This is a genomic window from Rhodococcus jostii RHA1 (genome assembly GCF_000014565.1).
Taxonomy (GTDB): Bacteria; Actinomycetota; Actinomycetes; order Mycobacteriales; family Mycobacteriaceae; genus Rhodococcus_F; species Rhodococcus_F jostii_A.
In genome coordinates, this window is sequence record NC_008268.1 from 1,721,023 (window position 1) to 1,778,693 (window position 57,671).

A 57,671-nucleotide genomic window follows, 5' to 3' on the forward strand; every position below is an offset into this window, starting at 1 on the left:
CCCGACAGCAGGTCCGCGAGCCCGGCGACCTCGGGGTGCGCGATCTCGATGTCCGAATTGCGCTGTCTCAGGACGGAATCCGGAAGGACCGAACCGATCCGGACGGTGAGGTCGGCCAGCGCCTCGGGAGTGGAGCGCACGACGGCGATCTGCAGGGGATCGCGGGACAGCCCGATGCCGGCCGCGATCTGATGTGCGCGCTCCCGCCGGAGTCCGGGTCTGAGCAGCTGCGCCAGCGCCGCCGCCCGCCGCTGCCGCTCCGGTTCGCCGGCCACGTGGCGGCGTTCGAGTTCGAGCGACAGCAGCGAGACGAGAACATTGGACGCGTGCCGCAGCGCGCTGTCCGCCGACCGCTCGAGCACGACGAACGCGAGCGGGTTCTCGATGCGCACGGGGTGCAGTTCGAGTTGCCGCCGACCGGCGCCGCCGAACGCCGTCCAGCCCTTCGCGCGGGTGGTGTAGCGACCCACCTGGTCCTGAGCGTCCTGCAGGAACGCCGCATCGACGCCGTCGGAGAGTTGGACCACCCCGCCCGACGCGTCCAGCACCGCGCAGAGGGAGCCGCTGACGGACCGCCACGTGTCGAGCAGTCCGCTCAGGGGCGACGGTCCGGCCGCGACCGCGGTGAGTTGATAGCTCAGTTCGATGGCGTCCTCGAGGGCGCGCTTCTCCTCCTCGGCGATCCGGGAGAAGATCCATTTGGTGATGGCGATGAACGGCACCGAGTCGGGGGCGATGAGCAGCGGGACACCGAATTCACGCGCCGCCGCGACGAGGGGCGCCGGTGGCGCCTGGTAGGGCAGCCCGTGCCCCAGACCGAGGCACAGTGCGGCGACCCCGCCCGCGACGCAGTCCCGGACGTAGTCGCGGCATCCGGATTCGGTGGTGGGAAGCATCAGGCCGACGGTCATCAGCAACTCGCCGCCCTGCAGCCAGTCCCGCGGACGCGTCAGTTCGGACACGTGCGCTGCGGTGATGGGGTTGTCGACTCCCGCCGTCCCGCTCATCGACGTGAGCCGCAGCGTGGGGGCGGACAGGACGTCCTGGACGGTGATCACCGGCGACCTCTTGTACGAATTGCCCAACCGTAATAGACGAACTGTACATCTCGCCTCTGGTGCCGGGGCGGCGAAGTGCGCAGAGTGGTGATCAGAGCCACAGCACCTCCTAGGAGTTTCAGTGTCAGATCACCCCGGCGACACCGCCGCGACCCTCGGTGGCACCATCGAGACCCGCTCGATCGACTACGTCCCCGAGGACGAACGTCACGGGAAGGTCCGCGACCAGGGCCCCTTCTGGTTCGTCGGAAACTTCCAGCCCTTCACGGTGGCCATCGGCTTCGTCGGCCCCGCCCTCGGCCTGTCGCTGGGCTGGACGGTTGTCGCGGGCATTCTCGGCATCTTCTTCGGAACGTTGTTCATGGCGTTCCACGCGTCGCAGGGACCGGTTCTCGGACTCCCGCAGATGGTGCAGTCCCGCGCGCAGTTCGGCTATCGCGGTGTCGTCCTCGCGCTCTTCGGGACGTTGTTCACGTACGTCGGGTTCAACGTCGTGGACGTCGTCATCATCAAGGCGGGCCTGCACAGCATCTTCGGGTGGAACGCGGCCGTCATCGCCGTCGTCATCACCGCGGTCGCCACTCTGCTCGCGATCTACGGTCACGATCTGCTGCACCTGTCGTTCCGTGTGCTGTTCTGGCTGTCGCTGCCGCTGTGGGCCATCCTCACGTGGGGTGTCGTGTTCGGGCACGCAGGCGGCGACGCGGGCGCGGCGACCGGCGGGTTCACCCTGCTGGCGTTCATCGCCCAGTTCAGTGTCGCGGCCTCCTACAACATCACCTACGCGCCGTACGTGTCGGACTACTCGCGGTACCTGCCGCGCAACACGCGGACGTCGGCCATCGTGTCGGCCGTGTTCCTCGGCGCCTCCGCGTCGCCGGTCTGGCTGATCCCGGTGGGTGCGTGGATGGCCACCCGGCTCGGAGCCACGGATGCGCTCGCCGGCATCCACGACGCCGGCAACTCGGTGGTCCCGTTCCTCGGCAGTGCGCTCGCCCTCGTCGCGACGCTCGTGCTGGTGGCCACCATGGGCCTGAACGCGTACAGCGGCATGCTCACCGTGATCACCGGCATCGACTCCTTCCGGAAGGTGACCCCGTCCCGCCGGATCCGGGTGGTGACCGTCCTCGCGCTGGCCGCGGTCTGGCTGGTGCTGAGCCTGCTGTTCACCGATTCGACGACCGTCCTGAACACGACGCTGCTGATCATGCTGTACCTCCTCGTGCCGTGGACCGCCGTCAATCTCACCGACTTCTTCTTCGTACGCCGCGGGCACTACGCCATCACCGACCTGTTCACGCCGGACGGGCTGTACGGAATGTGGTCGTGGCGGGGCATGACGGCCTTCTTCGCCGGCATCGTCGCGTCCGTTCCGTTCATGGTGCTGCCGTTCTACGTCGGACCGATCGCCGCGGCCCTCGGTGACGTCGACGTCGCGTTCGCGGTCGGACTCGCCGTGTCGGGGATCGTGTACTGGGTCCTGTCCCGGTCGCTGGACCTCGACACCGAGGAACGGTTCATCGAAGACAGCGAAGCCGCACTGGCAGTCGAGGAGACCCCCGCTCATGGCTGACACGACGACGGCAGACGTCCAGCACGCGATCGACGCGCTGATCCGGGCATTCGGCGAGCACGACACGACCGCCTACTTCGAGGCGTTCAGCCCGGACGCGACGTTCGTCTTCTACACCCACCCGGTGCCGCTGCCCAGTCGCGAGGCCTACCGCGACCTGTGGACCGAGTGGGAGTCGGACGGGTTCCGCGTCCTCGCGTGCCTTTCCAGCGAGCAGAACGTCACGTTCCCGGCCCCGGATGTCGCGGTGCTGACGCATCGGGTCGGCACCACCGTGCGGGATTCGACGGGAACGGTCGAGCTCGACGAACGGGAGACGATCCTGTTTCGGCGGCGCGAGGACTCGGGCTGGATCGCCGTCCACGAGCACTTGTCGCCCCAGTCGATCACAGCCTGATAGCTGACAGATAGCTGGCCCGAGGTGGACCGCGTCACATCAGGATCCCGTGGAGTTGCGGAGGCAGACTCCTGACGGTGTACTGGTCAGTAAACCTGCCCGGCTCGGCCTATCGCGAAGGTGCACAGATGACGGACGAACGGCCCGGCAAGAATCAGACCCCACCGGACAAGGCGACGCGACCGACACCGAAGGAGGCGACCCCGGACGTCTCCAAGACCGATCTCGCGGCCGTCGTCGACGCGCTCACCGCGACGAACGAGAAGAATTTCGACTTCTGACCTCGCGCCTCAGGCCCGCTCCCGGTGCGGCACGAACTCGAACGTCAGGCACGCGAACGCCACGGGCAGCAGGTAGCGGAAACGCAGGAGGACGTATCGCCGGTTCCCCGTGGAATGGAACTTGCCGAGGTAGCGGTACAGCGACTCGAGCGAGATCAGCACGTCGCCGAGGTGCAGGACACGGCGGAAGAGCCGCGCCCCCGCGCCGGGTGCGTCGGGGGCGAGGAGTTCGGGGAACGCCGCGAACGACAGCGAGACGTATCGCGCACCGGTGTGCTCCGCGTACCGGATGACGTCGACGGTCATGCGTTCGTCGGTGCCGTTCGGCGCGCCGTCGCCGCGCCACGGAACGTCGAGACTCAGTTCGCGGGCGGAATCGGCGGTGCCGTAACGCTGGAAGGCGATGGCCCGCCCGGTGGAGTCGCGCGCGATGACGAGCAGAATGCCGGGGAGTGCGCCGTCCAGCAGGTGGTCGAGGATCATCGAGAACCCGCGGCGCTGATGTCCGGCGCGGGCGACCTCGACGATGTCCGACAACTCCCGGCGCGTCGGTTCGTCGAGCGCGGCTTCCGGGACGATCTCGGTGGTGAGCCCGGCGTTGTGGGTGCGCTGCACGGCCTGCCGGAGGTTGCGGAACTTCCTGCCGTGCAGGGTGAAGTGTCCGACGTCGATCACCACGTCACGGCCGATCGGGACCGCCGACAACGGCTTTCGGGTGTCGCCGCCGAACCCCCACAACCGGGCGACGCGCTCCCCCGCTCCGAGCACGGCGACGCGCCAACCGCGTTCGGCCGCGAACTCGGAGAACTCGTCGAGGAGGGCGCCGAATTCGAGCGCGTTGCCGATGGGATCGCCGGAGACGACCGCGATTCCGGATCGCGCCCGGTAGGCGATTGCCGCGGTGCCCGACGCGTTGAAGTAGTACGACTTCGCCGAATTGAGGGCGAACGGCGACAGCGGATCGTCCGTGGTCTGCTGGATCAGCGAGAAGACGCGGGCACGGTCCTCGGGTTGCGGCACACTGCGCACCGGCAGCATCAGGACGGGTCCGGTGGCCACGAGGAGGAGAAATCCCGGAGTCGAATGTGCGCTCGTGTACGCCACATCTGCGGCGGCCACGAACAGCACCGCCGCCGCCGAATGTGTCGTGGTGACGGGCCGCCGCAGATGCAGTCCCCGGGCCACCAGCAGGACGGCGATTCCGGCCGCGACCATCCACGTGCGAACGGGCCCCGACCGCCCGGCCATCCACATGAGTACGAGGCCGACCACGACGGTTGCGCCGACGAGCGCCATCCGCGCCGCGGGCGATTCGGGCCGGTACACCCGCAGCCCGGGCACGGTCATCGGTGTCGACTTCGAATTCTGCATCCGCACCCCTGCCCCAGGTGACGACTGTTCCGGTGCCTCCAATCTAGCGGCTCCGCCGCCCGTGAGTGGTTGACGAGTCCCTGCACTCGCTACGCACTCACGAGTGCAGCCGTGGCGGCGGTGCCCCCGTGCGGCAGGGACGGCCCGACCGCCGTGAGTGAGCCTGCGGTGCGCCCCTTCCCCCAGCCGAGTTTCTCGCGGTAGCGGCCGATGTGGTCCTCGGGGATGTTCTGCCCGTCGACGAGCGGCGTGGACTGCGGGTCCACGTACAGCGCGTCGACCGGGCAGTACGCCTCGCACATGAAGCACGTCTGGCAGTCCGATTGCCGCGCGATCACGGGGATCCCGGTGTCGGTGCGGTCGAAGACGTTGGTGGGGCACGCGTCGACGCACTTGTCGCAGCCGATGCACGCCTCGGCCAGCAGCACCTCGATCACGAGGCCACCCGCAACAGCCCACTGTGTGCCGCGCCGGTCGCAGTCCACACGTCGTCCAGCCCACCGGTGAGCACATGGTGGTGCTGCGCCGGGTCGAGGTCCGGGTAGTCGGCGCGCTTACTCATTCCGCGGGTTTCCGTCCGCGCGAGCGTCGAGTGGTACATCCACCGGCCCACCGCGGTGATCGCCGCGGCCTGACGGGCCCGGACACGTTCGTCGCCGGAGTCGCCGCCGAGGCCCAGCGACAACGCCGTCCACAACGACTCCAGCTCGTCGAGCGCACCCTGCACCCGCACACCGTCCCGCAGATAGTTCTTCTCGTACGGGATGAGTTCGGCCTGCGCGGCCGCGACGACCGCGGACGCCTCCAGCCCCGACCGCCCCGTGGGCCGCAGTCCGGCCCGGCCGGCGGGACGCAGTTCGCCCGCCCGGACCCGACGTTCGGTTCGCGCGAACCGCGCGGCCCCCGTGCCCGCCCAGCTGCCGGACGACATCGCCCACGCCGAGTTGTGGCTGCCGCCGCCGGTGAAGCCGCCGCAGATGCGTTCGCGGGTCGCGGCGTCACCCGCCGCGAACAGGCCGGGAACGGATGTGGCGCAGGTGTCGTCGACCACGTCGATGCCGCCGGTTCCGCGCACCGTCCCCTCGGCGAGCATGCTGACCTCGAAGCGGTCGGTGAACGGGTTGATGCCGCGCCGGTCGAATTGCAGGAAGAAGTTGGGCTGGCCGAGTCGCATCTGGCGCTGCACGTCGTCGTCGGCGCGGTCCAGCTGGGCGAACACTGGCTCGGACAGCAGCGTTTTCGCGATCACCGAGCGTCCCTTGGTGGAGCCGGCGCCCTCGAGGACGCGTCCGTCGGCGTGGAAGAACGTGGCGTAGCCGTAGTAGGCGGTCTTGGTGATGGTGGAGTTTGCGGGGACGATCGCGTACGCGTTGGAGAATTCCATGCCGGAGAACGTCGCGCCCACCTCGGCGGCCATCAGCGCGCCGTCGCCGGTGTCGACGTTCGTGCCCAGTGCGCGGGACAGGAACGCGCAGCCGCCGCTCGCGATCACGACGGCGCCCGCGGTGATCCGGTAGTCGCGGTCGTCCTGGCGCTGGTAGCCCGCCGCGCCGCGCACCTGGCCGTCGGCGTCGACGAGCAGTTCGAGGGCCGGCGAGTGGTCGAGAATCCGGACGCCCGCTTTCTTCACCCACGCCCGCATCCGCCGCATGTATTCGGGCCCTTGGAGTCCGGTGCGGATCTGCCTGCCGGTGTCGGGGTCGACGGGGAACGGGTACCGGCCTTCCTCGGCGAGGAGGTTCATGTTCGCGTATGTCTGGTCGAGGACGCGGTCCATCCAGTGGTGATCGGCGAGATGGCCGCCGAGCGTTTCGCGGCTGGCCTTGGCCTTCGCCCGGGCGGACGGGTCGGGGTCGACGTACCAGACACCGGTGCCCGAAGGCGCGGTGGCGCCGCTGGTTCCGCAGTACCCCTTGTCTACGAGGACGACGTCCGCCCCGGATTGCCGTGCGCGCAGCGCAGCCCACGTTCCTGCGGGGCCGCCGCCGATGACGAGGACGTCGGTGCTCAGGTCGAGAAGTTCGGTCATGAAGGGCGCTCCTGTCGAGGCGGAACAACTGCCCTTCAACGCTTCCGCACATCGGCCCACGCCGCCATCGTCAGAATCAGCGTGAACCGAATCGCCCGTGAGCGGTTAACGAGTCCAGGGACTCGCTAACCACGCACGGGCGCTACGCGCCTTTGCCGTAGTCGACGCTCAGCCAGTGCTCCGGCCGCATACGGATGACGATCGCGCTGTCGTCGTAGGCCTCCTCCACGAAACTGTCGACCTCCTCGGCGGGCAGGTAGCGGGTGGCGAGTCTGCGGACGACGTCGGCGGTGGGTGATTCGTCGAACTCCGCCGGACCTTCGACGCTGACGTACCGGTACGGCGGCTTCTCGTCCTGGGCGACGAGGCTGAAGCGGCCGGCGGCCCGGATCAGCCGCTCTTTCAGCGACCCGCGTCCGGTCCAGACGTAGACGTGGCCGCCGGGTTCGTAGCCGTACCAGATGGGCACGGCGAGCGGTGCCCGCCCGTCGCGGTCGACGGCGATCACCCCCACGTGTACGTCGGCGAGGAACTTCTCGCGCTGTTCACTGGTCATCGACAACTGCGACATGTCAGTCTCCGCTCTGGTGTTCGGGTTTCGACGGTGGTGCGGGGTCGAGCAGCTGGGCGAGGTGTTGCGACGATCGGGTCGGGTCGAGTTGCCGTACCTGCATGTGGCAGCTGAATCCGTCGGTCAGCACGACTGCGTCTTCGGGACTGTCGCGCAGTGCGGGGGCGAGTGCCTGTTCCGCCACTTGCATGCTGAGGTCGTAGTGGTCGGCCTCGAACCCGAAGTTTCCTGCGACGCCGCAGCATCCGGTGGCCTCGCGGACGCGTTCGACGCCGACCGCCTGCAGGGCCTTCCGCTGGCCGGCCGCGCCGAACACGGCGTATTCGTGGCAGTGGGTCTGCACGGTGACGTCCTCGGGCAGCGCCACGCTCGGGGTCCAGCCTGCCTGGGCGCGCTCGAGGACCGCACCCGCGAAACTCTGGACGCGGGCGGCTACGCGTCGTGCGGCGTCGGTGTGGACGAGTTCGGGCAGGTCCTTGCGGAACGCGGCGGCGCAGCTCGGTTCGAGGACGACGATGGGGCGGTCGGTGCCGTCGTCGAGGAGTTCGGCCGCCTTGGCGAGGGTCTTCTTGGCCTGCTTCAGCTGTCCGGTGGAGATCCAGGTGAGCCCGCAGCACACGTCGCTGCGACACTGGGAACTGAGTCCCGCCTCGGCGAGTACCCGCGACGCGGCGCCGACCACCTCGGGGCGGAATCCGCGGGTGAACGTGTCGGCAAGCATCACGACGTCCGCGGTGCCGTTCTGTGAGGTCTCCCCGACCTCGCGCCGGATCTGCTTGCGGGACGCGAACTCCGGCATCGACCGGTGCGGGGTGAGACCACCCAGTTTTGCCGCGACCTTCGCCAGCCTGCCCGCGGTGAGCCGATTCACCACGGGGGCGGACCGTTCGGCGATCTTCAGCCATACCGGCAGCCACCCGAGGGAGTAGTGCGACAGCGGACGCATCCGGCCGCGGTAGTGGTGGTCGAGGAATTCGGACTTGTACGTGGCCATGTCGACGCCCACCGGGCAGTCGGTGGAGCAGGCCTTGCAGGACAGGCAGAGGTCGAGGGATTCCTTGACGTCCTCGGAGCGCCATCCGTCGGCGACGGTCGGCGAGTTGCGGACCATCTCCTGCAGGGCGCGGGCCCGGCCGCGGGTGGAGTCTTTCTCGTCGCCGGTCGCGCGGAAGCTGGGGCACATCACCCCGCCGGTCGAGGCGCGGCAGCGGCCCACCCCGATGCACCCCTGGACGGCGTGGACGAACGGTGCGACGGGGACGTCGCTGGTGGGGGTGAGGTCGAAAGTCGTCTGCCACGCCCGCGGGTTCACGCCGTCGAGGGCCAGGCTGCCCAGCAGCGGTTCGGGGTCGACGATGCTGCCCGGGTTCAGCACGGCTGCCGGATCCCAGAGCCGCTTGAACGTCGCGAACGCCGCCATCATGGTCGGGGTGTACATGATCGGCAGCAGCGCCGACCGTGCGCGACCGTCGCCGTGCTCCCCCGACATCGATCCGCCGAACCGCACGCACAGTTCCGCGGCGCGGTGGATGAACCGCGACATGACGTCCCGGCCCTCCTCGGTGCGCTGGTCGAAGTTGATGCGGATGTGCATGCAGCCGGCGCCGAAGTGCCCGTACATCACGCCGGTGAGCCCGAATTCGGCGAGCAGGGCCTTGATGTCGACGAGGTAGTCGGCCAGCTGGTCGGGCGCGACGGCGGAATCCTCCCAGCCCGTCCAGGATTCGCCGCCCTCGACGAGTCGGGCCGACAGTCCGGCGCCGTCCTCGCGTACCCGCCACAGCGACGCGCGTTCCGCCGGGTCCCCGACCACCCGCGAGTCGACGAGCCGCCCGGCCGCCCGCAGCTTCGAGACCAGTTCGGTGCCGCGCAGTTTCACCTCGTCGAGGTCCTCACCGTCGAGGTCGACGTACAGCCAGGCCTCGCCGTCGGGCAGCCCGACAACGGAGTCGGCGCCGCGCAGGTGCCGCATGGTGTCGACGATCGCCGAGTCGATGCCTTCGATCGCGGCGGGCGAGTACGCGAGGATCAGCGCGTTGTCGCGGGCGGCGTCCACCAGGTCGCTGTATCCGAGGCACAGCAGCATGGCCGCGGGCGGCACCGGCACCAGCGCGACGGTCGCAGCCACGATCACCGCGCACGTCCCCTCGCTTCCCACCAGGGCGCGGGCCACGTCGAAGCCGTTCTCGGGCAACAGGTTCGCTAGGTGAAATCCGGATACCTGCCGCGGGATGCGGCCCAGCTCGAGGCGGAACTCGCCGAGATGCTCCTGCGTCAGCTCGTCGAGTCCGGCGGCGATCCGTTCAGCCTCGCTCGCCGCAGATGAGTCTTCCGGGTCGGTGGCGCGCAGTCCGTCGCGGGTGGCGGTCAGCCGGTGCCCGTTCGCGGTCACGAGATCGAGTGCGACGACGTGATCGGACGTGCGGCCGTACCGCACGGAGTGGTTGCCGCAGGCGTCGTTGCCGATCGCACCGCCGACGGTCGCGCGGGACTTGCTGGACGGGTCGGGTGCGAAGGTGAACGCGCCGTCCGTCGCCAGTTGCACGTCTTTCTGCAGGTCCGTGAGGACGATTCCGGGTTCGACGACGGCGGTTCGGGCGGACGCGTCGACGGCCCGCACCTGATTCATGTGCCGGGAGAAGTCGAGTACCACTCCCCTGCCGATCGCGTTGCCCGCGAGTGACGTACCGCCACCCCGGCTGGTGATGGGGATGCCGCGGTCGGTGCAGGCCCGGACGATCGCCACCACGTCGCCGGCGCTGCGTGGAAATGCGACGGCCAGCGGCGGCACCCGGTAATTGGAGGCGTCGAAGGAGTATTCGGCACGCCGCCGCGATCCGGTGTCGAGGTCGATGCCCAGCTCGGCGAGCTCGGCGTGCAGGTCGGCGGCGGGACGTGTCAGCTCAGCCACGCGTCGATCTGTCCCGTCTCGTCGGAGTCAGCTACCGGAATTCTCGTCAGCGGGGCCATGGCTACATGGTCGAGCCGCTCCCGAAGATTGTCAACAATCCTCTCGGTGAGCCGGGTACGGTTCGGAGGGGTGAGCGTCGTGCGAACGCCTTCACCCGCCCAGCGACTGTTGGCTGTGCGGGTCGGAGCCACGGCCTGGGTGCTCATCGCCCTGTATTTCCTCGCGGAGGTCGTGACCGCGCGCGCCTGGCCGCGGCCGTACGAGGTGCGGACCAACTCGGTCAGCAATCTGGGCGTCACGGGTTGCGACGGCTCCGCGGCCCAGGTCGCGGCCGCGCGACTGTGTTCGCCTCTGCACACTGTGATCAACAGCGCCTTCGTGATGACCGGGGTGCTCATCGTCGCGGGGGCCGTGGGTCTGCGCGAGTTCCTCCCGCCGGGACGCGTGCGCCGGGTGGCGTTGACGTTGCTCGCACTGGCCTCCGTCAGCGCATCACTGACGGGCGTCGTGCCCGTCAACGTTGACGCTCACCTGCACCAACTGGTCGCGACCCCGACGTTCGTCGCGCGCAACGCCGCGATGATCGTCATCGCGATCGCGCTCCACCGGCGATGGCGCGTCTTCGCGCTCTGGACCGGTCTCTGCTGCCTCGTCGGGGTCGTCGGGATGGCGGCGATCCTCCTCCCCGGCGCGCCGTTCGGCATCACCGAACGCCTGGCCCTCTATCCGTTCACGGTGTGGGTCGTGACCGCCGGTGTCGCGGCGCTCCGCACCCGTGCGTGGTTAACGAGTCCAGAGCCTCCTTAACCCCGCACGGGGCGCCGAAGGCGCACCATGGAGTGATGTCCACAGCTCTCACGCATGCCGCCGCCACTCAGCAGTTCGCGGAGAACGGCCGCATCTCGATCGAACCCAATCACAAGCGCATCCGGGTGTTCTTCGGCGGTCAGGCGGTCGCCGACACCACCCGTTCGGTGTACCTGTTCGAGAAGGGTCACCTGCCCGTCTATTACATTCCCCGCGACGACGTGAACTTCGACCTCCTCGAGCCCGTCGACGCGACCACGACCTGCCCATGGAAGGGCAAGGCCCGGTACTGGGATCTCGTCGTCGGCGACCGTCGCGCGGAGCAATCCGTGTGGGGTTACGACGCCAAACTGGAGGATTCCCTCGACCTCAGCCCGTACGTCGCGTTCTACTGGCACAGGATGGACGCCTGGTACGAGGAGGATCAGCAGGTGTTCGTCCACGCCCGCGACCCGTATGTCCGCGTCGACGTGCTGCCGTCGTCCCGGCACGTCGAGGTGTTCGTCGGCGACACGCTCGTCGCCGACACCGTCCGCCCGCGGCTGCTGTTCGAGACGTCGCTGCCGGTGCGCTACTACGTGCCCCGCATCGACGTGCGGTCCGAGTTCTTCACCGCCTCCGACACCAGGACGTCCTGCCCGTACAAGGGGACGGCGTCGTATCTGTCGTTCACCGGGGCGGACGGCTCCGACCCCGTCGTGGACGCCGCCTGGTTCTACCCGTTCACCACCGCGGAGGCGTCGGGCATCGACGACCACGTGTCGTTCTACCCCGACCGCGTGCGGGTCGTCGTGGACGGCATAGAGGTGGAGAACTGATGTCAGTCCCGAGCGGGCAGCGGGGGTAGTTCCAGATTGTCCCGGAACGTGTCGCCCGCGTAGTCGTTGCCGACGATTCCGCGACGCCGTAGTTCGGGCAGCAGCCCGTTGACGACGAAGTCCCGGCTTCGTTCCTCGGCGAGCCCGCCGAGGGAGATGACGTCGAGGACACCGGCGTCGTAGCGCTCCTGGACGGCGTCGGCGAGTTGTTCGGGTGTTCCCGCGACCGCCCAGTGGCCGGTGTCCTTGGACGCGATGATCAGTTCGCGCAGGGTCCGCCCGGACGCGGCGAGCCGGCTGAAGATTTCGACCCGGCCCCGGCGGCGGTTCACCGACCGGACGTCGGGCAGGACGCCGGCCGGGATCGGCTTGTCGAGCGGCAGCCCGGACAGGTCGACGTCGCCACCGAGCATGTCCTCCAGCCGGATCCGGCCGGCGTCGAGGTCCGTCGCCTCCTCCTGTTCCCGCACCAGCCGGCGCACTTCTTCCTCGGACGCGCCGTAGGTGGCGTGGAAGGAGCTCATGATCAGCGGCAGCCCGTCGGCGCGGCCCAGTTCGGCGGCCCGCGCCCGGATGCTCTTGGTGTAGGTGACGGCGTCCACGAGGGTCGGCAGCGACGTGAACACGACCTCCGCGAACCGGGCCCCGAATTCGACGCCGGCCGCGGATTGGCCGGCCTGGAACTGCACGGGACGACGCTGCGGCAGCGGCGGGATGTTCAACGGGCCCTTCACCGTGAAGTACGTGCCCGCGTGGTCGATCGGGCGCACTCGATCGGCGTCGAGCGTGGTTCCCCCGGCACCGTCGGAAGTGAGCGCTCCGGGTTGCCAACTGTCGAACAAGGCGTTGATCACCTCGAGGGATTCCGTGGCGCGGGCGTAGCGTTCCTCAGGGCTCGGCAGGTCGCGGTCGCTGTAGTTCTCCTCGCTGAGTGACGACGTGACGGCGTTCCAGGCGGCGCGACCGTTGCTGACGTGGTCGAGGGTGCCGAACAGCCGCGCGAGGTTGTACGGGTTACCTACTTTGTCGGCGCAAGGTCGTACCCTGCTCGTGTTGGCCGACGATGGGGGTGGTTGATGATCTGGTGCGGGAGATGACCGGGGTGATGAAGTCGCTGTGTGCGCCCGCCTGTACGGGTAGCGCAGTGCCCGTCGCCGTGCTGCCGCCGCCGTGGCGCCCATGAGGGCCACCGCGGTATTCGCGGATCGGACTGCCGACATCGCTGCGCCGGATCCGTCCCGAAAGGTGATCCGGGCGTTCGTGTACGTCCTCGATCCCACGCCGGAACAGGTCGAGGCACTGCGGTCGCACTGTGGGGCGCAGCGCTTCGCCTACAACTGGGCACTGTCGCAGGTGAAAGCGAACCTCGACCAACGGGCGGCGGAACGCTCCTACGGTGTTCCCGAGGCGGAGCTGACCCCGGCGATGTCATGGTCGGCGTACAGCCTGCGCAAACACTGGAACACCGTCAAAGACGACATCGCTGTCAACCCTGAGACCAGGCAGCCGTGGTGGCCGGAGAACTCGAAGGAGGCCTACAGTTCCGGGATCGCGAACTGTGCTGCAGCCCTGTCGAACTGGTCCGATACTCGGTCCGGGAAACGTAAAGGCTCGATGGGGTTTCCCCGATTCAAGAGCAAACGGGCGGCGCTCTCCTGCCGGTTCACTACGGATGCTTTCGGTTTGGTCACCGACGGCGGTGACCGCCGTCATGTGAAGTTGCCTCGGATCGGGGCGATCCGGACGTGTGAATCCACCCGCAAACTGGCCCGCAAGACGATCGCCGGGTCGGCTCGGATCCGGTCGGCGACCCTGTCGTACCGTCGGGGCCGGTGGCAGGTGTCGTTCTCCGTCGAGACCACGCTCCCCGCCAGGGCACTCCCACCCACCGGTGCCGCCGCGGTCGCCGATCGTGGTGTGGGCGGTTGGTTAGTCGGAGTCGATGTGGGGGTCAAACACCTCGCTGTTCTCTCGACTGGGGAGATGATCGAGAATCCGAAACATGCACGGAAGCAGGCGAAAAAACTTCGTCGTCTGGAGCACCGCGCATCGCGGCGGGTCGGCCCGGATCGTCGCACAGGTCAACAGCCCTCCCGGCGGTGGCAGCGCACCCAGGACCAGATCCGGGCAGTGCACACCCGCATCGCCGCCGGACGCTGCGATCACCTGCACAAACTCACCACTCGGTTGGTGCGGGACTTCGATACCGTCGTTGTCGAAGGTCTCAACATCGCGGGAATGACCCGATCCGGTGGCGCCTACAAACGCGGGCTGAATCGGGCCCTACATGATGCGGGGCTCGCCGAGATCCGGCGACAACTGGCCTACAAGACCGAGTGGACCGGCACCGGACTGCATGTGGCGGATCGTTGGTATCCGTCGAGTAAGACCTGCTCGAACTGTCAGGTAGTGAAAACCAAACTGCCTTTGAAGGTTCGGGTGTTCACCTGCGATGCGTGCGGTTACCGCGCTGATCGTGATCACAACGCTGCCCTCAACCTTGCTGCCCTCGCAGCGGTTGTTGACGGTTGTGCGTCTTCGGCGAGTTGCGGACGAGACGTAAAAGAAGCCCGACAGAAACCAACCATAAGACCCGCCACTCGGCGGGCTGACGGTATCGCTGCGGGAACACCACACAGTGGTGAACGTGGCCGGGGTAACCCGGACACTCATGCCGAGTGCACTAAACAACACTCAGCGTGAACGGTGGTGGAACGTGGTGGTCTCGCGGCGCGTCGAACTTGTTCGCCTCGGCGATCTTCGCGATCTCGATCGACGACGCGACGGTCGACTGCTGCGGATCGATGGCAGCGGCATAGGTGCTCACGGCGCCGCTGACTCCCGTGACCGTCTTCAGCGGCCGGCGACGTGGGGTGCTCATCGTCGATAGCCTAGGAACGACGGCCCGGTCCGCCCAGCGTTACGATCAGGCGGATTCTGACCGCCTGCGGGACGTTCCGGTTACCGTCGGGGTGTGCTGTTCTCGCAGATCGTCGCGACGTCCCGGGACGTGGGGGCCACGCGGTCGCGCAAGGTGAAGGTCGGGGCGCTGCGCGAGGTCCTCATCCAACTGGAGCCGGCCGAGGTGGAACCGGTGGTGGCGTGGTTGTCCGGGGAGCTTCGGCAGGGCCGGATCGGGATCGGCTGGCGGACACTCGGCGACATTCCCGCCACCCCGGCCGACGTCCCGGCCGTGACGGTGTCGGACCTCGACGGGACCGTCACCGCCGTCGCCGGGATCTCCGGTTCCGGATCCGCCGCCCGCCGACGCAAACTGCTCGCGGACCTCTTCGCCCGCACCACCGCCGACGAGCGGGACTTCCTGCTGCGACTGCTCACCGGCGACCTTCGCCAGGGTGCGCTCGAGGGGGTGATGACCGACGCGATCGCGGCGGCCGCCGACCTTCCCGTCGAACCGGTGCGCCGGGCGTTCATGCTGTCGGGACGCCTTCCCGCGACGGCGGTCGCGGCGTTCGACGGCGGCGTCGACGCCCTCACCGCGTTCCGGCTGGAGGTCGGTCGTCCGGTCCGGCCCATGCTGGCCTCCCCCGCCGAATCACTCACCGACGCGTGGACCGAACTCGGCGGCGACGTCAGCGTCGAATACAAACTCGACGGCGCGCGCATCCAGGTGCACCGCAACGGCGACGACGTGCACGTCTTCACCCGCACCCTGCGTGAGATCACCGGCAGCGTGCCGGAACTCGTCGAACTCGTCGCCGGCCTGCCCTGCACGTCGGCGGTGTTCGACGGGGAGACACTGGCGCTCACCGACAGCGGCCGGCCCCGACCGTTCCAGGAGACGATGAGCCGCTTCGGCGCCGAGTCCGCCCGCGACCTGCTGCTGCACCCCTACTTCTTCGACTGCCTGCACCTCGACGGCGTCGACCTTCTGGACGCGCCGCTGGAGGAGCGGCTGGCGGCCCTGGAACGCGTTGCCCCGCAACACCGCATCCCCGGGCTGATCCGCCCCGACAGCGACGGCGCCGCAACCCATTTCGACGACGCCCTTGCCGCCGGGCACGAAGGGGTGATGGTCAAATCGCTCGCCGCGCCGTATGCGGCGGGACGACGCGGCCGCGCCTGGCAGAAGGTGAAACCGGAGCACACGCTCGATCTGGTGGTGCTCGGCGCCGAATGGGGTTACGGGCGACGCACCGGCTACCTGTCCAACCTGCACCTCGGCGCACGCGACCCGGACGGCGGCGAACCCATCATGGTGGGCAAGACGTTCAAGGGCCTCACCGACGCGCTACTGCAGTGGCAGACGGACGAATTCCCGCGCCACGAACGCGACCGCGACGATCACACCGTGTACCTGCACCCCGACCTCGTCGTGGAGATCGAACTCGACGGCGTCCAGGTCAGCACGCGTTACCCCGGCGGCCTCGCGCTGCGATTCGCGCGCGTCCTGCGCTACCGCCCCGACAAGACTGCCGCCGAAGCCGACACCATCGACGCCGTGCGAGCCCTGCTGCCGGGTTGACGCCGCCCCGCTCGTCCTGCGCGGCGAGCGTGTGCGCGGTAACCTCCCCGGCACAGATAAGGACGCCGCGCCGCGAGGGGGTCGACTGGTGATCTTCGTTTCCCGTTTCGTGCCGTCCCCCGTCGAGCGCACCGTCCGGAGGGCGGCCTCGGCTGCCGAGGGGCCGGTCCGCGTCGCCGTATGTGCGGTGACCGTGCCGATCGAGGTCGCGAAGACGTCGTTCCACATCCTCCGGCTCACCGAGGAACTGCTCGAGGAGGTCGTGTTCCTGTTGCGGACGATGCGGCCGGTGGTCGAGGCGGTGAGCACCACCCAGCAGTCCGACAATTTCGACACGGTGTTCCGGACGCTCGAACAGATCCAGCAGTCGGCCGACGCGATCGCCCGCACGCCGATCGGGGTCGTCCGGAGCGTGTTCGCGCCGGCCCGTCCGTCGCCCGAGCAGATCGACTATCACCCCACGATCATCGACGCCGAGCCGCCGAAGCCGTCCGGCGTCGCGGTCCGGATCGCGTCCCTCACCGTGACGGCGCCGAGCATCACGTTCGGCAGTCCGAAACGCTGACCCGGGCTATCGTCCGGGAAAGAAGTCGGCGCTCTGCACGTAATCCATTGCGGCGGTGAACGTCGGGTCACTCATGCGCCTGGTCATCTCCGCCCCCTCGACGTCCTCGATGTGGGTCTGGACCCACCAGAGGGTGCCGAACGGGTCGCGGACGCGTCCCACGAGGTCGCCCCAGAACAGGTGCGTCGCCTTCGTCACCAGCGTGCCGCCGGCCGCGACGGCCTGCGCGAGCACCGCCTCCGCGTCGTCGACGTAGAGGCGGAGGAACCCGGGCGTCGGCGGCCAGTCGGGTCGGGCATCGAACATCATCACGACGGCGTTCCCGATCCTCACCTCGGCGTGCCCGATGGTGCCGTCCTCGCCCACCATCCGTCCGAGTTCCTCGCCGTCGAACGCCGCCTTCACGTAGTCGATGAGCGCGGCGGTGTCGCGGGAGATGATCCACGGTGTGACGGTGGTGTAGCCCTCGGGAATCGGATCGACGGTCATGCGGTCCTCCTGCGTCGGCGAATCGGTTCACTCACCGTAGAACCGATAGCGGTCAGCTTTGGTCCGCATTTGATCGCCCGGATACGCTCGTATCGTGTCCGAACACATCCTCGTCACCGGTGGATCCCGCGGCATCGGCGCAGCGGTGGTGCGCCTCGCCGTGCACCGCGGCTATCAGGTGACGTTCACGTTCCAGAACGACGACGAGGCCGCCGAGCAACTCGTCCACCAGTGCGGTGTCCGCGCCACCGCGGTGCGGGCAGACGTCCGCGACGCGGATGAGGCCGTCGCCGTCGTCGATGCGGCCGACCAACGCGGTCAGCTGGTCGCGTTGGTCAACAACGCGGGGACCACCGGCGCGCTCGGCACGTTCCTCACCACCCCGGACGCAGTGGTGCGGGAGGTGTTTGACGTCAACGTCTTCGGGGCGATGGCCTACGCCCGCGCGGCCGCCGAGCACTGGATCCGAACAGGGCGCCCCGGCGTCATCGTCAATCTCAGTTCGATCGCGGCCCGCACCGGCGCACCGGGCGAATACGTCGGGTACGCGGCCTCCAAGGCGGCCGTCGACAGTTTCACGGTGGGACTCGGGCGGGAACTGGCGAGCGCGAACATCCGCGTCGTCGGCGTCGCTCCCGGTACGACGGACACCGACATCCATGCCGCTGCCGGCGACCCCGGACGACCCGGGCGAGTGGCCGGGAAGGTGCCACTCGGCCGGGTCGCGGAACCCGAGGAGATCGCCGAAGCGGTGCTGTGGGCCCTGTCCCACCAGGCGTCCTACGTCACCGCCACGACCATCGACGTCGCCGGGGGTCTGTGACGCTAGCGCCCTCGCGAGCCGACCCTCGGGACGAGCATCGGCACCCGTGAGCGGTAGGTGCGGTAGTCGTCGCCGAACGTGTCGACCAGGTCGTGCTCCTCGAAGCGCACCGCCACCAGGATGAAGCCGGTGGTCCCGACGGCGAACAACAACCGGCCCCAGGTCATCGTAGGCGCCACCCAGAACGCGATGATGAAACCGGCATAGAGCGGGTGCCGGATCACCCGGTACAGCACAGGGGTCCGAAAGTGACTGGGCAGAGCCGACTTTCCGCTCTGGTTCCGCAGCACCTGGCGCAGCCCGAACAGGTCGAAGTGGTCGATGGCGAATGTCGCCGCCAGCACGAGGGCCCACCCGCCGAGCGACACAACGTAGATCACGACGCGGACCCAGTCGGTCTCCACGTCCCAGATCTGCTCGGGTAGCGGACGCCATTGCCACATCAGCAGCGCCAGCGCGGCCGTGGCGAACAGTACGTATGTCGAGCGCTCCATCGGTTCGGGGACGATCCTGGTCCAGCGTTTCTTGAACCAGGGCCGGGCCATCACCGAATGCTGCATGGCGAAGACCGTCAGCAGCACCACGTCGATGACCACGGCGACCGCGACGGGAGCGTCGGGGCCGTCGTTGATCGTGTGGGGCACCACGAGTCCCTCGACCCATCCGATCGCGTACAGGAACACGATCAGGAACGTGACGTACACGAGCGTGCCGTACACGGTGATCAGTGTTCGCGCGACTCCACCAGTGCGATGTTTCCGGTGTGTTTCGACCATCTCGGCCATGATGTTCTCTCCGATCCATGGGTTTCCCCCGACGCTCCGAAGTCTCCGATCGGGCGAGGTGCGGAACAAGGAACCCTGGGGTGGGAGTCGCCGCACCCCGCGACCGTGTCGGATGAGTTGACTACCCTGTTGCCATGCTTCCCGGGGACTTGCGCGACATCGACGTGGCGTCGATCAAGGCGGTCCTCGGCACCACCACGTACACCCGCGGCGAGCAGTATGCCCGCGACCACGCGGTCATCGAGATGTCGTGGGATCCGGCGGCCAAGGAGCTGTGGGGCGAGGTGGCGGGCACGGCGACGGAACCGTACTCCGCGTCGGCGTTCATCGTCTCCAGCAGCGGCCGCACCGTGTACCGGTACGGGATCTGCACGTGTCCGGTCGGCATGAACTGCAAGCACGTCGCCGCCCTGCTGATCACCGCGATGAAACAGGCGAGGTCCGAGGCCCAGGCGGCAGTCGCGCCCACCTGGGAACGCTGGCTCGGTTCCCTGCTCACCGCCGATCCGTTCGGCGACTCCGGCAGGCGTTCGCCGCTCGCCGTCCAGTTCCGGGCCCAGGCGTCGGCCGCCGCCGCGGCACCCCAGTTGCTGGTGCGGCCCGTCCAGCCGGGGAGTAAGGGCTGGATCGTCGGCGGGCTGGCGTGGAACAAGCTGGGCAGCCAGTTCCAGCACCCCGCCGAGCAGATCCGGGTGCTGCACGAGATTCACCTGCTGTCCGTCAACGGTCTGACCTACCGCCGCCAGAACCACACCGATCTCGATCTCAGCGTCTTCCCCAGCCGCCAGCTGTGGTCGCTGCTCGACGAGGCCGCCCGGGTCGGTGTGGAGCTCATCCACTCCTCCAAGCGTCGGGGCGCACTCGCCCCCTACCGCTCGGCGGAGGTCTGCCTCGACGCCACCCGCGACGACGCCACCGGCGCTCTCGTCGTGCGGCCGGTGGTCCGCGTCGACGGCGAACCTGTCGACGCAGTGACCGTCGGCTTCATCGGCGTCCGGGCCCACGGCCTGTTCTACGTCGACGCGGACGAGCGCATTCACCTCGCGCGCCTCGACTCCGTCGTGCCCGGCCCCTTACAGGATCTGGTGCGCCGCCGCACACCCATCGAGGTTCCCGCCGCCGAAGAGTCCCGTTTCCTGACGGACTTCCTGCCGAAGCTCCGCAACCTGGCCACGGTCATCTCCTCGGACGGCTCGTTCGTCCCACCCGCGATCTCCGAGCCCACCCTGGTGATGCGGGCGTCGTATCTCCCCGACCACGAGGTCGCCGTCGACTGGGAATGGCTGTACACCGTCGGGGACAACGAGCACCGTGCGCCGCTGACTGCCCGGACCCCCGGCGACGAGTACCGGGACGACGCCCGCGAGCGCGCACTGCTCGGGGAGCTCGACATCGCCTGGGACAGATACAGGTTGGGGTCGGGCGGTCCGGAAGCGACGGCGCTGCGCGGACTCGACACGATGCGGTTCACCACCGAGGTCCTGCCCCTGCTCCACGGCAAGTCCGACGTGTCGATCGACGTTTCGGGCGAACCCGCCGACTACCGGGAGGCCGGCGATTCCCTGGCCATCGGGGTGTCCGTCACCGCATCCGAGGGCGGCACCGACTGGTTCGATCTCGGCGTCACCCTCACAGTGGAGGGCCGGGACGTGCCGTTCGACCAGGTCTTCTCGGCGCTGGCCGCGGGGAAGACCGAGTTGCTGCTGCCCGACGGCGCCTACTTCTCCCTCGACAAACCCGAACTCCACACGCTGCGGAAGCTGATCGACGAGGCGCGGGCCCTCCGCGACCGCGCGGACGGGACGTTGCGGCTGAGCCGTTTCCAGGCGAGCCTGTGGGACGAGTTCGCCGCGCTCGGCACCGTCGAACGTCAGGCGACGCAGTGGCGGCAGCAGGTGGACGGCCTGCTCGCGCCCACCAACATCGGGCCCGCGGAAGCCCCGAGCACGCTGGACGCCCAGCTGCGTCCGTATCAGCTGGAGGGGTTCCGCTGGCTGGCCTTCCTGTGGGAGCACGGGCTGGGCGGCATCCTCGCCGACGACATGGGGCTCGGCAAGACACTGCAGGCGCTGGCGTTGATCTGCCATGCGCGGCAGTCGAATCCGGCCGCGCCGCCGTTCCTCATCATCGCCCCCACCAGCGTCGTGTCGAACTGGGAGTCCGAATCGGCCCGCTTCGCTCCGGACGCGACCGTCGTCGCGATCTCCGACACCCGATCCCGGCGGCGCGTCCCGTTCGACGAACTGGTCGAGGGCGCCGACATCGTCGTCACGTCGTACACCCTGTTCCGTTTGGAGTTCGAGGCCTACGCGGAGTCCGCGTGGTCGGGGATGATCCTCGACGAGGCGCAGTTCACCAAGAACCATCAGTCCAAGATCTACCAGTGCGTTCGCCGGCTGGAGACGCCGTTCAAGCTGGCGATCACCGGCACGCCGATGGAGAACAACCTGATGGAGCTGTGGTCGCTGCTGTCGATCACCGCCCCGGGCCTGTTCCCGAATCCGGCCCGGTTCACCGACTACTACCGCAAGCCGATCGAGAAGCAGGGCGACACCGAACTTCTGGCGCAGCTGCGCCGCCGGGTGAAGCCGCTGATGCTGCGCCGCACCAAAGAGCAAGTGGTGAAGGATCTTCCGGCCAAGCAGGAGCAGGTGCTCGACGTCGAACTGCACCCGCGGCACCGCAAGGTCTACGACACCCACCTGCAGCGTGAGCGGCAGAAGATCCTCGGCCTGCTCGCCGACGTCGACAAGAACCGCTTCACGATCCTGCAGTCGCTCACCCTGCTTCGGCAGCTGAGCCTCGACGCCGGACTAGTGGACGCCGAGTATCACGACGTTCCGTCCGCGAAGGTGGACGCCCTGCTCGAGCAGCTCGCCGACGTCGTCGCGGGCGGTCACCGGGCGCTCGTTTTCAGCCAGTTCACCGGGTTCCTCGGCAAGATCCGCGACCGGCTCGCGGACGCCGGGATCGCGCACAGCTACCTCGACGGCAGCACCCGGCGTCGCGGCGACGTGCTCCGCGAGTTCAAGGAGGGCGCCGCCCCGGTGTTCCTGATCAGCCTCAAGGCGGGCGGCTTCGGGCTGAACCTCACGGAGGCCGATTACTGCTTCATCCTCGACCCGTGGTGGAACCCGGCGACGGAGGCTCAGGCCGTGGACCGGGCGCATCGCATCGGGCAGACCCGGAACGTGATGGTGTATCGGCTGATCGCGAAGGACACGATCGAAGACAAGGTGATGGCGCTGAAGGCGAAGAAGTCGGCGCTGTTCGCGAGCGTGATGGACGCCGACTCCCTGCTCAGCTCCAGTCTCGACGCCGACGACCTCCGCGGGTTGTTCGAGTAGTCCCCTGAGAATGCCGGCCCGCCGGCGTCTGGGTAATGTCCGATCCATGCCTCGTTACACGATTGCCCTGCGGAACAACGCCACGCCGGACGCGCCGGCGTCCGTGAGCCGCCATGTGCCGTTCTACTGCGCGCACGAGGCGGCGGGCGCGGCGTGGAAGCGGGCGCTCGTCGAGGCGTGCGGCGACCTGCTCGACCCGGTCACGCAGACCGCCGTGGTGAACGTCGTCAGCAACTTCGGACGCGAACTGTTCACCGGTGACGCGGACGTCGTCGTCACCCTGGACCGGATCGGCACCACCTCCCTGACCTTCCTGATCACGGTCCACCAGGACGGCGTGCAGGCCGCGGAGCTGACCGTCGTACTCGTGCACCTCGATTCGAGCCGGGCGAACTCGGCGCCGTGGTCGCCGGCGCAGATCGCGGCGCTCGAGGCGCTGCGGGGCGCTCCGGCCGTCGCCTGACCTCGATCGATCGAAGTTTCAACGAAGCCTGATCTGGGCATTTGATGCGTATGAGTATCGAAGACGGGCCCGGTGACACGCTGAGCCCCAGCGAGAGCCTGGACTCCGACGACGTGCGCAACAACGACGGCGACGACGTCGTCGATCCGCCCGATGGGTGGAGTGAAGCCGACAAGTTCGGCACCACGGCGCGCGAGGAGCGGGAGGGTGAGTCCCTCGACGAGAAGTTGTCGGAGGAAGAGCCCGACGTGATGCTCGAGGAGCAGAGCGAGGTGTCGTTGGAGGATCTCCCCGACGACCAGCTGACCGAGGACGTCGACCGTGTCATCGACGACGAGGACATCGACATTCCGGTGTTCGGAAACAAGCATGCCGACGTGGTCGAGGGCGTCATCGTGCAGGACTCGCGCACCGACCGGGGGCAGATCGACGGGTCCGCGGAGGACGGCGATTCGTTCTTCACGGTCCTGGACTGACGGCAGTGTCAGCCGCGCTGCGTTCCCCGGCCGTAGCGCAGGTAGAGAAAGTCGTCGTTGATCAGAGCATGCTCGAGTGAAAGTGTGCGCGGCGCTTGCACTGTCGGGCCAGACGATGCGGGCAGTGTTTGCGGACCGGCCAATCGCGGGGCGAGGGTCAGGCACATCTCGTCCACCAGATCGTGTGTGACGAGATCGTGGAGGAGGGTGGGGCCGCCCTCGCACAGGATTCGGCCGAACCCGCGGTCCCGCAGAGCGGCCATGAGGGCAGGCATCTCGACGCTGTCGTCACCCGCCACGACGATGTCCGCCGACTCCCCGAGTGCTGCCCCGCGCGTTTCTGCCACCCGTCGGGTGGTGACGACGATCGGCCTGACACCACCGGCGAACAATGGCGAATCCGGCGGAACGTTGCCCGTTCGTGTCACGACGGCGATCGGCGGTGGTGCGTCGAGTCCCCACCGTTCGAGTCGATACCGAGCCTGTTCCTCCGTCAGCTGCACCGGTCCGTACGTTTCGGCGCGGACGGTGCCGGCCCCGACCAGAACCACGTCGGCATACGCACGCATCGCACGCAGAAGTTGGTGATCCACCGGGTCGGACAGCGGCCGGACGCGTCCGCCGAACGCCGCCGCACCGTCCAGGCTGGCAACCATGTTCACCCGTACCCCGTCCGGCGGGTCGCGGTAGAACTCTTCCGCCGACACCTCGTCGGCACCGCTGCTCAGCTTGCGCATCTGCGGCATCACGCCTCGTGCCCGGGTTCGAGGTCGCGCACGTCGGAGAAGGTGACCAACTGCCCGAGGTCGTCCGGGGCGGATCCGGTCTCCGGGGCGAGGAGGAACGCGACGTGGTCACCGAGTTCGAGTCGTTCGAGGATTCGGCCGCTGAACCATGCGGGTGAATCGTCCAGGATCGGCAGCCCGTGCGGGCCGGGATGCCAGTCGCATCGGGCGAACTTGTCGATCTCGTCCCCGGTTTGCGCGCCGAAGAGCGTCGCGAGCGCGACGTGGTCACGGGTCAGGATATGCACCGCCAGACGCTCCGCGTGCGAGGCCACCGAGAAGGTGTGATTCTTGTTGGACAGTCCGACCAGGAAGCGCGGCGGATTGATGCTGACCTGCGACGCGAACCCGACGAGGCACCCCGACATCTCGTCTTCCGACCGTGTGGTCACCACGAACATCGGATAGTTCAGGAGCGCGACGACGTCCTCGAAAGCCTGACAGGCATCCCGATCAGTTGCGTCGATGTCCCCGGTGCGATCGGCCATGGGTCCTTCCTAACAGATTCCGGCCGGGAAGCGTCCGACGTGGTACTTCGCGTCCGACGCTTACTCGAAGGCGGTAGCCGCACCACAGCGCCTAGACTGGGCAGGATCGCACTCGCGACAGCCACCGAAAGGCCCGACATTACTCAATCCTCCGCTCCGCATGACGTCTACTTCGTACCCCCGGAGCAGGAGACCGCGGACGCCGTCGCCCATGCCTCCGCCGCCGCGGCGTCGAGGTTGCGCGACCGCGCCGACGTGGTCCGGTTCAAGGGCCGCTTCGCGCTGCCGATCACGCACACCACACCGCACGAGGCGATGGTCGAGGACCTGCTGTTCGTCCGCGACGTCCTCGACGGCGCCGGGATCGAGTATCTGCTGGTGCGGGGCAATGACGAACGCCCGGTCATCGCGGTCAACTGGGCGCAGCGGAAGGCGTTACGGGCGGCCCTGGTCGCCGCGTGTGAGGACCGTCCGTGCTACTCCAAGACCGTCGACGCCAAGGGTCCCGCGGTCCTGGTGTCCGACGGCAGCCTGTCCGCGACGTCGAAGGCCCGCATCTTCCGGCTGTTCCGTCCGCGCGTGCACCTGGCCAGCGGCCTGAGTTACGGGGCGTCGACGGGGGTGCAGATCGAGTTGTGGTCGATCAGCGACGACGAGATCGTGCTGCCGATGGAGAACTCCCTGACCCGGCGTGTGGTGCGTTCGGAGGAGGCGGTTCGCGGCACCGTCGAGCGGTTCGGGCGGGTGTGGCCCACCATCGAGAACATGTTCGCCGACCATGCGTCGGACATCAATTTCGACGTCGACCTGGTGTTCTCCTGGGTGGACGGCTCGTCGGCGGAGTTCCAGGCGCAGCGCGCCAAGCGGATGCAGAGCTACGTGGTCGGCGAGGGCGACGACTCGGCCGCCCGGTTCCGGCAGATCGACGAACTCAAGTACGCGCTGCGCTCGGTGCACATGTACGCGCCGTGGATCCGCCGGATCTTCGTGGCCACCGACTCCGACCGTCCGGCGTGGCTCGCCGACGACCCGCGGGTCACGTTCATGCCGAGCGAGGAGTTCTTCGCCGACCCGTCGGTACTGCCCACCCACAATTCGCAGGCCGTCGAGAGCCAGCTGCACCACATCCCCGGTCTCGCCGAGCATTTCCTGTATTCCAACGACGACATGTTCTTCGGCCGCTCGGTGGGTCCGCAGATGTTCTTCTCCCCCGGCGGCATCACGATGTTCATCGAGGCGACCACCCGAATCGGGTTGGGCCACAACGACGACGAGCGCAGCGGCTTCGAGAACGCGGCCCGCGTGAATCGCCGGCTGCTGCAGGACCGCTTCGGTCTGATGACCACCCGGCACCTCGAACATGCCGCCACCCCGCTCCGCAAGAGCGTGATGGAGGAGATGGAGAAGGAGTTCCCCGACGAGTTCGCCGCCACGGCCGCAAGCACCTTCCTTGCCAGCACCAACATTTCGGTGACGAACTCGCTGTATCACTACTACGCGTTGATGAGTGGTCGCGCGGTGGTGCAGACCTCGGCGCGGGTGAAGTACGTCGACACGACGATGAAGTCGGGGCTCCGCGACATGGACTCGTTGCTCGCGAAGCGGTCGATGGACTTCTTCTGTCTCAACGATGGCAGCGCACCCGAGATCGACCTGGAGTTGCGGACCAGGAAGGTGACGCAGTTCCTGGAGAACTACTTCCCCATCCCGGCGCCGTGGGAGACCGGGGTCTGATCAGACGGCGGGAAACGCGTCTTCCGGGCGCTCGCCCTCGTCGTAGACCGTTGCGGGAGAACCGATGAGGAGCGGGTCGGGGGTGCCGACCACCCGCGGGTCCTTGCCGGTGTAATCGAATTTGTGGAGCACCCAGCGGATCGCCTCGATCCGGGCGCGCTTCTTGTCGTTCGATTTCACGACGGTCCACGGCGCCTGCGGGGTGTCGGTGTAGAAGAGCATCGCCTCTTTGGCCTCGGTGTAGGCGTCCCACTTGTCGAGGCTGGCGAGGTCGGTGGGTGACAGTTTCCACTGCTTGACGGGATCGGTGCTGCGGGAGACGAACCGGGCGTGCTGCTCCTCGCGGCCCACCGAGAACCAGAACTTGACGATGTGGATGCCCGACTGCACGAGCATCCGCTCGAACTCCGGCGCAGACCGGGTGAACTCCAGGTACTCGTTGGGGGTGCAGTAACCCATGACGCGTTCGACGCCGGCCCGGTTGTACCAGGAGCGGTCCATCATCACGATCTCCCCGCCCGCGGGCAGGTGCTGCACGTACCGCTGGAAGTACCACTGGGTGCGTTCGCGTTCGGTGGGCTTCTCCAACGCCACCACCCGCGCGCCACGAGGGTTGAGGTGTTCGGTGAACCGCTTGATCGCGCCACCCTTGCCGGCCGCGTCCCTGCCTTCGAAGATGATGACGAGCTTCTCGCCGTTCTCCTTCACCCAGGCCTGGAACTTGAGCAGCTCGATCTGCAGTTTGCGTTTGCGATTTTCGTACTGCCGCCGCGTCATCTTCTCGTCGTACGGGTACCCGTGCCGCCACGGCTCGTCGGTGTCGTCGATGGCGTGTTTGCGGCCGGACTTGCGCAGCAGCTCCCCGATCTCGTCGATCTCCGGGGTCACGTCGATCTGGCCGGCACGGGCGAGTTCGAAGGCGTCGGGATCGTGCAATTCGTCCACACAGCAAGACTACCGCCGCGAGGCCTCGCCGTCCGGGCTCATGAGATCGTAAACCCATGAGCATCGACCACATCGTTTCCGCGCTCGACTCGACGGTCGCGGCCGAGCTCCGGACCGCCCTCGACGCGTCGCCGATCGTCACCCTCGACGGAATGGTGCTGACCGACCCCGCGCGCGACGCGGTGCTCGAACTGCTCACGCTCCTCGCCGACGGGCAGAGTGTGGCGCTCGGTGCGGTCGCGGACCTGCTCACCACGTCGCAGGCCGCGGAGATCCTCGGCGTCTCCGACACCTATGTGCGCCGGCTCGCCGACTCCGGCGCGCTGCCCATCGAGATGCGCGGCACCCATCGCCGGTTCCGGCTCTCCGACGTCATGGCGTACCGGGAGAAGTTCCCGCGCAGGGGCTGACTACACCCGTACCCGCATGACGGCCTGCTCCCCGGTGTCCGGGATCCGCACGCCCTCGGCCGCGAGCCGCTGTTCGGTTTCCTCGGCGGTGACGTATTCGCCGACGGTGTCGTAGCTGCCCATCGGGACCACCGAATGCACGATCGTCTCCGGGTACACGTGCACCAGGTTGTACCCCTGGGCGCCGTCGCGTCCGCGCAGCGCCCCAGCCGGGACGTTGAGGTCCTGGGTGTAGCAGGTGGCAGACGCGACGGAGACGGGGATGCCCGCGAACGTCGCCGTCGTCGAGTAGTGCAGATGTCCCGCGAGGATCGACCGGACGTCGCTGCCGCGGAGCACGTCGGCGAGGCGCAGCTGGTCACGCAGTTCCACCAGCACCGCCAGGTCGAGCACGCACGGCACCGGCGGATGATGCAGCGCCAGAATGGTCCCGTGCGGTGCCGGAACCGCGAGCTGCTGTGCCAGCCAGAGCAGTTGGCTCTCGGAGATCTCCCCATGGTGATGTCCCGGCACGGTCGTGTCGAGGGTGACGATGCGCAGTCCGTCGACGTCGTAGACGTGGTCGATCGGCTCGTACGACGGTTCCTGCCCGAGCAGTTCCGTCCGGAAGTGGCCGCGGTCGTCGTGGTTGCCCATCGCCCAGATCACCTGCGCACCGAGCGACGCCGCCACCGGTTCGACGATCGCCCGCAGCTTCTCGTAGGCGCCCGGCTGACCGCGGTCGGTGAGGTCGCCGGTGAATACCAGGGCGTCCGGGCGGGCGTGCGACGACTCGATCTCCGTGAAGATCTGCCGCAGGGTGGCCTCGCTGTCGACGGCCCCGTACAGCAGGTCGTCGTCGACGAGATGGGTGTCGCTGAGGTGCAGCACGAAATGTGACGGTCGCGGATACTCGGCCGTCCGTATGTCGGCTGCCTCTGTGCCGCTCATCGGTCTCTCGCTTCCGCTCGCCCCGACGGGGGCAGGTGCCCGGGTGGACGCCACTGTTGGTCCACCCTAGCCAAGCGCACTCCGGTCACCTCCCGGGGCACGCGCGGTGGCCGGACGGTGAACGGTGGGGCACGACGTCAGTTTCGTGCGTGGTGCGGTGTGCGCGTCTCCGGGCCCGCGGGCGGGATCATCGCGGCGAGGTTGGCCTGGGCCTCGAACCGGGCGCGCTCGTCGCCGTCGTCCGCCGCTGCCGCGTCCTTGGCCGCGGTGAGGAACGGGCGGACCAGGTCGAGGGGCATCGGGAAGACGACGGTGGAGTTGTTCTCGCCGCCCATGGCGCTGAGGGTCTGCAGGTAGCGCAGCTGCAGGGTGGTGGGGTTGCGGCTGATGACGTCGGCGGCCTCGACGAGTTTCGCGGAGGCCTGGAACTCGGCTTCGGCGTTGATGATCTTGGCGCGACGCTCGCGTTCCGCCTCGGCCTGCCGGGCGATGGCCCGTTGCATGTTGGCGGGGATCTCGACGTCCTTGATCTCGACGGTGGTGACCTTCACACCCCACGGCTCGGTCTGCTGGTCGATCACCTTCTGCAGGTCCTCGTTGAGGCGTTCCCGCTCGCCCAGCAGGGCGTCGAGGTCGGCCTTGCCGAGAATCGAGCGCAGAGTGGTCTGAGCGATCTGCAGGGTGGCGGCCAGGAAGTCCTCGACCTCCACGATCGCCCGGTCGGCGTCGACCACCCGGAAGTAGGCGACGGCGGTGACCTTGGCAGGCACGTTGTCGTGGGTGATCACTTCCTGGACGGGGATCTTCAGGGTCACGGTCCGGAGGCTGACCCGTTCCATCCGGTCGATCGCCGGGATCAGCAGCACCAGTCCCGGGCCCTTCAGGTCGACCAGCCGGCCCAGCCGAAACACGACGGCCCGCTCGTACTCGCGCAGTACCCGGATCGAGCTGCTCGCGACGACGGCGAGGAGGGTGATGACGACGCACAGGATGACGATGATGGTGGTCACAGTTCCAACTCCCAGGGCTCGCGGCGGCGGACGGTGAGGGTGAGTCCGCGGATCTGCTCGACGATCACGGAGTCGCCCGCGGTCGGTGTCTCGTCGTCCCCGAACAGTGTTTGCGCCTTCCACAGGCTTCCGGCGGCCTCGACTTGACCTTGCCGTCCTTTCCAGTTGCGGACGGTGGCGTCGGATCCGATGAGGGATTGCATTCCGGTGCGCACGGGCGCATGCCCGGCGGCGAGTGCCTTCCGGCCGCCCACCACGGCGAGACCCACTCCGACCACCGCGACTCCGGCGGCCGCGGGGATGGCGATCATCTGTGCGGTGTCGCTGGACGTGAACAGCAGCCACACCCCGGCTCCGACGAACAGTGCCCCGAGCCCGCCGAGCACACCCGCGGTCGGTGCGTGTGCCTCGACGACGATCAACAGCACACCCAGCACCAGCGCCAGCACGCCCAACGCGGTCATCTCGCATCACCCACGATCACGCTTCACGAGGACCCGGTCGCACTCGCATAGCCACTCGGCGATCGAGCCCTCAGTTCAACGGTAAGCGCAGGTCGACGGCAATGCCACCGGCAATTTGCGGCGGGGTACCGTTCAACGAATGACCAACCTTGATCACGGAGATCCCGGTGACGCCCCGACCGTGCCGCCGCCGCTGGAGGAGGTCGCCAACCCGGCCCGTCCGTCCGCTGCCGAGGAGGCCCGGACGGTCGCGGCCACGACCAATGTGGGCACCCTCGCGACCTTGACCAGGGACGGCGACCCGTGGGCGTCGTTCGTCACCTACGGTCTGCTCGACGGCTCCCCCGTCCTGTGTGTGTCGCAGATGGCCGAGCACGGCCGCAACCTCGCGCACGATCCCCGCGCCAGCATCGCGATCGTCGCGCCGAACCCGCCGTCCGATCCGCTGGCCAGCACCCGCATCACCCTCGCCGGGTACGTCTACCGCCCGGAAGGCGACGAACTCGCCGCCGCCCGGGAGGCGCACCTGGCCGCCGTCCCGGCGGCGCACGTCTACATCGACTTCAGCGACTTCTCCCTCTGGGTGCTGCGGGTGCAGCGTGTGCGATGGGTCGGCGGCTACGGGCGAATGGACTCCGCGAGCGAAGAGTCCTACGCCGCCGCGACGGCAGACCCCATCACCCCGCATGCCGGCCCGGCGATCGAGCACCTCAACGCCGACCACGCCGACGCCCTCCGCGCGATGGCCCAGGCGCTCGGCGGCTTCCCCGACGCGAAGACGGCAACCTGCGAAGGAGCCGACCGCTACGGACTGGACCTGCGGGTCACCACCCCCCGCGGCGTGGCCGTGACTCGCGTCGGATACGCGGAGCCACTCAACTCGATCGACGAGTTGCGCGCGGCGACAGTCGCTTTGACAGATCAGGCCCGGGCGCTCACCGGTCGGTGAGCACGTGACACCTGGAGTGTCCCCCTCCCCGACCGACCAGCCCGGATGAGAGCGGCGAGCTTCGTGCTCGCCGCTCTCGCGGACCGAAAATGTGCGTGGTCGGTCCCTAGAATCCCCAATAGGCGCAACCATCTCCACTGACCAGACCGTCGCGGCACGCGCGATACGCCTCGAGGCAGCCTCCGGTCGCGCAACCACTTGCCTCGGCATCCGCTCGGCTTCGCTCTTCCACGTCCGAGGCAATTGCTGCCGGGTCAGGGTACGAACCGCTGGTGTACGGATTGCGGCAAGTGGCGCCGTCACATTCGAACGCGTTCGCCTGGCGTTCACTTTCGAGGTAACGCTCGCCGCCGAGTTGATCAAAACACCACTGCGAGAAGGACGTCGTTCCGTCGCTCCACAGAGCCGGCCCAGGCGTGCCCTCGTAGCACTCGACGACGAAGGGCTCATCCTCGACCTGCTCAGGGGTCACGACTACCTCGTCGGCGTCCGTTACGACCGGTGACGTCGGTAGCGCATCTGTCGTACCTGGAGGAAGCGCTGCGGCAGTGGTGGTTGTCACGGTGGCCGCTGTTGTCGCCGTTACTGAGGAAGGCGGCGCGGACGTGCCGCCACCACAAGCGGTCAGTGCGACAGCGAGCGCGATTGCGAGGCAGTGTCTCATCATGATTGCTACCTCATTGGGAGTCCGTTCTTGTCCTTCGGTTCGCCCGCGAGAAGCACGATTCCGTCGATGAGGGCCAGATCCACGCGACGAAGAGCCACATGCCGAGGCTGATCACCGTCAGCACGATGTTCACGATCAGCATCGCGAATCCGAGCCCGGTGTGGCCGGCGTAGAAGCGTCCCGCGCCGAAGTACACCTATAACGAGGACCCACTGACATCGGATGTCCTGATCGACCTACTTGTCCACGCGATCGAGGGAAGGTATGTCGAGGCACGGCGCACCTACTAAGAGCGTGTCTCATGTGGGGAGCTTCTTGAAGCAGGTGAGTGCGGCGGCGAGGTGAAGGAAGCCGGCGAAGTGTTCGCCGTGGCGCTCGTAGCGGATGGTCATGCGCCGGTAGCCGGTGAGCCAGGCGATGGTGCGTTCGATCTTCCATCGGTACCGGCCTAGGCGATCGTTTCGCTCGATGCCGCGGCGGGCGATCCGCGGGACGATGCCTCGTTCGCGCAGCCACCGTCGGTGAATGTCGTAGTCGTAGCCCTTGTCGGCGCGAAGCTTTCCCGGCTTGCGTCGGCGCGGTCCGCGCCGAGACTTCACGCCCGGAATCGCTGCCACCAATGGTTGCAGTATCGTGCTGTCATGGGTGTTCGCCCCGGTCACGCCCACGACCAGTGGGATTCCATTCGTTTCGGACAGGACGTGGATCTTCGATCCCTTCTTACCGCGGTCGACCGGGCTGGGACCCGTCAGTGAGCCCCCCTTTTCGCCCGCACGCTTGCCGCGTCCAGGATCGCTGCCGTCCAGTCGAGTTCGCCCGCGCTACCGAGTCGATCGAGCACCTCGCGATGGAGTCTCTCGAACACCCCATCCCGCACCCAGGCACTGAACCGTCGATGCGCGGTCGGCACGGTTACCCCGAACGAGGGCGGCAGGTGCCGCCACGCACATCCGCTGGTGAGCACGTACACGATCGCGGTGAACACCGCCCGGTCATCGGCCGGCGCACTGCCACCTCCCTGCGGCCGGGCGACAAAAGGAGGAATCAACGGTTCGACTATCTCCCACAACGCATCCGGAACCAACCTCAGTGACAACTCATCTACCACGCGTCACATTATGTCCCACAGGTCACTTCATCCACATGAGACACGCTCTAATACTGCAACGACAGTTTGTGATGTCGATGTTTGTAGTGGCTGGCGCGGGCTCTGGCCTGGCTGGCGCGGCGCCAGTTCGACCAGTGCCAGACGTGGACGAGGGCGTGTTGGACTGGGCAGGCGACGCGGTTGAACAATCGCCGGATCTCGTTGATTGTCAGAGGTATTAGATCTCGGGTACCGGTTTCAGATCCCCTTTTTGAGCGCCGCGGCGCAGGATGGTCAGGAAGGCAGCCGCGGCCATCGACAAGGTGATGTGCCGGTACCAGGCCGGGTACCCGCGCACCTGGTAGTGATCGAGTCCGGTCTCGTTCTTGGTGGTCTGGAAGCACTCCTCGATCGCCCAGCGACTGCCAGCTACCCGGACCAGCTCGGCGGGTTCGGTGTCGGCGGGGCCATAGCAGATGTAGTAGGCAATCTCGTCGGGGTCGGTGATCGACCGGCGGGCCAGCAGCCAGTGGCCGCTACCCCGTTCGCGCAGTGGCCGAATGTCGACGACCGCCCAGTCGTAGAGCCTGGGTCCGTGGGCGCCGTCGCCGCAGTTGATCCGCTGCCACGCGGTCGCCGGCAGGTCGGCGATCACGGCGTGGGCGCGGCGCTGGCGCAACTCCATCGAGATCACCATCTGCGACTTCGGAACGGCGAGAACATGGGCCACACCACGGGATTCGAGCCAGAGCCGGAGCTTGCCGACCTGCCCGTAGGCCTCGTCGCCGGTAAACCACCCGAACGGCACCCCGGCGTCGAGGGCTCGTTCGATCATCGTTTGCGCCAGTTCGGGTTTCGTCGCGAAAGCTACCTCGTCGCCGATCCCGGCGGTCCGGCACCGATCGCGGTCCTCGGTCCAGGCCTTCGGAAGATACAACTCGCGATCGATCAGCGCCCGGCCCCGGTCGGAGGCGTAGGCGAGAAACACCCCGATCTGGCTGTTCTCGATACGTCCGGCCGTGCCGGAATACTGCCGGGCCACCCCGGCCGAGCGGGTGCCCTTCTTCAAAAATCCTGTCTCGTCGACGATCAACACGCCCTTGTCGGCGTCACCGATCGTCTCGACCACGACCTCACGCACGTCGTCACGAAGCCCCTCGCAGTCCCAGGAGTAGAAGTTCAGCAGCCGCTGCATGCCCTCCGGGCCCGTATCACCGGCCGCCTCCGCCAGTGTCCATCCGTTCTTACGTTCGACCTCACCGAGCAGTCCGCGCACATACGCGGCCATCCGCCGCCGCGACTCCACCCGCGAAAACCGGTGGGCGAACCGCGCACAGAACGCGGTGAACCCCGCTGACCACTCCAGCACCTCTGACTGCACCCTAGATCAATTACCACAAAAGTCCCGTCAGTCACAAACTGTCGTTGCAGTACTAAGACGCCAGCACTCATCCACCCCTAATTCGCAAGTGCGCCGAGAAAACTGAGGACTTTGAGGACCCTCACGCAAAGCATGGAGCCCGAGTACTAAAACGATTGACCCAAGGCTCCTGGAGAACCGCAAGAGCCCCGGACACGATCGCGCGTCCGGGGCATTTACTGGAAGTTGTTACGTGAGAATACTTTGCGCCCGACCGCGGCCCTGAGGTGGCGGGTGCAGATCACGTACCGCGAGGCATAGTTACCAGCGGAGCCCGCACCTCAGCACACACACCGCCAGTTGAGGAGCGCTCGCTCATCCAGAGGGCGTAGGTGTCGACCCGAGCACTCTTCGGGTGTGAGGCGTGATACGCGATGTCCGGTTGACGAGACCCAGGACAGCATGCATCTTCTGCTGCTTCAGGTCGTAGACGCCGTGATCCACCAGGTCCCCTCCGCCCGTGTGCTGGCGCTCACGCAACCCTCCTAAGTTCCCAGTTAGGCAGAATTCGACGTGAAGCGCGCGTCGAAGAAGCTGCGTACCTTCGTGGAGGGCAATGAGCACGCGATCCGCCTCAAAGCCGAGATCATGGTCGATCATTTCCACAGCCAGGTCATCGCCAAGCACAAGCTCGGGGGCCAGGCACGCTCGATGGTGGTAACCAGCAGCATCTCGCGCTGCATCGAATACTTCCACGCGATCAGCACCTACCTCGCCGACTGCAAGAGCCCTTATAAGGCGATCGTCGCGTTCTCCGGCGAGCATGAGTACAAGGGCATCAAGGTCACAGAAGTAAGCCTCAACGGTTTTCCTTCCAAGGACATCGCCGACCACATCCAGGAAGATCCGAACCGAATCCTCGTCGTCGCGGACAAGTTCCAAACCGGCTATGACGAGCCGCTGCTCCACACAATGTACGTCGATAAGACTTTGTCGGGTGTGAAGGCAGTCCAGACGCTGTCACGACTCAATCGCGCCCATCCGGCAAAGCGCGATGCATTCGTGCTCGATTTCGCTAACGACGCGGAGGGCATCGAGCGGGCATTCGCACCGTATTACCGAACGACCGTCCTTAGTCAGGAGACGGATCCCAACAAGCTCCACGACCTGGTCTCCGAGCTGAACGGCTTCGCCGTTTACACGCAAGAGAGCGTGGACAAATTCGTCAAACTCTACCTCGCGGGTGCCGAACGCGACCAGCTCGACCCAATCCTCGACACCTGCGTGGCCGAGTACCTCGAGATGCCGGAGGAAGAGGACCAGGTCACCTTCAAGGGCAGCGCGAAGGCCTTCGCGCGGACCTACAACTTCCTCTCTACGGTCATGCCCTTTGGTGTAGCTGCATGGGAGAAACTATCGATCTTCCTCGACCACCTCGTGCCGAAGCTCCCTGCGCCGCGTGAGGACGACCTATCGGCCGGCATCCTTGAAACCATCGACATGGAGTCCTACCGCCTTGAGAAGCGGGAAGTCATGAGGATTGCCCTGGCTGACGAGGAGGGTGCTGTCGAACCCGTGCCAGCCTCGAGCGGGGGTCACATAACCGAGCCGGAGCTAGACCGTCTGTCGGCGATCCTCCAGTCCTTCAACGACCTCTTCGGCAACATACCTTGGACCGACGAAGACCGAGTCCAGCACCTCATCACCGAAGAGATCCCACGCAAGGTCGCTGAAGATGAGGCCTATCAGAACGCGAAGATGAACAACGACCCGGCAAATGCTCGCGTTGAGCACGACCGAGCGCTGGCTCGCGTCATGCTCGCACTCGTCTCGGATGATACTGAACTCTTCAAGCAGTTCAGCGACAACGATGGCTTTAAGCGGTGGTTGTCCGACGCGACTTTCCGATCGACGTACGGGAAAATCGCCTGAGCCCTCCGCTAGCCCAGGCCTTAAGACCCCAGGCGTGCCGAGAGGGATCGCTGAGTAGTTTTGACCCTGTGTCCACTCATGGCGTCCACCACCCGAGCAGATGGCAGGTGGTCACCAGCGAGCCCCGTTGCGTTCGGTGGTGCGGGCCTCGGTGCGTTCATAGCGGCCGGCGCCGATCTGTTCGATGGCTTCGGTTTCGATCAGTTCTTGCATGACCATCCGGACCGATTCACGGATCAGATCCACACCTTCTCCGGCACGGAATGCGTCGAGTAGCTCGGACAGGGCAGACTGGGATAGGGCCATCGGTGGACCTCTTTCTTCGATGCGTGCTTGGCCGTACACACCGAAGATCCCGCCGATGGCCCTCTCTACGTCGGAGCCGCGCCGCTCAGTCCCAAACCCCACCACTCCACGGGACGCCTACTGATTGATAGCGCGGAGGCGAGCTGGCGTGGCTTGCGAATACCGCGAGTGAGATCCATCAGGCGGAACATTTCACCGTCGATAGAGAAGTCGAGCAGTTCCTGTCTACTGATCGAATCGAGACCGTCATTTGTGCGGACTGCCAAGAATCTCATCGCCTCGCTACGCAGACGTGTATCAAAAATCCGGTGCCACATCGGCGCCCTGAGAGATGTCCGCCATCAACCGTTCCTCCACCTACTCAGCCTTCCCGCCACTGGTCACAGTGAGTCGTAGAAGGGTCGCAGGATGTCTGCGACTGACTCCTCTTTCATTGCTTTCAGCAACTTGGACTCGATCTGCCGGATTCGTTCTCGTGTAACACCATAGATCTTTCCGATCTCATCGAGGGTGTACGGATCCGATCCTGTAAGCCCGTACCGGAGTCGGATGACCTGGGCGTCCCGCTCGGACAGCGGCGAAAGCACCGATTCCAGCGTTTCGTAGAAACGTCTCCGCTCAGCGACTTCTTCTGCAACGACGGCCAGGTCGTCCTCGAAATCGAGCCCGTCGTGTTCAGCATTGTCGGTGAGCACATCAAGACTCAGCACCCGTTGGTCGTACTTTTCCAGATCACCGATGTGTTCGATTGTGGTGTCCAGCGCAGTCGCGAGCTCGCTCGGCGTCGGCTCCCGCCCGGTCTCCTTCGTCAGGCGCGCACGCTCCTTGCCCAGCTGGTCGATCTGCTCGACCATGTGCACCGGAATTCGAATGACTCTGGACTGGTCGGCCAAGGCACGAGTGATCGCCTGCCGAATCCACCACGTCGCGTAGGTCGAGAACTTGAATCCGGTCTTGTAGTCGAACTTCTCGACGGCCCTGATCAATCCCAGGTTGCCTTCTTGAACGAGATCGAGAAGATCGAGTCCCCTGCCCTGGTACCGACGAGCGATCGATACGACCAACCGCAAGTTCGCCTCGAGGAACCGCCTCTTTGCATGCTGTCCGTCACGACACACCCGATGCAGGTCGCGGTGTCGCTGGTCGGACAACTTTTCGCCGGCGTCCTCGGCCTCCTTCAGGAGATAAGCCGCATAGAGCCCGGCCTCGATCCGCTCCGCGAGCTCGGATTCGTCTCCCGACACGAGTAGGGAGCGCTTCTTGATCGACTTCGAATACGCGCGAATCGAATCGACAGTCTCATACTCGTCGACGTCGGTGGCCGCCTCTGCACCCGGATCGCCGTCGTCCAATTCGGGAGGAAGGGCAGTCTTGCTGTTGCTCGCGTTGTCGACGACACCCGGTTTTGGACGCGGAGCTGCCTGCTTCGACGATCGCGTGGGTTGCGGTGCACCCTCTTGCTCCGCAGCGCCCTTCTGCTGCAGCCCTGTTTGCGAATGTGCCGCGGGCTTGGGTGCCTGCGGCATTGGAGGACGATACACAGGCTCGACAGGGACTCCATCGAGCCCTTCGACCACGCGCTCGACAGGGGAAGCCCGAACGACGACGGTGACGTCGAGCGCCCTGAGCGAACGAGCCAGCTGCTCGAACGCGTCATTCGAGCCGGCGTAGTAACGCACGGCGTCGGGATGACCAATCTTGCCTCGCCTGTCCGACCACACGTCGAGGTCGAAACCCCGCTCGATGATGTAGACAATTCCAAACTCGGAAGTTGTTCCGCCCGTGAGCCGTACTTCACCGATCTCCGAAATCGGCAATCGCCGCGGCGCAGTGGCAAATGCCAACGCCACTGACGGCGCGAGATCTTCCCGTGTTATCCAGACGTACCCGCCATGCAGTAGTACCTGCCCGTCGAAGCCGTCGTACCGATCGACTGTGATCATGAATTACCGCAGCACATCGCCCTTGGTGGCGCGGGCCTGCACCCGCTCCACTATCCGATCGATCAAGCGCGGCGGAGTCTTCCAACGCATCGCGGCTTTGTCATAGTTCATCGAGTGCTCGGTGACGATGTCCTTCAACTGCTCCGCGTTCAGCGTCTTCAATCGTGCCCGCAGGCCCGCTTCACCCGATACCTCGAACACCGAGAACGGATCGAGGACACCCTTGGAACGCGTGGTCGTGTTACGCGCGGCGGCAGGCTTGGGTGAGGCAGGAGGCGCTTGAATTCCACCGGCGGTGAGTGCCTCACCCAACGCCTTCGCGAAGCGCGGCGTACGAGCGGCTTCGTCCGCGACCGCCTGGACCATTCGAGCCAGGGCCACCGCAACCTCAGGATGGGCCTTGCCGAGCGTCACCAACGACGTCTCCGCATCGGAGGTGACCCGCCGCAGTCGCAGCTCGTCGACCGTCAGGTCTCTCCCGCGTGTCTCTCCTACGCCCATCCCAACCTCACCTTTGCCGTAGCCATGAAATCCTGTGCCAGATCCCGTAGTGCGGTGAACTGACCTTCCGCTCCGTACTTCTGTCGGAGAGTGCCGAAGTCCGCATACTCTGCAGCCGCCGCAATCTGATTCGCCTCCGGGATCAGGGATGGAAACACCATCGTGATGTCCCTTCTCCGGTTCAGGTCGTCAACCGTGTTTCGGTGGACCGGCGACGCCTTCCGGTACTTGGTGATCACCACACCCAGTTCGACGATTGGCCGTCCCCAGCGCTCGCCAAATTGCGCGATCCGTTCCTGAACCGGACCGATCCCGTAGGTCGACATCACATCGGGGATGGTGGGAATGATGTACGCATCCGCGCAACGTAATCCGTTGAGTGTGATGGTCTCGAGGTTCGGTGGGCAGTCGATCAGTACGTAGTCGTATTGATCGATGACGGGCTTCAGTGCGCGCAGGAGGATGCCCGTCGAGTCATTCGACACGAACCCTGCTCCCGCGATCCTTTCCTGCAGACCAATCATTTTCAGCGAGGACGGAAGGAGATCCACCGTCCGCACCTTGCGCAACGGCGACACGGCACGCTGGATGATGCTCGATACGTCGAACTCGAAGGCGCTGCCGCCAGCTGACATCGCCCCCTCGAACAATGCCGCCAAGGTGAGGCTCTGCGAGTCGAGCTCGCCCCAGCGACTCTCCCCAATCATCATCATCGTCAGGTTGGTCTGAGGGTCGAGGTCGATGAGCAGTACCCGTTGCCCGAACTCGCCGGACAGCATCTCACCGAGGGCAGCCGTGGTCGTAGTCTTCCCCACCCCACCCTTGAGGTTGATGGTCGCGACCACGTGCGTCATGACGGCCCTTTCCTGCTGCAACTTTCAACAATGTACAAACTAGCGTGTGGATCCGACACGGACTGGCACCGCGGCTACAGCAGGTTCGCCAGCACGTCGGCAACGTCGGGCTTCTCGAGCCGACTCATCGCGGTGGACTCCATCCGGCCGACGTCGACCGCCGTCAGCGCGAGCGTCGCGGCTACCTCCGTCTGACTCATCGGCCGGTGACCACCTAGCCCGAACCGCAAGATCACGACACCAACTTGGTCCGGTTCGAGCACCGACAATCCTGTCAACACGATATCGAGGTCGTCGGCGCGCGGGTTCTCCGCGACTCGGCTCAGGACAGCCCGCAGCTCAGAGCCGGCAGAACCGAGAGTGACCGCCGCGGGCTCCACAGAGTCTGCCTCCCCCACCAGTCGCTCAGCAGTTTCCCGATAAACGGCGTCGGACGAATCCACAGACAATCCGTCGAACGACTCGACCCCACCGAGCCAATCACGGAGAACGTCCGCCGCCTGATCCGCGTCGACGGTGATCAGCTCGGACGCGATACCCGTCAGCTGTTCGAGAAACGTGCCGTGAGCACCCAATTCCGGGTCCTCCGCACTCCCCTTGGCGAACAGTACGAGGAAGGACGCGTGTCGGCCGTCCTGCTTCGGACGAATGATGCGACCCATCCGCTGGATCATCTGCCGCCGACTCTTGCTGCTGGCGAGGATGACGCCCACATCAGCTTCCGGAACGTCGACACCTTCGTCCAACACCTTCGGGGCGACCAAGGCCTTCATTGCCCCGCTCTTGAACGCACCCAGTAGCGTGGTGCGGTCGGTTCGGGACAGGTCACTCGTATACGGCGCCGCAAGCACGCCTTCCTCGAGAAGCACCTCCGCAGCCGCACGCGACGATTCCTTGGTCTCGGAGAACAGGATGCTGCGTCCGGTCTGTGCCAGCACGCCCCCGAGCTCCCGAACCGTCTCGAGTTTTCCTGTTGCAGCGGCGAGCAGTGCACGTCGCTGCGAGAACGCACGTAGGTAATTCCTGGCCGCCCACGTGGCGCGATCAGCGCCGCCTTCGCTGAGTTGCTGTACCTCGCGCATGAATTCGCCGAAGGGTTCCCCCGCGCAGCCGTACTTGTGGATCAGGTTGCCGCGCTCACGCTTCGCCGTTTCGTCGAGCTCGGAGTAGGCGCCCTGTTCCGCCTCCGAGAAGGGTACGGCAACCAACATCACCCGGACCGGGGCGAGAATGCCATCGCGGTGTCCTCGGTCATAGTCGCATCCCGAGATGACAGCCTCGAAGTACGGCAGAAGATGTTGTTCGACGCCGTCATCGGTGCGCTCGAATGTGGCGGTGAGTCCCAACCGTTCGGTGAACTCATCGGTGAGTAGACGTGAGAAAGTCAGGGCGCCGTACCGGTGGACCTCGTCCGCGACCAACAATGCCTGACGAGTCGGCGTGGGCGCATTGTGCTGGATCGCGGATTGCACAGTGCTCACGAGGATGTCGCTGTTCGCAAAACTATCCGACGACCCGGCACCACGACGACCGACACGACGACCCGGCAACGCCTCCCGAATTGCCCGATGCCACTGGTCGAGGAGGTCTATGCCGGGAACCACCACCAGCACCGACAATCCGCGAGACAGCGCCTCTGCGGCGGCGACGATACCGAGCGTGGTCTTACCCGTGCCGGTCACCGCTTCGACCACCGCACGGCGACCCGCTGCATTCCACGCATCGAGCGCTTCCTGTTGCCACGCGCGCAGCTCGAGGCGTTCGGCGGCAACCGTGAATGCCGTCACGGCCTGGCCCATTCCGGACCGTCGGCACCGGCACGCTTACGCAGCAAGCCTTCCCGCTCCAGCTCGGCGAGGAGGGCCGAGAGCTCGCCGTCCGGGAGCCGAGTGATGCGAGAGCCGCGTTCCATCGTCACCGGGCTCGTCCATGCGGCGGCGGTCAGCACACTCTTTGCAGAAGCACGTTTCGCAGAAGGCAGGCCCGCCCCCACCGCGTCGGACGCCATGCGGTCCTCGGAAAGGACGTACTTCCCTTGGGCGATGGCGAGTGTTTCCTCGGACACCAATGCGTCCAGTGTCTCCCGCATCAACACGTCGTCAGCCGGCAGTCGTCGGTGTAAATCGGTCCGAGTCACCGGTCCCTTCTTCACCTCGGCGACGATGAGGGTGCGCAGCAGCCGCGGGGAGAACTCCTGGGGACCGGGCTCGGGACGCGAACGGGAAGGTGCGACGGGTGTGTCAGATTCCGTCTCCAGAGGTTCGGCGAGTGCGTAGCGGATGTCCGGCTTACGCCCCACCTTGTCCATGAGATTCTTGTGCGCCAGCTTTCGGAGCGCCGACCAGATCTGCGCACGGTCGAGTCGCCACAGCTCAGTGAGCTCGGCGGTCGACACCGGACCGGACTTCGCTGCCGCGAGTAGTCGAGTGAAGAGGTAGTCGTCAGGTCGCGGAATTGCGCTTTCGGGCATCACTTCCCATGCCGAAGCAGAAACCGCTGGAGAGGGGTCAGAAACTACCTCGGGTACTGACGTCTCGACCTCGGCGACTATCGGTGCCGGAGGCTTTATTTCTGCCGGTTCCGGCGTCGTGACCGCCGGCTCGGCCAGGTGCACTACCCGCTCAACCAGATCGACGTCCACCGTCGGCTCAGCTGGCAACGGGACGGGCAGTGACTCTGAGGGGAGCACGTTCGCTAGCTCCGCCTCAGCCACGTCCTCGGCGAGTGACTCGTCGTCGGGCAGTACCGGTGGCGTCCACGTCGAGGTCGAGACCGACTCCGCTGTGGAGACGGACCCGGGCGAGATCCCGCGCTTGTCGAGCTGAGCCCACAGCCCGCTCAGCGAACCGACGGGATCCAAGTAGTACTCCGACTCGCGGATCCTCCAGAACTCCCAACCGCAACGCTGGAGTTCTCGTTCGCGCTCCATGTCGCCGCGCACCTGTTCCGGTGATGTGTGGAAGGCGTCGCCGTCGCACTCGACCGCTAGCCGACCGGCTGCACCGGTGACCACCAGATCGATGCGGCGATTGTTCACCTCCACCTGTGGGTTCACGTGATATCCGCGTGCCACGAGGTCGAGGTAGATGCGCTGTTCGAAGAGGCTGTCGAAGTCTCGGTGGCGCTCGTCTCGCGTTACCCCCGCCGGCATCGGATTTGCCGGTGCCGGCGAGGTCGACTGCATGTAGGTGAGCAACGAATGCCGTAGGTCGGTCGAGCGCAACGAATCTGCCGTCCTCGAATGGAACAGCCACAGCTGGTCCTGCGCACGTGAGGCAGCCACGTTGTAGCGGCGTTGGTAGTCGTTTTTCGTCATCGCCGATATTTGCTGTTCGGGTGCGACCACCATCGACAGGAAGATGACCTGCCGCTCGTCGCCCTGGAAGTCGGGTGGTGTTCCGATGCGAAGCCGGCGCTCGTCCCACACGTCGATGTCCAGGCGCTTGAGAAGCTCGTTTTGGATGACGTCCACCTGTGACTGCCCCTGGAGCACCACGACACCGAAGGTCTTGCCGTCGTAGGCATTGTCGGACAGGCATTCCTCGATGGCATCGACGATGGCGAGCGCTTCGGGCCTGTTCGACAGTGTGGCGTTTCTCCCGGTAACGACCCCGCCCTCCACATAGGTGGTGCGCAGCGGCGGCAACCGGTCGGCGCCAAACTGGCGTACGGGCACCAGCGGCGCGTCGCGGTAGAACTGGTTGCTGGACCAGTTGATGATCTCGGGCATGCAGCGGAAATGCTCGCGCAGCCGGATAACCTGACCAAACCTGGTCCGTAGCAGGGAGAACAGGCTGTCGCGGGGGGTGAAGCTGTTGCGGAGGTAGCCCGGCACGTCGTGCAGATACATGTCGAGGCGGTCGAATATTCCGTCCAGCGCACCCGACGATACCTCGCTGGGAGCGCACTGCTTGTCGTCGCCGACGACGATCACTCGCGGTGCGAGCCACAGCAGGAACAAACTGCTGATGTCGGCCTGGCTGGCTTCATCGACGATCACGACGTCGAAGGTGTTAGGTTCCGGCGGAATCGACGCGAGTACCTGCTGGAGCGGCATCACCCATGCGGGCACCGCACGCTGCGCGATCTGCATCGCTTCACGAGCCGAAGCGCGATAGGTCTCGGCATACTTGCCGGTGCCCTTGCCGATCGCCGACACATGCCCGCGGTACGCCTGCAGGGCCTGCACTTCGGTTGCCGTCATCCGTTGAAGACAACCCAACCAGGCTCGTTCCGCCGCCAGCCGCGCCGTCAGCTGGGCGATATCAGCTTCGGCCGTCGCGAGGTCCAATTCCTGCTGCTTGTCTCGGCCCACCTCATGCTGGCGCTGCACCCAGGTGTGAGCGCGGCGCCAGGCCCACGCCTGGTCGAGGTTGTCGAGGCGCGTCGACCATCTCTCGTCATCCGCGGTCTCGGCGATCAGCGTCGCCAGTGCAGGAGCGCTGCCCTCGACCTGCCCGCGCAGGGTGTTCAAGTATCGCTCTTCTTCTTGTTGCTGCCCAGCCGTCGCAAGATCGGAGAGCGCTCGGGTGATTTCGTCGAAGTCTGCCGAGCCGAGCCCCTCGATCAAATCAACGCACTCAGGGGCTGGTGCTCCACCACACACCGCCGACACCTCGGCACTGAGTTGACTCATTCGGCTGCGGGCATCGTCCGCGTCATGAGTCGCCGCGACGGCACCGGCCGCGGCCGCGAGTGCTTGTGCATCCGAGACGCTTCGGATCCGAGGCGCGGCAGGGCTGATGCCGAGCAATACCTCCACCAGACCGTTTGCCTCGGCGACGAGCGCATCGACGTGCCTGATCTGCGCGACCGTCCGGTGCAGTTCATTGATCTGGACGGTGCGTGAACCGTTTACGTGGACGACGATGCCGAGATCCCCGAGGAGTGTTGCGGCACTCTGCACGCAGTCGAGTGCACGAAGGTGTTCAGTGACTATGCGCGCCGATTCTGCGGTCGCGGCGTCTTCGCCGTCCACTGTCGCCAGTGCGCCCAGCTCCTCGACGGCCTTCTGTTCATCACTCTTACGAAAACGTGTTCGCCACTCCACACCCTTTTCCATTGCGACGGCCAACGCGCCGTAGGCATTCAGAGCGCGACGACCGACTACAGGTGTGTCGACGAGTCGCGGGCCGACGAAGGCGTCGGCGCCCTTGGCCATGTCGAGCAGGGCAGGGACCTCCGCGGTCCTCGACCATAGATGTGAGGTGTGACCCGACAGCACACCCTCGGCCGCGTTCTGGAGCGCCGGCTCAAAGGCTCGAACTTCGGCAACCTTGGCCTGGAGGCGCTCGCACCGGCGTTGCACATCCATCAGCGTCGGTGCCGGTGCTCCGCCGAGCAACTGAAGAACCTGTGCGGCGCCCGGATTGATATCTGCAGGCCGGATGGACGCCCGCGTGCACAGCTGCTGCAACTCGGGTAGTGGGGGAAGAAGGTGGTCGACGGCGGGCAACGACTGGTCGAGCCGCCCCGCGCGGGTTGGGCTCGATCGGAGGGTCAGCGCGATCAGGGTTCGGAACTGGTCACTGGTGAGCGGGGGTGTGTCAGCGTTGACCGGACCTGGGAGCCAGTCGAACTGCTCCGCCTGGTTGGTGACCTCTCGAACGATTGCTGCGGCAGTCCCTGAGTACCCCGGTGACACTTCCGGGTGCTGGAACGTTTCGGACTCACGCAGGGCTCGGATGTCTTCGGTAATCTTCGCGCGGCGACTCAGTGCCTGACGACGTTTGTCGGTGAGATCGGCGATCCGAGACTCGGCATCGTTCTTACTGAATGATGCTTTCCGGGTAGCTATCTCGGCAACGCTCTTGTTGAGCTCATCGGAGCCACCCCGTCCGATATCCGTGATGGAGACACATAGCTCCTGCATCTCCTCCGGCAATTTGTCTCGTAGTACCCGGAGCGCCTGCGACTTCTCACTGGTGACGAGGACACGCTGCCCGTTCGCGAGCAACGCTGAGACGAGGTTGGCGATGGTGTGGGTCTTGCCTGTTCCGGGTGGACCTTCCACTACGACGCCGCTATCGTCCGCGAGTCGTTCGATGATCTCGCTCTGTTCACGGTTGGCGGGCAAGGGAAACAACGGATCTTCAGCGAGAGCTGCTGACGGCGCGGAGCCTGTCCTCTCGAGCCACGCGACTCGCTCATTCGGCTCGATGGCCGTCACCAACTGCGCAAGTCCCAGCGGAACGGTGCTGTCGTTGCGCTCCGCAGCAGCGATCATCGTCTCGTAGTACTCAACCAGTGCGAACGCGCCTCGCTTACGCAGTACCAGTGCTGGTGACGGAGTTAGGACGCGACCCGACGGCGAGTCCGTCCCGTTCTCTTCGACCTCCACGTTCGTGGTGAGCGCACGCGCGGCCCATTCCTTGAGGAAAACGAGGATGTTCTCATCGACGGGAGACGTCGCTTCGTGCAACCGCTCCTGGAGAGCGCGTGAACCCGATACGTCGAACACCTCGAGACCAGTCAGCAGCTGTGTGTCCTCGAGCCTCGGCGCAGTGTCGGCATTGAGCCGTACCAGTAGGTCCCCGGTGGTTTCGTCGCGTTCTACGGAAACTGGCTGCGTAATAATATGCGTGCAGATGTCTTCGCCGGCGACCTTTGCCGACAGCTCCAACAGCCCGGAAGCCAGAACCAGCTCGACGGACTCGGGGCGCGACACCACCTCCTGCAAGGCGTGCTGCAGCGCCCGGTAGAGCTCCCAATACGGCCGTCGCTCCTGGTCGAGCTGAGCCCACATTCGCCACTCGGACAGCCACCGTGTGAATTCGCCCTCGACGGCCGGTGCGTTGGGTACAAGTTCCAACGAGGCACTCGAGTCTGTGGGATCGCCCTGGATCCACTCTCGAAGGTCCCGGGGTACTTCGGGCGGCTCCTCCAACGCAACCCGCCGCGACCGAATCACTACTTCACCTGCGGTGACTTCGAAATCCACTGACACCGAGAGACGGCTCTCGTTCAGCCAGATGATGTCGTCGTGGAGGCGGAGGTTTCGGACCGGCTTGGTCCGCGCCTTGACCAGTTCCTGCAGGAACTGCATGAGCCGCTGAACCCGGTCTTTGAGCTGGGGGTCGTCTTCCCGAACCTCCACAGAATCGCCCCCTTCGTGCCTGTGCGCCTACTGCGCGCCCGTACCGTGTAACAGGGTAATGACCAGGTAAGACACTCGCGCGACGGAGTCCTCAATTCCATCCGCGGTATCCGCTACGTGAATGACACGAGTCCTACCGTGGAAGTCCTAGAAGGTCCCAGCGATTCCTTCCGTGCGCCACCCGATCGAGTTCGATCGCGTGATGTCCTTTCCGCTCGCGACGAGGATCGCGTGCAACCCATGCATCGGTCGCTCGCCTGATGCCGTCTGCTACGTCTTCCGCGGCGAGAATGTAGATCGACTTGGACGCATTCGACAGATCGACGAATGCCCAGAACTCCGTGCCGGTGTCGTCGTTCGCCAGGCTTTCGTCGCTCTTCTGCGCCTGCCAGGTGCCCGCGGTGCGTGTCTTGACTCTGACGATCAGGGGCGAAGCACCCGGGCGAATGATCCGCACAGCTGTACGTCTTGACGTCGTCACGCGTTCGCCATGCGCGCCCTTCGCCCGGACGGCCTTCAGGAACCAGTCGATGCCCAAGTCCGCGGTGCCGGTCTGCTTCGATGAGCCTGATTGCCTAACACCTGGAAAGGCAGTATGGACGTGTCCGACCGGTGCGCACTCGGCCGGCGTCTCACCCTGACGCTTCGAGCCGAGTGGACGCCCCGACCTGTCGTGGAGAATCCACAGCTCCCAACCATCAGGGTCGCCTGCCTCGCCGGGATCGTGCCGATTGATCACCGCGGCCGCGGCCGACGACGGATCCGGAAAGCGGCGCCCCTTCAGCTCGCCCTTGGTGATGTTGGTTTCTCCTGACGTCGGGTCGCACACTGCGAGCGTGCGAAATCCCGCGCAGTCGAGGTACACCCGCCATCGACGTCCGACCGCGGCGGATCCGACAGGCTCCTGCACCGCTGGGGACGCGGGAGCAGTCGGCACCGGTGTCGCATTCGAGACCGGCTTTGGCGCCGGTTTCACGTTTCGGGGCGGTGCGGCGCCCGGGGCCCGCAGCGGCACGGGCGTGACAAGCGGCTTCGGGCTCGCCAGTGGTGATGCCTTCACAGCAGGCGGTGGCGTCTCGGGCACTTCTGGAGCAACGATCTCCCAGAGCTGCGCCAGGCGCATCGTAGACAGGGCAGCTAACGGCGTGCCCGCAACTGCAGCGGCCAGCTGTTTGGTGCCTGCGTCTCCTCCGAGAGTCGAGGCCAGCCGTGCGAGTTCGCGGAGTCCCATTTCGCGATCTTCCTCGGGCACCGAGATGTGGCCGCCTGCTACGAACCAGCCGTCGCACACCCAGCCCCACGTCATTCGCGCATCGTCGTCGAGTGTGTCCAGCTCGTCAGCGAGTCGGCTGAACGCCTCGCCGTGCAGCTGGGACTCGTCCAGCAGGCCGGCCTTCATGATGATCTCGTCGACCGACGCCAGCCCTTCAAGCGCATCGAGCGCATTCAGGAACTTGTCAGCCGAGTCCTGCGGTGACTCCTCCGCATGAACGACGACCTCGCAGTATTGCGACAGGCTCTTGGTGAGTTCGAGAATGGCGGGGGTGACCGAAGAGTCGAACAGAACGACGTCGGGGTGCGTGACGAATCCGTCTTCGGGAGTCTCAGCACCCTGGACGAGTATGTGAACGAATCCCGGCCCGTCCTCCGACCCTGGAACGAAGCTGCACCTCTCCACGGCAGACAGCAGCGCTCGTCGTGAATGAGTGGAAAACGGAAAGTCTGTGCCGGCAGACAGTCCCTCCCTAGTAATCCACACGTAGGGATGGTCGACAAGGATCTGGCCGTTGATGCCGTCGTACCGTTCCACCGCGTCTCTCCTGCTCAAGCTATGAGTCGTCACGCTCACACGGATAGTCGGACCGATCGCGCGGTGCGTTACCGGTCGCGTCATCAGTGCTGTGGCTATTGTGAGGGCGAACAGCGAAAACCGGGACGCCGATCTGGTCGTCGTCCGCAGTCTCGAAAGGACCACCATGGGCGTCACTCTGGCCAAAGGCGGCAATGTTTCCCTGTCGAAGGCGGCACCGAACCTGACAACGGTGTCGGTCGGACTCGGCTGGGATGCACGCAGCACAACCGGCGCACCCTTCGACCTAGACGCGAGCGCCCTTGCCACCGGTCAAGACCGCAAGGTGCTCTCCGACCTGCACTTCGTGTTCTACAACAACCTCCGCTCCCCCGACGGTTCGATCGAGCACACTGGCGACAACCTCACCGGCGAGGGAGATGGCGATGACGAATCGATCAACGTCGACCTGTCCGCCGTTCCGCCGAACGTCACAAACATTTTCTTCCCGGTCTCCATCCACGACGCCGACACCCGCGGCCAGTCCTTCGGGCAGGTCACCAACGCCTTCATCCGCGTCGTCGACAGCACCACCGGAATAGAACTTGCGCGCTACGACCTCACCGAAGATGCGTCCAGCGAAACCGCCATGCTCTTCGGCGAGGTCTACCGCCACAACGGGGAATGGAAGTTCCGCGCAATCGGGCAGGGCTACGCCTCCGGACTCGCCGGCATCGCACGCGACTACGGCGTTAATATCTGAGGCTCCGAGGAGCGCCAAGGTTCATCGCGCCCGAACGGCCCCAGCGAGAAGGTGAAACAACTCGGCACCTGACTCGCTGGGGCGTTATGGCCCGAGCACATTCGGGCCGATGCGAATCTCGTATCTTGCCAACCGGGCAATATCGCTCAGCTGGTAGACAGAGTCAGCCGGGCCTCTTCGCCATTGCTAAGCGCCTCGTCGTCGTCCTGCCCGAACTCGGCTTCGAATTCTGCGTCGAGGTCAGCGCGTGAAATATCGTCACTGACTACATCATCAACAGGTATCGACTTACCCGTCGCTTCCTCGATGAGGGATACGAGCTGCCGCTGCCGATCAGACATGAAGGCTTCGAAATCGTCTGACCGAAGCAGGTTCGGATTGATCAGGTGGCTCGAGAGATACCCATCCAGGGTCTCGGCGGCGATGACCGGCGCGTTCCCCTTGCCTCGTTCGAGACCTGCCAGGTAAAGCGACGGAGCCTCGCCGCCAATGATTCTGTTGGTCCTGAAAGACAGCGGGGTCTTGTTGATGATCGAGTCATAGACGGAACGCTGGATCCCGTTCGTTTCACACCACTTCTTTGGGAAAATGTGGTGGATGTCCACGTTCTCGCCGAAGAACACCGTGTGGTCGAACTCCTGACCTGATCGGAAGTCCTTCGCGCCCTTCAACATCAGCAGAGCATTCACTCCCTTGTACGCCGCAGACAAGCGCATCCTCATCGTCTTCAGTCGCTCCGCGCGGAACGATGCATCGAGCACTGTCGTCGGCTCCGGACCTCCGCGCATCCACTCAGGAACCTCAATAAAGTCCTTGGCAATTCGGTTCTCCGTCGTGGAGCCGTACAGCTCGCCAAACACGCCGTTCCAATACCAATTGACAAGCTTCGCGTGGTTTGTGACATGGTCGACGTCATCGCCGATGTCCGCCAAAATCGCCGCGAGGGGGATTATCTGGGTCTGGTACGGAAGGTCGAAGATGCGATATATGTGGAGCCGATGAAGGAACTTCGCGGCCGCGACGAATCCCTGTTCGACCTGGTCTTGGTACTTCACGTACGCAGAGAGCGGCAAATTGAGAAGCGCTTGACGATTACCGATCACCTGCGGCAGCTCCTTGCCAGTCTTCCCCGCAGCAGCGGCATCTCGGCGCTTTTCACGAGTGTGAAAAAGCGAGATGACATGCAAGAAGTCAGTGTTTGACACTTCCGCAAGAATTCCCGATTTCGCGTCCGCGAGGCGGTGCGTCCGCGCCAAGCGTGCCTGCCGGCCTACCCTCGTCCCTTCACCGAACCAGTCCTTGCGAAGTTCGTAGCCCTCGGCGGCGTACATGGCAGTAATCAACTCGAAGGCGTCAAGAGCCTTACCTCCGGTATTCACCTTCTCGAACACAACGCAGACGGCTTCCTTCGAAGTGTCCTTGTCGAGGGCGATCACCGGGACGTGGTAACTGGTGAAGTTCTCGACTATCTGCTCCTGGAATGTGTTCAGAAGTGTCCATTTCTCCTGAAAGCTGCTCGGGTCGGATGCCATGAAGTGACTGACGCACTCCTTCTGCCACTCAGGGAAGTCGAACACCATCGACACCGGGAACATCAAATTCTCGAACTCGCCCATCCTGGTCGAAAGGTCGAGCTCCGTCTTCCGTCCGAAATCGCTCCTGATAACCCGGTCTTCGGGAACACCGAAGATCGCGTCCTCTCTATCGACCAACGGATCGAGAGCCTTCTCGATGTCGATGTAAAACCAGCGCTTCACCGGGCGCTTCTTGGGTGTCACGGTCTCGACCACCTGCTTGCGCAGCGTCACTTGGTACAACGACGTCATCCGCTGCTGACCATCGAGAAGGAGTGCCGACGGAGGCTGCTCCGCCGCTACACGTGGTGCCCCTTCCACGGGCCTCGGCTTGAACTCGACGCCCCCGCCCGTCTCCAAGGTCATGAGTGCACCGACCGGGAACGCCCTGGACACCGAGGCTATGAGACTGCGAATCCGCTCCTCGTCCCAGACCCAGCTCCGCTGAAAGTCGGGCAGCTGAAGCTTGCCCTTCTCACAGTCCGTCAGCAGCTCCCCCAGGAGGATGGGATTGGTCTTGAACATAGCTTTCGCCACGGTGACACCTCAATCTTCTGGCAACGAAATGGTATGGACCCTAGTGGGTTAATGCTGAGCTCACTGCCGTCGACGGTACATACCGAAACGCGGCCTCCGTGAGCTGCGGTGAGTGCACCTTGCGCTGCATGCATGGCCCCTTACGCATGATGTGCAGTGCAGTGGTCGCGGCGGCCCTCGTAACGGCCACGTCGTCTAGGAGTCGTTCGAGATCGTCCAAACTGTATGCGTACAGAAAACTCTGGCCTGGGCCGGACTCCTCGTACTCCGCAGGGACGATTCGAATGGTGGGGTGTCGACGCGAGAACGCAAGCTCCGAATACTCCGTCGGGAACAGCTCGGCATCATTAACTTGGACCTTCCCCCCGGGGCTAGCACTGCCGCCGTCATAGAACAGCGTCAAGGTCTCGGTCATTGCGATGGTGATGCACGACAGTCGGCCCCGTTTCCAACCAGGCTTCGTCAAGCAGCTCAACGCCCACGACTGATACTCGGTCCGCGCCGGGTACGGCACGCACCGCGCAAGGTACTGACCAATAATTCGAGTAATTTGATCTGCGTCGGGCAGAGTGACGAATTGCCGGAAGTTGACAGTGGAGCTGGCGAGGCGCTCCTCGGAATACGCGCGTCGCCCAGCTAAATCTGAAGCATTCGTGCTATCCGGCGCGCTCAGCCATTTCTCCTGCTCGACAGGTGAAACGATCCTATCGAGATGCTTACTTGCTCCGATCATAGTCGCCATCTCGTTGATGTTGCGAGCAAGTAGACCAACGTTCTGCGCTGCGTGGATAAAGATCCGCTCTTGAATCCGAAGGTGACGCTTCACATCCGGAACTCGGCGTGGAATATCATCCGAACGTATCCGAACCCCCTGTAAATCGGAATACCGCGCGCGGTGCTGGTCAAGACGTACAGGCAGATTGACCGACTCTCCCACGTAGCACTGCCCGTCCGAGAACTCGAGCACGTAGTATCCCTCAGTTCCGTGGTGACGATCCTTCAGATAGCGCGCAACCGCCGCCCGTGTGGGCGACAGCCGTTCAGAAAAGCCGCTCACGCCCGCCCAATCGGCAATCATCTCCAGCCGGGCGCCGACGACGTCGCTCGAAGGCGAGTCTTCCGCCTTCAGCGGAGTGACCGGGAGACTCGATGTGGGAATACTCGCACCTTCTGAATGCCACCTTGTGGCCATAACAGTGGAGTCCAGCACTGAGTCTGGGGCACCCAAAGCCATCACCCACACGAACTCGTCGAGATCTCCGCAAGCAATACGCCCAGAAGCACCGGCAAACCCTGCCGCTTCGGAATTGAGCACCCACCCGTCGTTGTGGAGAAGCCAGGAACTGTTGATTGCTCCAGGCACAAGAGGGTTCTCCCCTTCCGCTGGCGCGACGAGAAGCCGCTCGTCGATCTGTCGGGGCAAACGACCAGCGATTCGTACCTCGGGGAGACCATCAGTGACTGCGTGGGTGACTGACATTTCCCACCCCATCGCAAGGCCCCAGACGTAGAGACCGCATGGCTCCTGCAGCTGATCACAAAGCCTGTCGAGTAGCGCATCATCCCCGGCGCCAGCACTTAGATCGACGAACATCGGGTCCGTCGTGTGTGAAGGAACCAAATATGCTGGTACACATCTCAAGACGTCCGAAAGAAGTGTGTCGACATCCTTAGGCTCGACAGCCCCCTCCTCCGACACCGAGCCAGTCGACTGACTGTCGATTCGCCACTGGCTTCCCTCGAATACCGCAGCCATCTGCACGGCATCCAACCCTGGTGACGGTGCCACTGCCCGGATTCGGAGGGCAAGTTGGCCGCGAACCCACTGTAAGCTCGCTTGCGACGACCACCCTGCGCAGGGGGCAACAGCAGCCAGATCGCCGAGCTCGTCCGAACCTTCGTTCAACAGAAGCGCGATTTCCACGAAATTCTCCTCGCCGTTATCGGACGCCATCACTACACCCACACCCCCCGCTGCGCGAGGATCCAGCGCACGGGGTCGAGGCACCGGAAGGGTGAGATCCCGCTGTCGTGGAGTCGATCTCCGACGGGTGATTCGCCGAGCGCCGAGACGGCGAAGAATCGGCTCGGCAGGGCGTTGCCGGTGGCCGGCTGATCCACCGACATCACCATGGACCGTGCTTCGAGCTTGTCGAGAAGGCTGCGCACCTCGTCGTGCAGCAGCTGACCGTCGACCTCGTGATACGGCGCGCGCTGGAGGCTGGGGTCACGCAGGAAGGCCGCGCCCCGCTGGGACATGATCTCGCTCCAGTCGCCGCCCTCCACCCGCTCGAGTGCTTGCAGCGCATCGAACTTCGACAGCACCACGGCCAGGTTCGGGGTCCCGGCCCCGATGATCGACAACACCGTCCGCAGCACTGACCGCGGGTCGCCACCCACCCGCTCCTGCGCCGGCACCAGGTCGTGCAGCTGCTGCCGCACCGATTCGACCTTCAGCGGATCGAACATGAACACCACACCGTCGGCCTGCGCGAAGAACTGCATGTGCGTCACATCCACGTTGCCCGGGTTCTCGAGGTCCTCCCCCGCCACATCCCGGATCACGAGGTACTGTCGGGTGTCGTCCCGCAGGCCGGGGCCGAGGCTGAAGATCAGCGGCTCACGCTGATACGGGTTGCCGGTGTGCGAGGCCGGTGTCGACTCGAGAATGCCCCGCTCCTCGAACAGCGGCCGCTCGTAGTGCTCACGGAAGTTCACCTCGGTCTCACCGGTGGCAGGCTCCACCACCCGGTTCAGCCGCTCCCCCAGCAACTGCAGGGTCTTCACCAGAGCCGCGATATAGACGGTCTTTCCGGTGGCCCGGGCGCCGGCCATCGCGATGCAGGCAGCCCGGCCATCACGCCAGCCGACGGGCAGCCGGAAGTGGCACTGCGGGCACACCTCCACAGCGGGACCGCCGGCCTTCCCCGTCGCGTAGTCGTCCTCGGGGGCCCAGTCGTCGGCTGCGTCGGCAGGACGCTGGAGTTCGATGATCTTCCCGGACCGGACGGGGCTGCCGTGATAGCGGGTCGCGACGTCGTCGACCTCGACGTCGGTCGGAGCGACAGCCGTCCACGCAAATCGGTCGCCGTTCAGGGCCGTGAAACACCGGGGGCATTTCGTCATCGTCGTACGCCTTCCGAAAACAAGCTCGTTGACACATCGGCCAGAAGCGAGGTCACCACTGCAGAGAGACTCGACAGCTCGGGCTGCGAGCCGGACACGGCAGTCGACGGCACAACGGTGACGCCGGGCCCGCCGTCGACCGTGTCGCCTACGAGCACGAGATGACGGATCACCGCGTCGGTGCACTCACCCGACCAGTCGGCGGGCACCGCATCGGTCACCGTGAACGCCAGGGTGCGGGTGTCGCGCTCACCCCGGTCGACGGCCGCCGAACGGAAGCCCATCCCCAGCGCGGCCGAGTCGAGCTCCGCCTGAACCTGATTCGCGACGTCCCGCAGCTCGGTGACGGGCAGGGTGGTCACCGAATGGCCGATCAGATGGACCGCCAGCTCTTCGCGGGCACCCACCACCGCCGCAACCCCGGCGAGGACGTCGATCACCGTGCGGATGCTGCCGTCGTCGATTCGCGCCAGCATCGACATGGTGGTGTCGACGTCGACCTCCACGTCGAAGCGGCGCGGTTCGGGCAAACGGTCGAGCGCGAGGGCACTGCGCGCGGCCGATCGGGCCCGGGACCCCACGTCGGTGAGGGACACGTCCACGACGGTCCGGCGGGCGGTGATCGCGACCCTCGGCCCCGCCGGGGCGATCGTCGCCAACTCCACCTGGTGCAGCCCCGACACGTCGACGGGGGTCAGCTCGGCGCGCTCGGAATCGAGGTCGCGACTGCTGTCGACGCCGATCGTCACCTGCAGCACCGTCCCGTCCGGGAAGGCCGCGCTCTCGCCGTCCGGCCGGGCCACGACCACGATCTCGGAGTCGACCCGCGGCAGGATCAGCAACCCGACCCGCGGATACAGCGCCGGTTCCGCCGGCCTGCCGTCGGGCAACGTGGCGCGCACCGCGACGGCCGTCGTGACCGCGGCCACGGTGACCGCGAGCGGCCGATTGGGCAGTTCGACGCGGCCCGCACCGTTCAGCACATATCCCGACATCAGTTCGATCCCTTTCCCCTGCATGCGTTGCGCATGCCTACTGTCGTGCCGCTCATCGCCGACCCGACCGTTCGTGAGCGAGCAGCACGAACCCTGATTCGACGTCCTCGAGCCAGCTCGACGCGAACCGCGCATACGCGTCACCGGCCCGGAACCGGTCGCCGACGTCGTGGCGTTCCCGCATCTCGGCGCGCAGCGCGGCAGACACCTCGTAGGCGCCGACAGGACCGCGGTAGTCACCGTCGCCCATGACGATCGACGCGACCTGCTCGAGCAGCGACCGCCGGGCCTGCGCCGGCCCGACCTGGAGTCGGCACAGCAGGTCGTCGCGGCTCAACACCGATTCGATGTGCGGCGCCACCGGCGAGCTGAGGACAGCCGACCGGACCACCCAGTGCTCGTTCAGGGCACCACTTCTCACCAGGTCGACCAGGGCGGTGATCGCGAAATCCGAGTCCGCGTCCACCGCGCGCGCCAGAGCGTCGATGTGTTCGGCGGGCATCGTGGGCATGTAGGTGCCGTTGTGCGGCGGAAAGAACTGGAACCCGGCGACAGCGACCACGGCGAGTCGGACGAGCAGATCCGGCGGAAGCTGCGCGGGGCAGGCGTCTCCGTAGTCCATGAGCACCTGCCAGCCGTGCCGTTCGAGTGCCCGTCGGAGCCTCGGGTCGTCGATATTGTCCCACTGGTCCTGCGCCCGGATGAGCGCCCACGACACCGCGAGTGCGTCGACCGGGTGCGTGTCGCCGGAGACCGACGTGCCGCCGCGATTCGCGTCGATGTGCTTGACGAGCATCTCCACCTCGGGTCCCCACGGCTCGAGCACGAGAACAGGAATCAGGAAGCGGGGCGAGACGTGATCGGGGAATGCGCCGACGAGTTCGCACCACTGCCCGAGGGTCCAGGGGTAGGCGTCGACGAGCGCATCGATGTCGCTCGACGCCCAGCCGCCCGCGCTCGCTTCGTAGAGGGCCCGCCAGAGGGCCAGCGGCGCATAGCCTTCCCATGCCCGCTTGTGATCCTCGGTGCCGCTCTTCACCACCGAGAACACCGCGTCGGCGACGATGGCACACAGCGGTTCGGCGCTGCGTGACGGTGCGGCGGTCAGTTCGTCGGAGGTCGGTACGCGCACCTCGTCGACGAGCCACCGCAACACCTCTGGTGCGAGCCGGGCGCCGAGGGGGCGGCCGGCGAAATCCGGGTGACCGGCGACGGCCGCCTGCAGCAGCCGATACGTGACGGTTCCGACGGCACCGAGCCCGCTGACCAGTGCTGGCCCCGCCGCGTGATCGCACAGGACCGGGACGACGACGCGGTCGAGCAACTGGGCGGCGAGGTCGTGCCCGGAGTCGCCGACGAGGTGTGCGTGCAGGAGCAGATCGAGCCTCTTCACCGCATCGCGCGCGGCGGCAGCGGAGTCGGTTCCCTGACTCTGCAAGAGCGTCGAGAGGGCCTTCGCCGCTTCCCGCTCAAGATCCTCCGAATGCGGCCACGTCTCGAACAGGGCGAACTCGGTCGGACCGGAAGCACGGATCCAATCACGGTCGGCGAGGGCCCGATACGTGAGAACCCGTCCGGCCACATCCCACACCACCGGTGCCGGTTGGCCGTTCTGCTGCCAGTCCGCGACCACTCGCCACGCCTCGCTCATGTTTCCGGGAAGGTGTTCGTCCACCACATGTGCGACGACCGCCAGTTCGTCGGGGAACGATGCCAGCGCGTCCGGCGACTGCGCGAGCACAACAGCCGTGGCCTCAGGCAGGGCGTCGTGCAATTCGGGATTCGCGATCACGGCCATGGCGAGCGGCCAGGCGCCGGCGAGGTCGCGGTCCCCCACCGCGGCGGCCAGGGCGTCCTGATGGTCGAGTGCGCGTCGGGCGCTGTCGGGATCGACGAGCACGGTCTGCGCGAGCACCGACCACGCCGTGACCGGCACGAGTTGCCCCGTCGCGGTCTGGTGCGGTTCGCCGCCCCACTCGCCGACGTCGGGGGTGTCGGTCTCGCCGAGAACGACGCACCCGGCGATACCGTCCACGGCGTCGCCGGGCGGCACACATGCCAGATGCACTCCCCGCGACAAGGTGTCGACGACGGTCGAACTTCGGTCCGCGGTCGACCACCCGAACTTCTGCGCGGCACCGGGCGACATGAAGTGCGAGACCGCACCGATCCACCG

At 66.0% G+C, this 57,671-nt stretch carries 46 protein-coding genes and 2 pseudogenes (2 of these 48 only partly in view); 17 read left to right on the forward strand and 31 right to left on the reverse strand.

The window, feature by feature from the left end:
- On the reverse strand, positions 1-1,058 hold the 5' portion of the coding sequence (locus tag RHA1_RS07940) for a PucR family transcriptional regulator (protein WP_011594579.1). The gene continues 454 nt to the left of window position 1, outside the view; the window shows 1,058 of its 1,512 coding nt (coding positions 1-1,058); its start codon is at positions 1,056-1,058; its stop codon lies off the left edge, out of view.
- Positions 1,059-1,179: 121 nt separating this feature from the next.
- Between RHA1_RS07940 and RHA1_RS07945 the strand changes: the two genes are divergently transcribed.
- The 3 genes from RHA1_RS07945 (at position 1,180) to RHA1_RS50390 (ending at position 3,309) form a co-directional block, all read left to right on the forward strand.
- A complete protein-coding gene (locus RHA1_RS07945; protein ID WP_011594580.1) occupies positions 1,180-2,631 on the forward strand; it encodes a purine-cytosine permease family protein in 1,452 nt (483 codons plus the stop codon).
- On the forward strand, positions 2,624-3,028 hold the full coding sequence (locus RHA1_RS07950) for a YybH family protein (RefSeq protein ID WP_009474320.1): 405 nt from the start codon (positions 2,624-2,626) through the stop codon (positions 3,026-3,028). Before RHA1_RS07945 ends, RHA1_RS07950 begins: the two co-directional genes overlap by 8 nt.
- A 128-nt stretch (positions 3,029-3,156) precedes the next feature.
- Complete coding sequence (locus RHA1_RS50390) at positions 3,157-3,309, forward strand: hypothetical protein (protein WP_009474321.1); 153 nt, start codon at positions 3,157-3,159, stop codon at positions 3,307-3,309.
- A 9-nt stretch (positions 3,310-3,318) separates the two neighbouring features.
- Here RHA1_RS50390 and RHA1_RS07955 read toward each other — a convergent pair whose 3' ends face one another.
- From RHA1_RS07955 to RHA1_RS07975, 5 genes and pseudogenes are all read right to left on the reverse strand, one after another.
- Entirely contained in the window at positions 3,319-4,680 is a 1,362-nt protein-coding gene (locus tag RHA1_RS07955; protein ID WP_050787468.1) for an MprF family protein, read from the reverse strand.
- Between the two features lie 97 nt (positions 4,681-4,777).
- Positions 4,778-5,117: pseudogene (locus tag RHA1_RS07960) on the reverse strand (4Fe-4S binding protein).
- Positions 5,114-6,709, reverse strand: coding sequence for an FAD-dependent oxidoreductase (locus RHA1_RS07965; RefSeq protein WP_011594583.1), 1,596 nt, complete (start codon positions 6,707-6,709; stop codon positions 5,114-5,116). The pseudogene RHA1_RS07960 and the gene RHA1_RS07965 overlap by 4 nt, the downstream one beginning before the upstream one ends.
- 142 nt (positions 6,710-6,851) lie before the next feature.
- Positions 6,852-7,280, reverse strand: a complete 429-nt coding sequence (locus tag RHA1_RS07970) for a pyridoxamine 5'-phosphate oxidase family protein (protein ID WP_009474325.1) — start codon at positions 7,278-7,280, stop codon at positions 6,852-6,854.
- Between the two features lies 1 nt (position 7,281).
- Positions 7,282-10,191, reverse strand: coding sequence for an FAD-binding and (Fe-S)-binding domain-containing protein (locus RHA1_RS07975; protein ID WP_011594584.1), 2,910 nt, complete (start codon positions 10,189-10,191; stop codon positions 7,282-7,284).
- 57 nt (positions 10,192-10,248) lie between these two features.
- Here RHA1_RS07975 and RHA1_RS07980 point away from each other — a divergent pair, with 57 nt between their 5' ends.
- Positions 10,249-10,998, forward strand: coding sequence for a DUF998 domain-containing protein (locus RHA1_RS07980; RefSeq protein WP_011594585.1), 750 nt, complete (start codon positions 10,249-10,251; stop codon positions 10,996-10,998).
- A 35-nt stretch (positions 10,999-11,033) separates the two neighbouring features.
- Entirely contained in the window at positions 11,034-11,816 is a 783-nt protein-coding gene (locus RHA1_RS07985) for a DUF427 domain-containing protein (RefSeq protein WP_011594586.1), read from the forward strand.
- Between the two features lie 2 nt (positions 11,817-11,818).
- Here the strand turns inward: RHA1_RS07985 and RHA1_RS07990 are convergent, their stop codons facing one another.
- Positions 11,819-13,036: an LLM class flavin-dependent oxidoreductase gene (locus tag RHA1_RS07990; RefSeq protein WP_237726853.1), complete on the reverse strand. Its 1,218-nt coding sequence runs from the start codon at positions 13,034-13,036 to the stop codon at positions 11,819-11,821.
- A gap of 40 nt (positions 13,037-13,076) precedes the next feature.
- Between RHA1_RS07990 and tnpB the strand changes: the two genes are divergently transcribed.
- Entirely contained in the window at positions 13,077-14,519 is a 1,443-nt protein-coding gene (gene tnpB, locus RHA1_RS07995) for an IS607 family element RNA-guided endonuclease TnpB (protein ID WP_202800447.1), read from the forward strand.
- Here tnpB and RHA1_RS08000 read toward each other — a convergent pair.
- Positions 14,500-14,697: a hypothetical protein gene (locus RHA1_RS08000; protein ID WP_011594589.1), complete on the reverse strand. Its 198-nt coding sequence runs from the start codon at positions 14,695-14,697 to the stop codon at positions 14,500-14,502. The genes tnpB and RHA1_RS08000 overlap by 20 nt on opposite strands.
- A 93-nt stretch (positions 14,698-14,790) precedes the next feature.
- On the opposite strand from RHA1_RS08000, the gene RHA1_RS08005 reads away from it, so the two are divergent.
- Together RHA1_RS08005 and RHA1_RS08010 are read left to right on the forward strand one after the other, a co-directional pair.
- Positions 14,791-16,302, forward strand: coding sequence for an ATP-dependent DNA ligase (locus RHA1_RS08005; RefSeq protein ID WP_011594590.1), 1,512 nt, complete (start codon positions 14,791-14,793; stop codon positions 16,300-16,302).
- A gap of 88 nt (positions 16,303-16,390) precedes the next feature.
- Positions 16,391-16,867 (forward strand): hypothetical protein, encoded by a 477-nt coding sequence (locus RHA1_RS08010; protein WP_011594591.1) that lies wholly within the window; start codon positions 16,391-16,393, stop codon positions 16,865-16,867.
- Positions 16,868-16,873: 6 nt separating this feature from the next.
- Here RHA1_RS08010 and RHA1_RS08015 read toward each other — a convergent pair whose 3' ends face one another.
- Positions 16,874-17,356 carry a VOC family protein gene (locus RHA1_RS08015; protein ID WP_011594592.1) on the reverse strand — a complete coding sequence of 161 codons (483 nt, stop codon included), beginning with the start codon at positions 17,354-17,356 and terminating at the stop codon, positions 16,874-16,876.
- A 94-nt stretch (positions 17,357-17,450) separates the two neighbouring features.
- Between RHA1_RS08015 and RHA1_RS08020 the strand changes: the two genes are divergently transcribed.
- On the forward strand, positions 17,451-18,179 hold the full coding sequence (locus RHA1_RS08020; protein WP_011594593.1) for an SDR family oxidoreductase: 729 nt from the start codon (positions 17,451-17,453) through the stop codon (positions 18,177-18,179).
- A 2-nt stretch (positions 18,180-18,181) separates the two neighbouring features.
- Here RHA1_RS08020 and mddA read toward each other — a convergent pair whose 3' ends face one another.
- On the reverse strand, positions 18,182-18,964 hold the full coding sequence (mddA, locus tag RHA1_RS08025) for a methanethiol S-methyltransferase (protein ID WP_011594594.1): 783 nt from the start codon (positions 18,962-18,964) through the stop codon (positions 18,182-18,184).
- Positions 18,965-19,098: 134 nt separating this feature from the next.
- Between mddA and RHA1_RS08030 the strand changes: the two genes are divergently transcribed.
- The 3 genes from RHA1_RS08030 to RHA1_RS08040 are packed head-to-tail and all read left to right on the forward strand — an operon-like array spanning position 19,099 to position 23,250.
- Positions 19,099-22,311, forward strand: coding sequence for a DEAD/DEAH box helicase (locus RHA1_RS08030; RefSeq protein ID WP_011594595.1), 3,213 nt, complete (start codon positions 19,099-19,101; stop codon positions 22,309-22,311).
- 46 nt (positions 22,312-22,357) lie between these two features.
- Positions 22,358-22,774, forward strand: a complete 417-nt coding sequence (locus RHA1_RS08035) for an acyl-CoA thioesterase (RefSeq protein ID WP_011594596.1) — start codon at positions 22,358-22,360, stop codon at positions 22,772-22,774.
- A 44-nt stretch (positions 22,775-22,818) separates the two neighbouring features.
- Positions 22,819-23,250: a hypothetical protein gene (locus RHA1_RS08040; RefSeq protein ID WP_011594597.1), complete on the forward strand. Its 432-nt coding sequence runs from the start codon at positions 22,819-22,821 to the stop codon at positions 23,248-23,250.
- 8 nt (positions 23,251-23,258) lie between these two features.
- On the opposite strand, the gene RHA1_RS08045 is transcribed toward RHA1_RS08040, so the two are convergent.
- Positions 23,259-23,996 carry a pyrimidine reductase family protein gene (locus RHA1_RS08045; protein WP_011594598.1) on the reverse strand — a complete coding sequence of 246 codons (738 nt, stop codon included), beginning with the start codon at positions 23,994-23,996 and terminating at the stop codon, positions 23,259-23,261.
- On the reverse strand, positions 23,996-24,523 hold the full coding sequence (locus tag RHA1_RS08050) for a flavin reductase family protein (RefSeq protein WP_011594599.1): 528 nt from the start codon (positions 24,521-24,523) through the stop codon (positions 23,996-23,998). The genes RHA1_RS08045 and RHA1_RS08050 overlap by 1 nt, the downstream gene beginning before the upstream one ends.
- Positions 24,524-24,562: 39 nt before the next feature.
- Between RHA1_RS08050 and RHA1_RS08055 the strand changes: the two genes are divergently transcribed.
- A complete protein-coding gene (locus tag RHA1_RS08055; protein WP_011594600.1) occupies positions 24,563-26,257 on the forward strand; it encodes a stealth family protein in 1,695 nt (564 codons plus the stop codon).
- Here the strand turns inward: RHA1_RS08055 and ppk2 are convergent, their stop codons facing one another.
- Positions 26,258-27,202, reverse strand: coding sequence for a polyphosphate kinase 2 (gene ppk2, locus RHA1_RS08060; RefSeq protein ID WP_011594601.1), 945 nt, complete (start codon positions 27,200-27,202; stop codon positions 26,258-26,260).
- Between the two features lie 56 nt (positions 27,203-27,258).
- On the opposite strand from ppk2, the gene RHA1_RS08065 reads away from it, so the two are divergent.
- On the forward strand, positions 27,259-27,612 hold the full coding sequence (locus RHA1_RS08065) for a helix-turn-helix domain-containing protein (RefSeq protein ID WP_011594602.1): 354 nt from the start codon (positions 27,259-27,261) through the stop codon (positions 27,610-27,612).
- Here RHA1_RS08065 and RHA1_RS08070 read toward each other — a convergent pair whose 3' ends face one another.
- The 3 genes from RHA1_RS08070 to RHA1_RS44505 form a co-directional block, all read right to left on the reverse strand.
- Positions 27,613-28,542 carry a phosphodiesterase gene (locus RHA1_RS08070; RefSeq protein WP_041811241.1) on the reverse strand — a complete coding sequence of 310 codons (930 nt, stop codon included), beginning with the start codon at positions 28,540-28,542 and terminating at the stop codon, positions 27,613-27,615.
- 137 nt (positions 28,543-28,679) lie between these two features.
- Positions 28,680-29,552, reverse strand: coding sequence for a slipin family protein (locus RHA1_RS44500; protein ID WP_016883005.1), 873 nt, complete (start codon positions 29,550-29,552; stop codon positions 28,680-28,682).
- Entirely contained in the window at positions 29,549-30,016 is a 468-nt protein-coding gene (locus tag RHA1_RS44505) for an NfeD family protein (RefSeq protein ID WP_050787262.1), read from the reverse strand. Before RHA1_RS44505 ends, RHA1_RS44500 begins: the two co-directional genes overlap by 4 nt.
- 139 nt (positions 30,017-30,155) lie before the next feature.
- On the opposite strand from RHA1_RS44505, the gene RHA1_RS08080 reads away from it, so the two are divergent.
- The gene (locus RHA1_RS08080) at positions 30,156-30,965 is read left to right on the forward strand and encodes a HugZ family pyridoxamine 5'-phosphate oxidase (protein WP_011594605.1); all 810 of its coding nucleotides are present in this window, start codon (positions 30,156-30,158) and stop codon (positions 30,963-30,965) included.
- A 106-nt stretch (positions 30,966-31,071) separates the two neighbouring features.
- On the opposite strand, the gene RHA1_RS45845 is transcribed toward RHA1_RS08080, so the two are convergent.
- From RHA1_RS45845 to RHA1_RS08100, 3 genes are all read right to left on the reverse strand, one after another.
- A complete protein-coding gene (locus tag RHA1_RS45845) occupies positions 31,072-31,437 on the reverse strand; it encodes a hypothetical protein (RefSeq protein WP_237726854.1) in 366 nt (121 codons plus the stop codon).
- Between the two features lie 494 nt (positions 31,438-31,931).
- Positions 31,932-32,740, reverse strand: a protein-coding gene (locus tag RHA1_RS45850; protein WP_193384926.1) for an IS5 family transposase whose coding sequence is annotated in 2 segments (ribosomal slippage) — positions 31,932-32,398 and positions 32,398-32,740 — 810 coding nt in all. Because the reading frame shifts where the segments join, the coding sequence is not laid out codon by codon here.
- Positions 32,741-32,957: 217 nt separating this feature from the next.
- Positions 32,958-34,100: an IS701-like element ISRhosp2 family transposase gene (locus tag RHA1_RS08100; protein ID WP_081437414.1), complete on the reverse strand. Its 1,143-nt coding sequence runs from the start codon at positions 34,098-34,100 to the stop codon at positions 32,958-32,960.
- Between the two features lie 552 nt (positions 34,101-34,652).
- Between RHA1_RS08100 and RHA1_RS08105 the strand changes: the two genes are divergently transcribed.
- Positions 34,653-36,011 carry a type I restriction enzyme subunit R domain-containing protein gene (locus RHA1_RS08105; protein ID WP_011594612.1) on the forward strand — a complete coding sequence of 453 codons (1,359 nt, stop codon included), beginning with the start codon at positions 34,653-34,655 and terminating at the stop codon, positions 36,009-36,011.
- Positions 36,012-36,128: 117 nt separating this feature from the next.
- Here RHA1_RS08105 and RHA1_RS08110 read toward each other — a convergent pair.
- From RHA1_RS08110 to RHA1_RS08145, 7 genes and pseudogenes are all read right to left on the reverse strand, one after another.
- Positions 36,129-36,317, reverse strand: a pseudogene (locus RHA1_RS08110) (transposase); the annotation flags it as partial.
- A 380-nt stretch (positions 36,318-36,697) separates the two neighbouring features.
- On the reverse strand, positions 36,698-38,260 hold the full coding sequence (locus RHA1_RS44510) for a sigma-70 family RNA polymerase sigma factor (RefSeq protein WP_011594615.1): 1,563 nt from the start codon (positions 38,258-38,260) through the stop codon (positions 36,698-36,700).
- Positions 38,261-38,263: 3 nt separating this feature from the next.
- Positions 38,264-38,761: a hypothetical protein gene (locus RHA1_RS08125; protein WP_011594616.1), complete on the reverse strand. Its 498-nt coding sequence runs from the start codon at positions 38,759-38,761 to the stop codon at positions 38,264-38,266.
- Positions 38,752-39,615, reverse strand: coding sequence for a ParA family protein (locus RHA1_RS08130; RefSeq protein WP_011594617.1), 864 nt, complete (start codon positions 39,613-39,615; stop codon positions 38,752-38,754). The genes RHA1_RS08125 and RHA1_RS08130 overlap by 10 nt, the downstream gene beginning before the upstream one ends.
- Positions 39,616-39,689: 74 nt before the next feature.
- Positions 39,690-41,402, reverse strand: a complete 1,713-nt coding sequence (locus RHA1_RS08135) for a DEAD/DEAH box helicase family protein (protein WP_237726855.1) — start codon at positions 41,400-41,402, stop codon at positions 39,690-39,692.
- Positions 41,399-46,711: a PDDEXK-like endonuclease domain-containing protein gene (locus RHA1_RS08140; RefSeq protein WP_011594619.1), complete on the reverse strand. Its 5,313-nt coding sequence runs from the start codon at positions 46,709-46,711 to the stop codon at positions 41,399-41,401. The genes RHA1_RS08135 and RHA1_RS08140 overlap by 4 nt, the downstream gene beginning before the upstream one ends.
- A gap of 133 nt (positions 46,712-46,844) precedes the next feature.
- Positions 46,845-48,521 (reverse strand): hypothetical protein, encoded by a 1,677-nt coding sequence (locus RHA1_RS08145; protein WP_148228376.1) that lies wholly within the window; start codon positions 48,519-48,521, stop codon positions 46,845-46,847.
- Positions 48,522-48,687: 166 nt separating this feature from the next.
- On the opposite strand from RHA1_RS08145, the gene RHA1_RS08150 reads away from it, so the two are divergent.
- A complete protein-coding gene (locus RHA1_RS08150; protein WP_011594621.1) occupies positions 48,688-49,263 on the forward strand; it encodes a TerD family protein in 576 nt (191 codons plus the stop codon).
- Between the two features lie 146 nt (positions 49,264-49,409).
- On the opposite strand, the gene RHA1_RS08155 is transcribed toward RHA1_RS08150, so the two are convergent.
- The 5 genes in view from RHA1_RS08155 to RHA1_RS08175 are tightly spaced (at most 40 nt apart) and all read right to left on the reverse strand, a layout consistent with a single transcriptional unit that may run on beyond the window.
- Positions 49,410-51,374 carry a GmrSD restriction endonuclease domain-containing protein gene (locus RHA1_RS08155; RefSeq protein ID WP_011594622.1) on the reverse strand — a complete coding sequence of 655 codons (1,965 nt, stop codon included), beginning with the start codon at positions 51,372-51,374 and terminating at the stop codon, positions 49,410-49,412.
- Positions 51,375-51,414: 40 nt separating this feature from the next.
- On the reverse strand, positions 51,415-53,328 hold the full coding sequence (locus tag RHA1_RS08160; RefSeq protein ID WP_041811247.1) for a GIY-YIG nuclease family protein: 1,914 nt from the start codon (positions 53,326-53,328) through the stop codon (positions 51,415-51,417).
- 2 nt (positions 53,329-53,330) lie between these two features.
- The gene (locus RHA1_RS08165; protein WP_011594624.1) at positions 53,331-54,500 is read right to left on the reverse strand and encodes a TRAFAC clade GTPase domain-containing protein; all 1,170 of its coding nucleotides are present in this window, start codon (positions 54,498-54,500) and stop codon (positions 53,331-53,333) included.
- Positions 54,497-55,519 (reverse strand): hypothetical protein, encoded by a 1,023-nt coding sequence (locus RHA1_RS08170; RefSeq protein ID WP_011594625.1) that lies wholly within the window; start codon positions 55,517-55,519, stop codon positions 54,497-54,499. The genes RHA1_RS08165 and RHA1_RS08170 overlap by 4 nt, the downstream gene beginning before the upstream one ends.
- A 28-nt stretch (positions 55,520-55,547) precedes the next feature.
- Positions 55,548-57,671, reverse strand: partial view of a GAP1-N2 domain-containing protein gene (locus RHA1_RS08175; RefSeq protein ID WP_011594626.1) — the 3' portion only. The gene runs 618 nt beyond the window's last position; 2,124 of the gene's 2,742 nt are visible here — the last part of the coding sequence; its start codon lies off the right edge, out of view — the gene reads right to left on this strand; the stop codon is at positions 55,548-55,550.

What these genes read in the sequence shown, in the direction of transcription:
- RHA1_RS07950 (WP_009474320.1), top strand. Translation starts at nt 2,624, where the DNA reads ATGGCTGACACGACGACGGCAGACGTCCAGCACGCGATCGACGCGCTG.
- RHA1_RS50390 (WP_009474321.1), top strand. Translation starts at nt 3,157, where the DNA reads ATGACGGACGAACGGCCCGGCAAGAATCAGACCCCACCGGACAAGGCG.
- RHA1_RS07955 (WP_050787468.1), bottom strand. Translation starts at nt 4,680, where the DNA reads ATGCAGAATTCGAAGTCGACACCGATGACCGTGCCCGGGCTGCGGGTG.
- RHA1_RS07965 (WP_011594583.1), bottom strand. Translation starts at nt 6,709, where the DNA reads ATGACCGAACTTCTCGACCTGAGCACCGACGTCCTCGTCATCGGCGGC.
- RHA1_RS07970 (WP_009474325.1), bottom strand. Translation starts at nt 7,280, where the DNA reads ATGTCGCAGTTGTCGATGACCAGTGAACAGCGCGAGAAGTTCCTCGCC.
- RHA1_RS07980 (WP_011594585.1), top strand. Translation starts at nt 10,249, where the DNA reads ATGGCTACATGGTCGAGCCGCTCCCGAAGATTGTCAACAATCCTCTCG.
- RHA1_RS07985 (WP_011594586.1), top strand. Translation starts at nt 11,034, where the DNA reads ATGTCCACAGCTCTCACGCATGCCGCCGCCACTCAGCAGTTCGCGGAG.
- RHA1_RS07990 (WP_237726853.1), bottom strand. Translation starts at nt 13,036, where the DNA reads ATGTCGGCAGTCCGATCCGCGAATACCGCGGTGGCCCTCATGGGCGCC.
- RHA1_RS08000 (WP_011594589.1), bottom strand. Translation starts at nt 14,697, where the DNA reads ATGAGCACCCCACGTCGCCGGCCGCTGAAGACGGTCACGGGAGTCAGC.
- RHA1_RS08015 (WP_011594592.1), bottom strand. Translation starts at nt 17,356, where the DNA reads ATGACCGTCGATCCGATTCCCGAGGGCTACACCACCGTCACACCGTGG.
- mddA (WP_011594594.1), bottom strand. Translation starts at nt 18,964, where the DNA reads ATGGCCGAGATGGTCGAAACACACCGGAAACATCGCACTGGTGGAGTC.
- RHA1_RS08030 (WP_011594595.1), top strand. Translation starts at nt 19,099, where the DNA reads ATGCTTCCCGGGGACTTGCGCGACATCGACGTGGCGTCGATCAAGGCG.
- RHA1_RS08035 (WP_011594596.1), top strand. Translation starts at nt 22,358, where the DNA reads ATGCCTCGTTACACGATTGCCCTGCGGAACAACGCCACGCCGGACGCG.
- RHA1_RS08040 (WP_011594597.1), top strand. Translation starts at nt 22,819, where the DNA reads ATGCGTATGAGTATCGAAGACGGGCCCGGTGACACGCTGAGCCCCAGC.
- RHA1_RS08045 (WP_011594598.1), bottom strand. Translation starts at nt 23,996, where the DNA reads ATGCCGCAGATGCGCAAGCTGAGCAGCGGTGCCGACGAGGTGTCGGCG.
- RHA1_RS08050 (WP_011594599.1), bottom strand. Translation starts at nt 24,523, where the DNA reads ATGGCCGATCGCACCGGGGACATCGACGCAACTGATCGGGATGCCTGT.
- RHA1_RS08065 (WP_011594602.1), top strand. Translation starts at nt 27,259, where the DNA reads ATGAGCATCGACCACATCGTTTCCGCGCTCGACTCGACGGTCGCGGCC.
- RHA1_RS08070 (WP_041811241.1), bottom strand. Translation starts at nt 28,542, where the DNA reads ATGAGCGGCACAGAGGCAGCCGACATACGGACGGCCGAGTATCCGCGA.
- RHA1_RS44505 (WP_050787262.1), bottom strand. Translation starts at nt 30,016, where the DNA reads ATGACCGCGTTGGGCGTGCTGGCGCTGGTGCTGGGTGTGCTGTTGATC.
- RHA1_RS08080 (WP_011594605.1), top strand. Translation starts at nt 30,156, where the DNA reads ATGACCAACCTTGATCACGGAGATCCCGGTGACGCCCCGACCGTGCCG.
- RHA1_RS44510 (WP_011594615.1), bottom strand. Translation starts at nt 38,260, where the DNA reads ATGATCACAGTCGATCGGTACGACGGCTTCGACGGGCAGGTACTACTG.
- RHA1_RS08125 (WP_011594616.1), bottom strand. Translation starts at nt 38,761, where the DNA reads ATGGGCGTAGGAGAGACACGCGGGAGAGACCTGACGGTCGACGAGCTG.
- RHA1_RS08130 (WP_011594617.1), bottom strand. Translation starts at nt 39,615, where the DNA reads ATGACGCACGTGGTCGCGACCATCAACCTCAAGGGTGGGGTGGGGAAG.
- RHA1_RS08150 (WP_011594621.1), top strand. Translation starts at nt 48,688, where the DNA reads ATGGGCGTCACTCTGGCCAAAGGCGGCAATGTTTCCCTGTCGAAGGCG.
- RHA1_RS08160 (WP_041811247.1), bottom strand. Translation starts at nt 53,328, where the DNA reads ATGGCGTCCGATAACGGCGAGGAGAATTTCGTGGAAATCGCGCTTCTG.
- RHA1_RS08165 (WP_011594624.1), bottom strand. Translation starts at nt 54,500, where the DNA reads ATGACGAAATGCCCCCGGTGTTTCACGGCCCTGAACGGCGACCGATTT.
- RHA1_RS08170 (WP_011594625.1), bottom strand. Translation starts at nt 55,519, where the DNA reads ATGCAGGGGAAAGGGATCGAACTGATGTCGGGATATGTGCTGAACGGT.